This is a genomic window from Bartonella sp. TT110JLCBS (assembly GCF_042193405.1).
GTDB lineage: Bacteria > Pseudomonadota > Alphaproteobacteria > Rhizobiales > Rhizobiaceae > Bartonella.
Genome location: NZ_JBHILT010000007.1, coordinates 56,019 through 99,908, shown reverse-complemented (window position 1 = coordinate 99,908; position 43,890 = coordinate 56,019). Strand labels below are relative to the sequence as shown.

General features: G+C 38.6%; 40 protein-coding genes. 20 read left to right on the top strand and 20 right to left on the bottom strand.

Annotated features, from left to right (window positions below):
• From ACFILW_RS04680 to nth, 10 genes are all read right to left on the bottom strand, one after another.
• On the bottom strand, window positions 1-209 hold a 209-nt coding region (locus ACFILW_RS04680), incomplete at its 3' end, for a YbaN family protein (protein ID WP_375685249.1).
• A 411-nt stretch (window positions 210-620) separates the two neighbouring features.
• On the bottom strand, window positions 621-1,526 hold the full coding sequence (locus ACFILW_RS04675) for a metal ABC transporter permease (RefSeq protein ID WP_375621990.1): 906 nt from the start codon (window positions 1,524-1,526) through the stop codon (window positions 621-623).
• Window positions 1,523-2,389 carry a metal ABC transporter permease gene (locus tag ACFILW_RS04670; RefSeq protein WP_375621989.1) on the bottom strand — a complete coding sequence of 289 codons (867 nt, stop codon included), beginning with the start codon at window positions 2,387-2,389 and terminating at the stop codon, window positions 1,523-1,525. Before ACFILW_RS04670 ends, ACFILW_RS04675 begins: the two co-directional genes overlap by 4 nt.
• A complete protein-coding gene (locus tag ACFILW_RS04665) occupies window positions 2,386-3,216 on the bottom strand; it encodes a manganese/iron ABC transporter ATP-binding protein (protein WP_375621988.1) in 831 nt (276 codons plus the stop codon). The genes ACFILW_RS04670 and ACFILW_RS04665 overlap by 4 nt, the downstream gene beginning before the upstream one ends.
• On the bottom strand, window positions 3,213-4,121 hold the full coding sequence (locus ACFILW_RS04660) for a metal ABC transporter substrate-binding protein (RefSeq protein WP_375621987.1): 909 nt from the start codon (window positions 4,119-4,121) through the stop codon (window positions 3,213-3,215). Before ACFILW_RS04660 ends, ACFILW_RS04665 begins: the two co-directional genes overlap by 4 nt.
• A gap of 288 nt (window positions 4,122-4,409) precedes the next feature.
• The gene (gene pheT, locus ACFILW_RS04655) at window positions 4,410-6,824 is read right to left on the bottom strand and encodes a phenylalanine--tRNA ligase subunit beta (protein WP_375685248.1); all 2,415 of its coding nucleotides are present in this window, start codon (window positions 6,822-6,824) and stop codon (window positions 4,410-4,412) included.
• A 32-nt stretch (window positions 6,825-6,856) separates the two neighbouring features.
• Window positions 6,857-7,939, bottom strand: a complete 1,083-nt coding sequence (pheS, locus tag ACFILW_RS04650) for a phenylalanine--tRNA ligase subunit alpha (protein WP_375685247.1) — start codon at window positions 7,937-7,939, stop codon at window positions 6,857-6,859.
• Between the two features lie 94 nt (window positions 7,940-8,033).
• Complete coding sequence (gene rplT, locus ACFILW_RS04645) at window positions 8,034-8,435, bottom strand: 50S ribosomal protein L20 (RefSeq protein ID WP_012754515.1); 402 nt, start codon at window positions 8,433-8,435, stop codon at window positions 8,034-8,036.
• A 33-nt stretch (window positions 8,436-8,468) separates the two neighbouring features.
• Window positions 8,469-8,672 (bottom strand): 50S ribosomal protein L35, encoded by a 204-nt coding sequence (gene rpmI, locus ACFILW_RS04640; RefSeq protein WP_375621984.1) that lies wholly within the window; start codon window positions 8,670-8,672, stop codon window positions 8,469-8,471.
• Window positions 8,673-8,826: 154 nt separating this feature from the next.
• Entirely contained in the window at window positions 8,827-9,567 is a 741-nt protein-coding gene (gene nth, locus ACFILW_RS04635) for an endonuclease III (RefSeq protein WP_375645672.1), read from the bottom strand.
• 122 nt (window positions 9,568-9,689) lie between these two features.
• On the opposite strand from nth, the gene ACFILW_RS04630 reads away from it, so the two are divergent.
• The 4 genes from ACFILW_RS04630 (at window position 9,690) to ilvD (ending at window position 13,234) form a co-directional block, all read left to right on the top strand.
• On the top strand, window positions 9,690-10,121 hold the full coding sequence (locus ACFILW_RS04630) for an Hsp20 family protein (protein WP_012754518.1): 432 nt from the start codon (window positions 9,690-9,692) through the stop codon (window positions 10,119-10,121).
• 26 nt (window positions 10,122-10,147) lie between these two features.
• Window positions 10,148-10,399: a DUF1150 family protein gene (locus ACFILW_RS04625; RefSeq protein ID WP_375606172.1), complete on the top strand. Its 252-nt coding sequence runs from the start codon at window positions 10,148-10,150 to the stop codon at window positions 10,397-10,399.
• A gap of 487 nt (window positions 10,400-10,886) precedes the next feature.
• Window positions 10,887-11,138 carry a hypothetical protein gene (locus ACFILW_RS04620; RefSeq protein ID WP_375621981.1) on the top strand — a complete coding sequence of 84 codons (252 nt, stop codon included), beginning with the start codon at window positions 10,887-10,889 and terminating at the stop codon, window positions 11,136-11,138.
• A 257-nt stretch (window positions 11,139-11,395) separates the two neighbouring features.
• Window positions 11,396-13,234 carry a dihydroxy-acid dehydratase gene (gene ilvD / locus ACFILW_RS04615; protein ID WP_375685246.1) on the top strand — a complete coding sequence of 613 codons (1,839 nt, stop codon included), beginning with the start codon at window positions 11,396-11,398 and terminating at the stop codon, window positions 13,232-13,234.
• A 1,025-nt stretch (window positions 13,235-14,259) separates the two neighbouring features.
• Here ilvD and mutS read toward each other — a convergent pair.
• A complete protein-coding gene (gene mutS / locus ACFILW_RS04610; RefSeq protein WP_375645675.1) occupies window positions 14,260-17,004 on the bottom strand; it encodes a DNA mismatch repair protein MutS in 2,745 nt (914 codons plus the stop codon).
• Window positions 17,005-17,195: 191 nt separating this feature from the next.
• Here mutS and ACFILW_RS04605 point away from each other — a divergent pair, with 191 nt between their 5' ends.
• Window positions 17,196-19,496, top strand: coding sequence for an NADP-dependent malic enzyme (locus tag ACFILW_RS04605; protein ID WP_375621978.1), 2,301 nt, complete (start codon window positions 17,196-17,198; stop codon window positions 19,494-19,496).
• A gap of 67 nt (window positions 19,497-19,563) precedes the next feature.
• Here ACFILW_RS04605 and secB read toward each other — a convergent pair whose 3' ends face one another.
• Both secB and ACFILW_RS04595 read right to left on the bottom strand, forming a co-directional pair.
• On the bottom strand, window positions 19,564-20,040 hold the full coding sequence (gene secB / locus ACFILW_RS04600; protein WP_375621977.1) for a protein-export chaperone SecB: 477 nt from the start codon (window positions 20,038-20,040) through the stop codon (window positions 19,564-19,566).
• Window positions 20,041-20,182: 142 nt separating this feature from the next.
• Complete coding sequence (locus ACFILW_RS04595; protein WP_375621976.1) at window positions 20,183-20,677, bottom strand: FxsA family protein; 495 nt, start codon at window positions 20,675-20,677, stop codon at window positions 20,183-20,185.
• A gap of 167 nt (window positions 20,678-20,844) precedes the next feature.
• Between ACFILW_RS04595 and ACFILW_RS04590 the strand changes: the two genes are divergently transcribed.
• Window positions 20,845-21,537: a Tim44/TimA family putative adaptor protein gene (locus ACFILW_RS04590; protein WP_375645676.1), complete on the top strand. Its 693-nt coding sequence runs from the start codon at window positions 20,845-20,847 to the stop codon at window positions 21,535-21,537.
• A 52-nt stretch (window positions 21,538-21,589) separates the two neighbouring features.
• A complete protein-coding gene (locus ACFILW_RS04585; protein ID WP_375685245.1) occupies window positions 21,590-22,180 on the top strand; it encodes a Smr/MutS family protein in 591 nt (196 codons plus the stop codon).
• Between the two features lie 216 nt (window positions 22,181-22,396).
• On the opposite strand, the gene ACFILW_RS04580 is transcribed toward ACFILW_RS04585, so the two are convergent.
• Both ACFILW_RS04580 and ACFILW_RS04575 read right to left on the bottom strand, forming a co-directional pair.
• Window positions 22,397-22,546: a hypothetical protein gene (locus tag ACFILW_RS04580; protein WP_375621973.1), complete on the bottom strand. Its 150-nt coding sequence runs from the start codon at window positions 22,544-22,546 to the stop codon at window positions 22,397-22,399.
• Window positions 22,547-23,087: 541 nt separating this feature from the next.
• Window positions 23,088-23,624 carry a GcrA family cell cycle regulator gene (locus ACFILW_RS04575; RefSeq protein ID WP_375621972.1) on the bottom strand — a complete coding sequence of 179 codons (537 nt, stop codon included), beginning with the start codon at window positions 23,622-23,624 and terminating at the stop codon, window positions 23,088-23,090.
• 484 nt (window positions 23,625-24,108) lie between these two features.
• Here ACFILW_RS04575 and ACFILW_RS04570 point away from each other — a divergent pair, with 484 nt between their 5' ends.
• Genes ACFILW_RS04570 through ACFILW_RS04560 form a run of 3 tightly spaced genes read left to right on the top strand, consistent with a single transcriptional unit; the run spans window position 24,109 to window position 27,272 of the window.
• The gene (locus ACFILW_RS04570; protein WP_375621971.1) at window positions 24,109-25,323 is read left to right on the top strand and encodes an aspartate aminotransferase family protein; all 1,215 of its coding nucleotides are present in this window, start codon (window positions 24,109-24,111) and stop codon (window positions 25,321-25,323) included.
• Entirely contained in the window at window positions 25,320-26,255 is a 936-nt protein-coding gene (gene argF, locus ACFILW_RS04565; RefSeq protein ID WP_375621970.1) for an ornithine carbamoyltransferase, read from the top strand. Before ACFILW_RS04570 ends, argF begins: the two co-directional genes overlap by 4 nt.
• A 36-nt stretch (window positions 26,256-26,291) precedes the next feature.
• On the top strand, window positions 26,292-27,272 hold the full coding sequence (locus ACFILW_RS04560) for an Hsp33 family molecular chaperone (protein ID WP_375685244.1): 981 nt from the start codon (window positions 26,292-26,294) through the stop codon (window positions 27,270-27,272).
• Window positions 27,273-27,562: 290 nt separating this feature from the next.
• Here ACFILW_RS04560 and ACFILW_RS04555 read toward each other — a convergent pair whose 3' ends face one another.
• The 5 genes from ACFILW_RS04555 to ccmA are packed head-to-tail and all read right to left on the bottom strand — an operon-like array spanning window position 27,563 to window position 30,484.
• A complete protein-coding gene (locus ACFILW_RS04555) occupies window positions 27,563-28,156 on the bottom strand; it encodes a DsbE family thiol:disulfide interchange protein (RefSeq protein ID WP_375685243.1) in 594 nt (197 codons plus the stop codon).
• Between the two features lies 1 nt (window position 28,157).
• Complete coding sequence (locus ACFILW_RS04550) at window positions 28,158-28,382, bottom strand: hypothetical protein (protein ID WP_375621967.1); 225 nt, start codon at window positions 28,380-28,382, stop codon at window positions 28,158-28,160.
• Entirely contained in the window at window positions 28,370-29,149 is a 780-nt protein-coding gene (locus ACFILW_RS04545) for a heme ABC transporter permease (protein ID WP_375621966.1), read from the bottom strand. Before ACFILW_RS04545 ends, ACFILW_RS04550 begins: the two co-directional genes overlap by 13 nt.
• 46 nt (window positions 29,150-29,195) lie before the next feature.
• Window positions 29,196-29,861 carry a heme exporter protein CcmB gene (ccmB, locus tag ACFILW_RS04540; RefSeq protein WP_375621965.1) on the bottom strand — a complete coding sequence of 222 codons (666 nt, stop codon included), beginning with the start codon at window positions 29,859-29,861 and terminating at the stop codon, window positions 29,196-29,198.
• Between the two features lie 11 nt (window positions 29,862-29,872).
• Entirely contained in the window at window positions 29,873-30,484 is a 612-nt protein-coding gene (gene ccmA, locus ACFILW_RS04535) for a heme ABC exporter ATP-binding protein CcmA (RefSeq protein WP_375621964.1), read from the bottom strand.
• 297 nt (window positions 30,485-30,781) lie between these two features.
• On the opposite strand from ccmA, the gene acnA reads away from it, so the two are divergent.
• The 10 genes from acnA to cyoD all read left to right on the top strand — a co-directional run.
• Entirely contained in the window at window positions 30,782-33,469 is a 2,688-nt protein-coding gene (acnA, locus tag ACFILW_RS04530; RefSeq protein WP_375685242.1) for an aconitate hydratase AcnA, read from the top strand.
• Window positions 33,470-33,706: 237 nt separating this feature from the next.
• Window positions 33,707-33,973, top strand: a complete 267-nt coding sequence (gene rpsT, locus ACFILW_RS04525; protein WP_273790272.1) for a 30S ribosomal protein S20 — start codon at window positions 33,707-33,709, stop codon at window positions 33,971-33,973.
• Between the two features lie 701 nt (window positions 33,974-34,674).
• Window positions 34,675-36,246, top strand: coding sequence for a chromosomal replication initiator protein DnaA (dnaA, locus tag ACFILW_RS04520; RefSeq protein WP_375621962.1), 1,572 nt, complete (start codon window positions 34,675-34,677; stop codon window positions 36,244-36,246).
• A 187-nt stretch (window positions 36,247-36,433) separates the two neighbouring features.
• Window positions 36,434-37,555 carry a DNA polymerase III subunit beta gene (gene dnaN / locus ACFILW_RS04515; protein ID WP_375621961.1) on the top strand — a complete coding sequence of 374 codons (1,122 nt, stop codon included), beginning with the start codon at window positions 36,434-36,436 and terminating at the stop codon, window positions 37,553-37,555.
• 20 nt (window positions 37,556-37,575) lie between these two features.
• Complete coding sequence (gene recF / locus ACFILW_RS04510) at window positions 37,576-38,706, top strand: DNA replication/repair protein RecF (protein ID WP_375621960.1); 1,131 nt, start codon at window positions 37,576-37,578, stop codon at window positions 38,704-38,706.
• Window positions 38,707-38,759: 53 nt separating this feature from the next.
• The gene (gene aroQ / locus ACFILW_RS04505; RefSeq protein ID WP_375621959.1) at window positions 38,760-39,212 is read left to right on the top strand and encodes a type II 3-dehydroquinate dehydratase; all 453 of its coding nucleotides are present in this window, start codon (window positions 38,760-38,762) and stop codon (window positions 39,210-39,212) included.
• Window positions 39,213-39,342: 130 nt separating this feature from the next.
• Window positions 39,343-40,314, top strand: coding sequence for a ubiquinol oxidase subunit II (cyoA, locus tag ACFILW_RS04500; RefSeq protein WP_375645684.1), 972 nt, complete (start codon window positions 39,343-39,345; stop codon window positions 40,312-40,314).
• Window positions 40,315-40,389: 75 nt separating this feature from the next.
• Window positions 40,390-42,408 (top strand): cytochrome o ubiquinol oxidase subunit I, encoded by a 2,019-nt coding sequence (cyoB, locus tag ACFILW_RS04495; RefSeq protein WP_375621958.1) that lies wholly within the window; start codon window positions 40,390-40,392, stop codon window positions 42,406-42,408.
• Window positions 42,405-43,073 carry a cytochrome (ubi)quinol oxidase subunit III gene (locus ACFILW_RS04490; protein WP_375621957.1) on the top strand — a complete coding sequence of 223 codons (669 nt, stop codon included), beginning with the start codon at window positions 42,405-42,407 and terminating at the stop codon, window positions 43,071-43,073. Before cyoB ends, ACFILW_RS04490 begins: the two co-directional genes overlap by 4 nt.
• A partial coding sequence (gene cyoD, locus ACFILW_RS04485; protein WP_375685241.1) for a cytochrome o ubiquinol oxidase subunit IV occupies window positions 43,073-43,890 on the top strand: 818 nt, incomplete at its 3' end. The genes ACFILW_RS04490 and cyoD, both read left to right, overlap by 1 nt.

Genomic DNA, 43,890 nt, shown 5'->3' with positions numbered 1-43,890 from the left:
TTAATAGGGGGACCAAAAATACGATGATTATTCAACCATTGATGAAAACGTGGAGAAGAACGCGTAAAACACCATGAGGCAACCAATAAAAAAGGCACAGTTGGCATAATAGGTAATACGATACCGATAATACCTAATATAACCATTGCCCACCCTGCTATATAATAGCAGATACGCAAAGGGTGCGATATCTTGAAATCTTTTTTCATTCTCTCGTACTATTTTCCTCTACGCAAAACCCTATACAAAAACATTGTATCTGTTTTTTTCTGTTTACATGTCTGAGTGCACAATTACGCTCTACTCCTTCATGCGTAAGCGTCTTTTCTGTTATAAGTTCCTTGAAAATACCGAATAGCTTACACAATATTATAATCATTTTAAATGATTTCAAGAAAAGAGGAGAGATTTTAGAAAAACAAAAAAATAAAAAGGCTGCAGAAAAAATCAATGCAGCCTCTTAATTAAGAATGCAGTCTTGGGGGGGGGGAGAAAATTTACTGCATTCACCTGCTAGATATTAGGAGGAAAAATAACCTAGCACCCCAGACTCTAATTAAAATAAAAGTGAGAAACAATATATAAAAATGCATGGCTGATATGCATGAAATTTAACACTTTCAAGTCTCTTGAACTGTGCTTCGACGAAAAAAAATCATCATGAAAATAGCCATAAAAATCAACGTCAAGATCAACACAATTGTGGAAGCAGAATCAGAGCCGATAAATAAGCTGAGATAAATCCCTAAAAAACCAGAAAAAGCTGCAACAAGTATCGCGATCATTAACATAAAAGAAAACCGCTTTGTGACAAGATAGGCAATTGCTCCTGGTGCTATCAGTAAAGAAATAACGAGCACGATACCTACAGCTTTCAAAGCTGCAACAATTGTAAGAGAAATCATCGTTAGAAGAGTATAGTGGAGTAGAGATATTGGTAACCCCATTGCACGTCCTTGAACTGTGTCAAAAATATACAGCATAAAGTCGCGCCATTTTGCTGCTAAAATAAAAGTGACAATAGCAGAAATAATCGCGGTCTGCGTTATATCAAGCCAGTTAACACCCAAGAGATTACCAAATAGAATATGATTCAAATCTAAGTTACTATAAATAGACGTGGCTAAAACAAGCCCCAAACCAAACATTGAAGAAAAGACCACACCCATCACTGTATCCTGTTTGATACGGCTATTGCTCCCTAAAAAACCTGTTAATAATGCACACACCATTCCTGCAACAAAAGCACCGCAAGTAATCAAAGTCATTGTAATATTCTCTGGACGCATATGCTGAAACCAAGCAAATGGCAAAGAAGTTAAAAATGCGATTACCCATGGTGTTGTCATATAACCAACAACAACACCAGGAAAAACTGCATGAGAAATAGCATCGCCTAACAGCGCCCATCCTTTCAAAATAAGAAAACAGGAAAGCATCGCCATGGGAATAGAAAGAATCATGACAATAAGCATACCCTTAAGCATAAAAGAAAACTGAAACGGAAGCAGTAATTGATCAATCATGATAATATTACACCCTTTTTTGCCGCATTTATGCGTAAGCGCGCAGCAATAAACCCATGTTTAGGAGCAAAAATAAAAGCCAAAACAAATAAAGATGCTTGAAAAAGCACTACAACCCCCCCTGTTTGTGCATTCAAAAAGTAACTTACATAAACACCCAAGACACTTGTGAATGTTCCAATTACAACTGCAATAATCAAGACATTTACGAAACGATCACTTAAAAGATAGGCTGTTGCTCCAGGCGTTACGACAAGACAAATGACTAAGAACGCTCCAACGGTTTGCATCGCAGCAACGGTACAAGCGGCAAGCAATGTGAAAAAGAGAATCTTTAAAAATTTTACGTTTAATCCAATGGCATGCGCATGCGTTTCATCAAATAACGAAACAAGAAGATCTTTCCATTTCAAAAGCAATATAAGCAATGAAACAAAGCCGATAAAAGCCAATTGTAGAATATCTGTTGAACTAACTGCTAAAATATTTCCCAAAACAATCGTATCAATATTAACAGCCATTGGTTTTAATGATTTGAGAAACAACCCAAAGGCAAAAAAGGAAGAAAAAATGAGCCCAATAATGGTATCTTCTTTAAGCTTTGTCCGGTGGTTAAAAAAGAGCATTGCTGCTGCTGCAAGACCACCAGAAAAAAAAGCGCCGAGTGAAAAAGGTAACCCTAAAAGGTAAGCTCCTGCTACACCAGGAACAATCGAATGGGAAAGTGCATCACCAATCAATGACCAACCTTTTAACATCAAAAAAGCCGAAAGAAAGGCACAAACACACCCAACTAACCCAGAAACCCACATTGCATTCACCATATATTGATAGCTCAGTGGCTCAAGCAACCAAGAAGTCATGCAACGTGCTCCACTCTTTCAATATCTTCACAAACTGCAGACTGCTTTCTTCCCATGAAAACATCATTTTTTTTTGTGCTTTGAAGATCAAAAATATGGTGGTGCAAAGACCCTCCAAAAGTTTTCTCCAGATTTTCCTTTGTAAAGATTTTTTCTGTTAACCCAGAAGCTAAAACAGTTCCTTTTATTAAAACTGTATGATCACAAAATTCGCGAACAGAACCCAAATTGTGAGTTGAAACCAAGATCACTGCTCCTTCTTTACGAAGATCTTGTAACAAAGCAATGATTTTATCTTCTGTTGTAACGTCAACCCCTGTAAATGGCTCATCTAATAAAATAGCTTTTGCTTTCTGCGCAAGAGCGCGCGCTAGGAAAACACGCTTTTTCTGTCCACCAGAAAGTTCTCCAATTTGGCGCTTGGCAAAAGCCAGCATATCAACGCGTTCTAAGGCAATACGAACGGCTTCATAATCTTGTGTACGGGCATAGCGAAAGAAATTCATATGACCGTACCGCCCCATCAATACAACATCTTCAACCAAGACAGGAAAATTCCAATCAACATCTTCACTTTGAGGAACATAAGCAATAAGATTTTTTTTCAAAGCCACATCAACGGGCAAATCAAACATGCGAATTTTTCCCTTTGAGGGGCGTACAAACCCCATAATCGCTTTAAATAACGTTGACTTACCGGATCCATTAACACCAACCAATGCCGTAATAGAACCCTTTGGACTTTCAAAATTCACTTCGCGTAAAGCTGTATGTCCATTACGATAAGTTACCGTTACCCCTTGGGCAAATATTCCACATTCCGTCATTGGCTTTTTACTCCCTCTACTAAAGCATTGCTAATACGCCCACTCGTGACACGTAATAAATCAATATAAGTGGGGACCTCACCATTTTTCTCACTTAAAGAATCAACATAAAGAACACCGCCGTATTTAGCCCCTGTTTCTCTGGCAACCTGCTTAGCAGGCGCAGGGGAAATAGTGCTTTCAGAAAAAACTGCATGAATATTGTATTTGCGAACCATATCAATAACATGCTTGACTTGCTGTGGTGTTCCTTGTTGGTCAGCATTGATGGGCCATAAATAAAGTTCTTTTAGATCAAAATCACGTGCCAAATAGCTAAAAGCCCCCTCACTGGTTACAAGCCAACGCTTATCTTGCGGTACGGCTTCTAATTCAGCCCTAATTGGATCAATCGTTGCACGAATTTTCTGTTTATAAACTTCAGCATTTTGTTTATAAATTTCAGCATGTTCAGGATCATATTTTACAAAAGCATCGCGAATATTATCAACGTAAATCAAAGCAGAGGTCGGTGACATCCACGCATGAGGATTGGGTTTACCACTAAAGGGGCCCTCACCAATTTTAATGGGGACAATACCTTTTGAAACAACAACACTTGGAACATCCTTGATATTTTGAAAAAACTTTTCAAACCAAAGCTCTAACTCTAAACCATTCCACAATACAAGGTTAGCTCCCTGAGCACGCATAAGATCGCGTGGGGTGGGTTGGTATTCATGAATTTCCGCACCTGGTTTTGTAATGGATTCAACATCAGCGGCATCACCTGCTACATTGCGTGCCATATCAGCAATGATAGTGAATGTCGTAACAGCTTTAAATTTACCAGCACACAAAGCAAAATTGGGTGTAAAAAAAATAACACTTCCAAAAACTATGGTGAAAAACGTTCTTACGTTCATTGATTCTCTCTTTCCTTTATATGCCTTCTTTTTATTGCAAATAATTTGCATTATCATTTAGCAATAGCAGTTATCTTTTACATTTGCAATGAAGGATTAAGAGAAAAAATAACTTTTCAAGATGTTTAAAAACAATTTTTTCATATTGAAAAAATTGATGATTTAAGCAGCTTGCTTTGGTAAGGAGGAGTCTTCAAAAAGCTCTATAGCTCTTGAATGCCAAACAAAAAGGGAGCACGCAAAAATGCTCCTACTTCATGTAAAATATCTCATAAAAAATGAGAATACTCAGTAGCGTAAATATGCACCTGTCATTTTGGTAACATTATCCACGATCTTTGAGGCAAGCTTTTCTAAATCTTCATCTGTTAGAGTCCGTTCTATGGGCTGAATAGTTACTTCAATTGCAACAGATTTTTTATCTTCACCAAAGCTTAAATCTTCAAAAATATCAAAAACCTGCACTGAATGAATAAGTTTTTTATCGGCTCCACTTGCCGCCCGAATAATAAGAGAAGAGGCAACAGTTTTATCCGCTATAAAGGCAAAATCACGTCGTACCATTTGAAAAGGTGAGAGTTTCAAAGGAGGACGGCTTTTGGTCGTTTTTTTCTTTGGTTCTGGAATTCGATCTAGAAAAATTTCAAAGCCGCATAAAGGGCCACTGACATCTAACGTTTCTAATGTAGCAGGATGAAGAACACCAAAAAAACCAAGAATAATCTTTGATCCAAGTTTTATGACACCTGAACGACCAGGATGATACCAATCCGGTGCTCCAACTTCAATTTGCACTTTCCCAATATCCATATCACATGCTTCTAAGACAGTTAAAGCATCTGCTTTAGCATCAAAAACATCAACTGCGGTTGCATTTCCATTCCAAAAACGCCCAGCCCCTTTAAATTGCTCTGTTCCGCGACGAATTCCGCTAACAACACGCTGTTGTTTATCAGGGGTATCGCCTTCATAAATGTTAGAAACTTCAAACAAAGCAAGATCAGAAAAACCACGATCAGCATTTCTCTGTGCTGCCATAATCAAACCAGGTAAAAGCGAAGGACGCATTACTGACATATCAGCAGCAATAGGATTAACTAATTTAAGCTCTTCTTGACCTCCTCCAAAAGCAAGAGCTTGATTTTCAGAAATAAAAGACCATGTTACCGCTTCTTTCATACCACGTTGCACTAGAGCCAAACGTGTAGCACGTGAACGAATTTGTGCGCATGTTAAAATTTGATCTTTTCTTTCTGCAAAGTTTTCCAAAGGAATAGGTTTAATTTTATCTAACCCATAAATTCTCATAACCTCTTCCACCAAATCGGCTTTACCCATAATATCAGGGCGCCATGATGGTACTTTTACCGTAACGACATCTCCTTTTCCTTCAACGAAAAATCCAAGTTTTGTTAAAATAGAGATGACTTTTTCAGGCTCTATTTCCAAATTTGTTAAACGTTTAATTTCAGCAAAAGGAAAAGCGATCTGTTTGATTTCTTGTTGCTGATAGCCAACGATCCTCTTTTTAGATACTTCACCACCACAAAGACGTAAGACCAATTCTGTTGCAATCTCAAGTCCTGTTTCTATAAAAGCCGGATCAACACCTCGTTCAAATCGATAACGTGCATCACTGATAAGACCTAATGTTCGCCCTGTTTGTGCAATGCTTTGCGCATCCCAAAGCGCCGATTCAATAATAACGCGATGTGTTTTTTCATTACAACTTGTTCTTTCACCGCCCATGATACCGGCAATCGAAACAACCCCCTCGTCATCTGCAATGACACAATTCTGAACGCCCAGATGATAGATTTTTCCGTTCAGTGCTTGAAGCTGCTCTCCCTCATGCGCGCAACGTACACACAAATTACCTTTAATTTTATCTGCATCAAAAACATGGAGTGGACGACCAAGGTCAAAACTGATGTAATTGGTCATGTCAACAAGCGCATTAATCGGTCTCAAACCAATTGCATTCAAACGTTGTTGCATCCACTGTGGTGATGCACCATTTTGAACATTGCGCACTTCACGCCAAGCAAAACCTAAACATAATGATGAATCTTGCGAAAAATCTAATGAAACATCGAGAGGCATTTCAAAAGCAGTATCAAATTTTGGTAAAGACAATTCTTTTAATTGTCCGATTCCTGTAGCGGCAAGATCACGTGCAATACCACGAACACCTGTGCAATCGGAACGATTAGGGGTCAAACCAATATCAATGACCGGATCATCTAAACCAGCATAAGCTGCAAATGAACCTCCAATAGGACTATCTTCTGGAAGTTCAATAATCCCATCATGCTCATTTGATAATTCAAGCTCTGCTTGTGAACACATCATCCCAAAACTTTCAACACCTCGGATTTTTCCTACAGATAATGTTACATCAAGTCCTGGAATATAAGTGCCTGGTAGTGCTAGAACACCAACAAGACCTGCTCGTGCATTTGGTGCTCCACAGACAACTTGAACAGGTGTAGCAGTTCCTGTATCCACTGATAAAATTTGAAGTTTATCTGCATCAGGATGCTTTATTGCTGTTAAAACTTTTGCAATCACAAAACCTTTTAAAAAAGACCGATCATCAACGTGATCAACCTCAAGACCGATAGCGGTTAATTTTTCACAAATTTCATTCAAAGATGCATTTGTTTCTAAGTGATCTTTTAACCACGACAATGTAAACTTCATTTTAAAACCTCACATGAAAGCGATGACTAAGATCACACATTTTTATTAGGAAAAAAAGCAGGCATATCAAAGCAACGAAAGCCATAATGGTCTAACCAACGCAGGTCAGCATCAAAAAAAGCCCGCAAATCAGGCATACCGTATTTCAACATGGCAATACGATCAATGCCCATGCCCCATGCAAAACCTTGATATTCATCTGGATCTAAACCAACATTTTTCAACACCTGGGGATGCACCATTCCGCATCCTAAAATTTCCAACCAATCCTGTCCTTCTCCGAACTTTACTTCTGAACCAGAACGATCACATTGAATATCTACCTCCATAGATGGTTCGGTAAAAGGGAAAAAGGAGGGACGAAAACGCATTTTTACAGAGGGAACTTCAAAAAATGCTTTACAAAAAGTTTCATGCAGCCACATCATATGAGCAATGGTGGAGGTTTTATCAATGACAAGACCCTCGACCTGATGGAACATGGGTGAATGTGTTGCATCCGAATCCATACGGTAAGTTTTTCCAGGAATAATGATCCGTATCGGTGCTTGTTGTTTTTCCAGTGTGCGAATTTGCACGGGTGATGTATGAGTCCGCAATAATTTTCGCTTCCCTGTATTATCAACATTAAAAAAGAAGGTATCATGCATTTCACGCGCTGGATGCCCTTCAGGAAAATTCAATGCCGTAAAATTATAATAGTCTGTTTCAATATCTGGTCCTTCTGCAAGAGAAAAACCCAACGTTGTATAAATGGCAATGATTTCCTCAATCACCTGTGAAATAGGATGAATACGCCCCCGTTCTATAGGAGAAGAACGAACAGGCAAGGTAACATCGACCGTTTCACGAGAAAGACGAGCATCCATTGCTTGTCTTTTCAGAAGATCACGCTTTTGCGCCCATAATTCTAAAATACGATTTTTTAATCCATTAAGAACTGGTCCAACTTTATGGCGTTCGCCAGCATCCATTTTTCCTAATTCTTTTAATTTTTCAGAGATACTACCTTTTTTACCCAATGCTGCAATACGCACTTCTTCAAGTGCTTGTTCATCACCTGCTGCCTCTAAGGCTAAACAAATTTCTTGTTCCAGACGCTCAATATCATTCATATTTTTGCCTATTTTTTAATAAAGAAAAACCCGTACTCGCAATAGCCAGCACGGGACCTCGAATAAATGAATGCTTTAAGAGAACACGACTGGCTTATTTGACAGCGCCTTCGAAAGCATTAGGTGTCGTATCTTTTAAATATTCTAAAGCTTTTTTTGCCGAAGCAACTAAAGCAGAAAATGCTTCTGCCTCATGGATTGCTATATCTGAAAGAACCTTACGATCAACCTCAATACCGGCTTTTGATAAGCCATCAATAAAACGTCCATAAGTCAAACCTTCTGCACGAACAGCTGCATTAATTCTCTGAATCCACAAAGCACGGAAAGTACGTTTCCTATTTTTGCGATCACGATAAGCGTATTGCTTTGAACGATCAACCGCTGCTTTAGCTGCACGAATGGTATTTTTACGACGACCGTAAAAACCTTCAGCCTGTTTAAGAACTTTTTTGTGCTTAGCGTGTGCTGTCACACCTCTTTTCACACGAGCCATATTATAATCTCCTCAAAATCAAAAGCGTAAGGTTTAAATACCATTCGGCAAATAATGCTGAATGACTTTTTTAGCATCTTTTTCACACAAAACCATTGTTCCACGTGCATCGCGAATAAATTTATTCGAACGCTTAATCATGCCATGGCGCTTACCAGCAGCTGCTACTTTAATTTTGCCTGACGCAGTGATTTTAAACCGCTTTTTAGCGGATGATTTGGTCTTCATCTTGGGCATTTTGCTACTCCATACATTAATTGATTCAATCAAACATTTTATTCACTCAAGCGGACCAACGCTTGAACAAGCATTTAAACAGCCACGGCATGCCCTGCCGGGCGGTTTCAGAAATGTTTTCATAAGCTAGTATACACAAAATAGCAAGACCGTATTACAAAAAAATGGGCGCTCCATTGCCTTGAAGCTCAACCAAAGGTGCCGGAATAGCATTTGTTTTGCTGGCTGCTTTACATAAATCGGCAATAATGCATTGCGTACATTGTGGTTTACGGGCTTGACAAATATAGCGACCATGTAAAATCAGCCAATGATGCGCATGGCGAATATAATGAACCGGTATAATCTTTAATAATTTTTTCTCAACAATTTCTGGCGTTTTTCCAGGCGCCAAACCAAGACGATTGCTTAAACGAAAAATATGTGTATCTACTGCCAATGTAGGCTGACCAAAAGCAACATTCAAGACCACATTAGCCGTTTTGCGCCCCACTCCAGGAAGGGCCATGAGTGCTTCACGCGTATCGGGTACTTGACCGCCATATTGATTAATTAAACAGTTGCAAAGCGCATAAACATTACGTGCTTTTGCTCGCCAAAGACCAATTGAACGGATATGATTTGCTATTTCTTCTTCCCCTAATGCAACCATTTTTTCTGGTTGATCAGCAAGGCGAAATAATTCTTTTGTCGCTTTATTAACGCTTACATCTGTTGCTTGAGCCGAAAGTACAACGGCAACCAAAAGCGTAAAAATATTTGTATAGATAAGATCACTCTTAGGCGTAGGGCGTTGCACAGAAAAACGGCGAAATATTTCTGCAATTTCATCTTTGTTATATAATGTACCAGATAAATTTCGCGCTTTTGATAATTTTATGGTACGTTGAGTCATTGAACTCTCTTAATCTTCTCTCTTGAAGTTATCATTTACGCTCGCCATATGAGAGGAATGCAGCGAACATTTTATATAGAGTTTGGTCAAGTAACGCCGCTTTTCAAAGAGGATACTCATGAATGACACATGTGACGCCTTTCTCCAATCCCTTTCTTTTAGGGTTTGAAACCGTAGAAAAAATATTGCAACGTATCGGTAAAGCTGATGAGGCTTACCCAGCCTATAATATTGAACGTTTGCATAAAAATGATGATGCAAATCATATCCGGATAACTTTGGCTGTTGCTGGATTTAAGATTAATCATCTTAATATTTTGCTCGATGATAATCAATTGGTTATTCATGGTAAACAAACAGACAACCAAAATCATCAATATTTATATCGCGGTATAGCTGCGCGACAATTCCAGCGAACCTTTGTTCTCGCGGAAGGGATGCATGTTACAAATGCCGAGTTGAAAAATGGTCTTTTATCAATTAATCTGTATCAACCAAAATTAAAAAAAGAAATAAAACAGATTCCAATTAAAGTCAGTAGTGGTGAGTCATAAAAGTTAAGGCGTAAAGGAATAGTGAAATGGGAGAACATAAACAAAACTTATCGTTTCAGAACACAGCCTACTCTGATGCGGGACAGATTGCCTATTTAAAAAAAGTTTGTACTGATGATTTGGCTAAAAACTTTCCAGATCTTCCACCAATGACTCCAGGCATTACCATATGGGCTCTCTTTGGTGAAACAGGTTATCCTATTATTTTATCCGATGAACGCTCTATCGCTCTTGCTGGAGCCAATGAGCATGAACTACAAATTGTAACTTTGCACTAGATGCCCTTACGAGAAAAACGGACTCCTTTATAAATTCTATCCGTTGTTCTCATAAAGGGTATAATATGAGTTATAGTTATAATGAGATATGATTTATATTCATAATTAAGCTTTTACAATGGGAGATAGTCCCGAATATCGTAAAATTCTCTCATTTTAAATCCTCTTATATTAAAACAGTTAAAATCACTTGTTTGTAATGTCATAAGCAAGGAGAGTCATGTGGATAAAAACACTTGAAGAAAGGAATAAAAATGCTTTTTGTGAATTGTCTTAATTGTCAATGACTTTGTAATATTGGGGATGGGTAAAATGCATGATGGTGTCTGTTTGCTTCTTCATAAGTGATGAAGATGCTGCCTTTAAATTTATATGATTCACAGGGTTTGTTATACTATTCATGGACGCTGTTGTGAAATGGATCCGAGCGCACTGAAAAATGTTTCTTTAAAATGAATGCGTGAATTAGTAATACAAGTATATTTGTTTGGGGCGTTCTGTTCTTCCTGAAGGGACTAACTCCATTGAAGAGTGTGAAAAACAAAAACATGAGACAATGCCTCATCATTATTTAAAAGATATTTCTATGAATGCGTTTGAAAGGTGTAAAGCTAAATTGTCAGGAGATGATAGGTTTTTACCATTACGCCTTTATGTTCTTTCCAAATTACACTGTCTTCTTGTTCCAGAAATTACGCAAACAGATAGATGTAATATACCCACAAAATCTGGTATATAAAAATCTGGAACAGTTCGTGCCACACTGAAGCATTTTTGATATTTGTCTCAAACGTGGACTTGCACAGGGATTAGATGTTGATTAACAGGTAAGAAAAAAACAAAGGCTTTATGAAAAAGTTTATGCAGAGCTTTTAATTTTGTGCTTCAAATGCCTCAGTACGAGGTATTTTGCTCTTTTGAATATTAAAGCTCTTGTTTTTATAATGAAGTTACAGCACAACAAGCAAAATGGAATTATTTAAGGGGAAAAAAATAATGCCTTCTTACCGTTCAAGAATATCGACCCACGGGCGTAATATGGCAGGAGCCCGCGGACTTTGGCGTGCAACAGGGATGAAAGATACTGATTTTGGTAAACCCATTATTGCGATTGCGAATTCTTTTACACAATTTGTACCAGGGCATGTCCATTTAAAAGATCTTGGGCAATTAGTCGCACAACAGATAGCTGTTGCCGGTGGTGTTGCGAAAGAATTTAATACCATTGCTGTAGATGATGGAATTGCGATGGGGCACGATGGAATGCTCTATTCTTTGCCCTCACGTGAAATCATTGCTGATTCCGTAGAGTATATGGTTAATGCACATTGTGCGGATGCACTTGTCTGTATTTCTAATTGTGACAAAATTACGCCTGGTATGTTAATGGCTGCTTTACGGTTGAATATTCCGACAATCTTTGTTTCTGGCGGTCCTATGGAAGCAGGTAAGATTAAATGGAAGGATCAAGATCTAACGGTTGATTTGGTCGATGCCATGGTCGCAGCAGCTTCAGAACAAAATTCAGAAGAAGAAGTTGCTGAAATGGAGCGGGCTGCTTGTCCTACATGTGGTTCTTGTTCAGGAATGTTTACGGCCAATTCCATGAATTGCTTAACGGAAGCATTGGGGCTTTCTCTTCCTGGAAATGGATCAATGTTAGCAACACATGCAGATCGACGGATGCTTTTTGAAGAAGCTGGAAAACAGATTGTAGCATTGGTTAAACGTTATTATGAAAAAGATGATGAAACAGTTTTGCCGCGCTCTATTGCTTCACGCAAGGCTTTTGAAAATGCAATGACCGTTGATATTGCCATGGGGGGATCAACCAATACAGTACTGCATCTTTTAGCCGCGGCGCAAGAAGGTGAGGTGGATTTTACCATGACGGATATTGATCATCTTTCACGTCGTGTTCCTGTTTTATGTAAGGTTGCTCCTGCTGTTGCGAATGTACATATGGAAGATGTTCATCGCGCTGGTGGTATTATGGGGCTTTTAGGCGAACTGGATGCGGCGGGACTCATTGATACATCAACTTATACGGTTCATGCAAAAACAATGAAAGAAGCTCTTTACCGCTGGGATGTAAAGCAAACTAATGAGCCAACAGTTCGTGCATTTTATCGTGCTGCTCCTGGCGGTATTCCAACACAGACAGCTTTTAGCCAATCTTGTCGCTATGAGACCCTTGATCTTGATCGTGAAAAAGGTGTGATTCGCGATAGAGAACATGCATATTCACAAGATGGAGGATTGGCAGTTCTTTATGGAAATCTTGCAAAAGATGGCTGTATTGTAAAAACAGCAGGCGTTGATCAATCAATTTTAACTTTTAAAGGTCCGGCAAGAATTTTTGAAAGCCAAGATTCAGCTGTTTCAGCTATATTAACTGATAAGATTAAAACAGGTGAAATTGTTTTAATCCGTTATGAAGGTCCACGTGGTGGACCTGGAATGCAAGAAATGCTTTATCCAACGAGTTATCTCAAATCTAAAGGATTAGGCAAGGTTTGTGCACTTGTTACGGATGGACGTTTTTCAGGAGGAAGTTCAGGGCTTTCGATAGGACATATTTCTCCAGAAGCTGCGGAAGGAGGAGAAATTGCGTTAGTGGAAGAAGGGGATATCATAGAAATTGATATTCCAAATCGTAGAATTCATATGTTGGTGGATGACGTTGAGATGAAGCAGCGCCGTGCTAAGATGGAAGCAAAAGGAAAAGGCGCTTGGCAACCGATTGAGAAGCGTCAGCGTAAAGTTTCAAAGGCTCTCAAAGCTTATGCAGCGATGACTACATCTGCTTCAAAAGGTGCAGTACGTAATATTTGATGAGTTGAATAGAGACAGTACTCTGATTTTTTGCATCTTTTGCACGATATTCTGAGCTAATTATTTTATGAGTTTATGAACTTATCAGAATATTTCGAGTCATGGATGAGTATGATTAAAAAGCTATCAATACAACTAAAAGCAGCTGCGGATTGCTTATTTTAGCAGCTATGTAAGATAGATACAGTATCATTACTTTTCATATCATATTCCAATCTTATACGAAATTACAATTTCCTGTTCTCATATTTATGGAAGATATTTATTGTACTGGTAGCATTATCTTGTTGTACCGTAAAACACTGTCATTTAGGACTGTGATATACGGCATCTTCCTTAAATATTAAGTGTGTTTTTAGTGTGTGGTGAATATTCTTAGACTTGTTTGTAAAGCTTTGAGTTTAAGAGAAGCACATGATTAGGAAGTCAAGGAAAATCCGTTAGAAGCTGGACTATTTGCAGACTTGATTCGAATGAAAATTCTTATCCATTAAGGTGTGGGAAGGAGTTGAAGGATGTTTATGAAAATAAAGTACAGCTGTGATATATCTAATTATATGTTTCATATGAAAACAGTAAAAGAGCTCTTTATAATTTAAAATTTGAAGAAAATGCGAGATCCATTATTCATGAATTTATTATGCAAAGGGTGGTATTCCAACACTGACAGTTTTAAACTAAAAATATTGCTATGATAACAATAATATTGATCGTGAAAAAGCATAATTCATTAAATATGGCGTATTTGCAAGGTGGAGGAGATTTCATGACAATCTTTACAAAAAAAGACAATCTTGTAAAAATAGTCGATGTTGAGCAATTTTTGTATAAGAGCCAATATTAATCTAAGGCAATATGAAATATAATGCATAGGGTTTTGCCTATAGGCAATTACACTTATCAAAATAGATTATGTAGAAAAGCAATGGGAATACGGTAAATAACTGTTTGTGCTGTGGCATAGCAAAAAAGGTTACGTTATCTCCTATTAAGAGAGCTTTTTAATAAAAAATAGCATTTGTTTTCTATAGGGGGGTACTCTTTTCAAGCTGTTTGAGGTGGTAAATTGCTTCTAAAGCTTGTTTAGGAGAGAGTTCATCGGGATGGATATTTTTTAAAGCTTCGTGAAGTACACAATGTTTGTTTTTTGCTTCATTGACGGGAGATGTTGCTTTAAGAGAAAAGAGTGGTAAATCATCAATGAGTTTATGTCCTTTTCCAGCCATTTCGCCTTGTTCTAATTGATGGAGTACATCTGTTGCTCGTGTAATAACGGCTGGGGGAAGTCCAGCAAGCTTTGCCACTTGTACACCATAGGAACGGTCAGCCGCTCCTGGTGTGATTTCATGAAGAAAAACTACATCACCATCCCAGTTTTTGACTTTCATGGTTACATTATGCAGTCTGTCAAGTTTTTCGGTAAGTGCAGTCATTTCATGAAAATGGGTAGCAAGAATAGCACGACAATGGTTAACTTCATGGAGATATTCAACAGCAGCCCAAGCAATAGAAAGTCCATCAAAGGTTGATGTTCCACGTCCTATTTCATCAAGAATAACAAGGGAATGGTGGCTAGCATGATTGAGAATCGTTGCTGTTTCAACCATTTCCATCATAAAGGTTGAGCGCCCCCTTGCAAGATCATCGGAAGCCCCAACGCGACTAAATAGGCGATCAACGACACCAATATGTGCTGAAGTTGCTGGAACGAAGGATCCCATTTGCGCCATAATAGCAATAAGAGCATTTTGCCGCAAAAAAGTTGATTTCCCTCCCATATTAGGCCCTGTCAAAAGCCAGATTGCTGCATATTGCTGATTTTCTTTCACAGAGAGATCACAATTATTGGCAATAAAAGGTTCTGCGGCTTGTTTACGGAGTGCTTGCTCGACGACAGGATGGCGTCCTGCTGTAATATGAAAGGTCAGTGAATGATCAATTTTAGGGCGGCAATATCCTTGTTCTTCAGCAAGATGCGCTAGAGCGACAGAGACATCTAAAATGGCAAGTGCTTCAGAGGCTTTACGAATAAAATCAACTTGTTCGGTAATTTCTTGAACAAGAATATCAAAGATCTCTAATTCAAGTGTCAATGCGTGGTTGGCAGCATGGGCAATGCGGCTTTCAAGGTCAGCAAGCTCTGTTGTCGTAAAACGCATAGCGTTTGCCATTGTTTGCCGATGAATAAAACGTGCTTTAGCTTGTGGATTATTTGTAAGGGAAGATGCTTGTGTGCTGGTTACTTCAATGAAATAACCTAGAATATTATTATGCTTTATTTTAAGCGTCTTAATATCTGTTTCTTGGGCATATTGCGCTTGAAGTTCAGCAATGATACGGCGAGATTCATCACGTAAAGCCCGCATTTCATCGAGCTCTTTATGGTAATTGGAACGAATAAATCCTCCATCACGTTTAAGGAGTGGGAGATCATCAGCTAATGCTTGTTCTAAATGAAAGTATAAAGCAGTGGGTAAGTTTGAAAATACCTGTTGTACACCACTTATTTCTTGAGGCAGAAGCTCATTATCAAGAAGTTGATGCAATTCGCGAATAATTTCAAAACCGCGCTGGATTGTCGCCATATCACGGGGGCCTCCTCGTCCAAGAGCCAAACGTGAAACGGCGCGAGGCATATCTGGTCCCCCCTTTAAAATAAGCTTTATCGCTTCTGCAAGAGAAGGATTACGTAGAAAAAAATCGATAGAATCCAAACGCGTATCAATCGCTGAAGGAGTGGTGAGGGGAGCAATAAGGCGATCAATAAGAAGGCGTGATCCTCCTCCTGTTACAGTGCGATCAATAGCTTTTAATAAACTTCCATCCCGTTGACCTGATGTCGTACGAATAAGTTCAAGGCTTAGTCTGGTTGCAGCATCAATAAAAAGAGTCGCACTTTCATTTTGGCGCTCAGGTTGCATGAGAGGAGGACGATGTGTGATTTGTGTTTTTTCGATATAACGAATAGCCGCTACAATTGCAGAGAGTTCACAGCGTGAATAATCGGCAATCCCCTCAAGAGTTGAGAGCTTAAAATAATTGCAAATATCGCGTTCAGCGGTGAGTGCATCAAAGAGACAAGCAGGTTGAGGTGAAACAATACGGTCAAGAACATTAAAAAGCGATTTGTGAGATTTATCATGGAAAAAGGAATCAGCAACAATGATTTCTTTTGGATCCACACGCATAATATCTGCCAAAAGTTTTTCTTGGCGGCTTTCTGTTACACGAAATATGCCTGTTGAGATATCAATCCAAGAAAGAGCAAACTCCTCTCCATCACTGGTTTTTATACGGGAAAGTGTCATCAAATAATTTGCGCGTGTTGGATCAAGGAGTTTTTCTTCTGTTATTGTTCCAGGTGTTACAAGACGAACAACATCACGCCGAACAACAGATTTTGAGCCACGTTTTTTCGCTTCAGCAGGATCTTCTGTTTGTTCACAAACAGCAACGCGATAACCACAAGCAATGAGTTTTTGCAAATAATCATCTGCCGCATGAACGGGAACACCACACATAGGAATATCTTGTCCTAAATGTTTTCCACGTGCTGTGAGTGTGATTCCTAAAGCTTGAGCAGCTTCAATTGCATCATTAAAAAATAATTCATAGAAATCACCCATTCGGTAAAAGAGAAGGGAATCATGATTGACGGCTTTAATTTCTATATACTGCTCCATCATAGGAGTAAGACGTTCTTGAGGGAGAGCAGATGAGGAGCCAGACTGTGGAATTAAATTATTTTTATAGTTGTTTTTTTTATCCATTTGTACGTAGCCTGTTCCCTTTAAGTAAAAATTTTACTCTTTTATTTATTTATCTCTAAATTGAAACGCATCATTAGATTTGCTAAGGCAAGAATAGCGATTTTTGATATATGAATCAAATTTTAAAAATTGGATGATTATACGCATTATCAATGCAAAATTGACACTGTTTTTGGAGAAGATAGAGTGAGATGAAAAAGAGCGAGCAGGATCAGAAAATATCTCAAACGGTTTACAGTGCGAGCGAAAGAGAAGCTCTAGATTTTCATAGTCGTGGTCGACCAGGAAAGCTTGAGATTGTTCCAACAAAGTCTATGGCAACACAGCATGATTTAGCACTTGCTTATTCACCAGGTGTTGCGGTTCCAGTTAAGGCAATTGCTCAAAATCCAGCGCTAGCTTATGATTATACAGCAAAAGGCAATCTTGTTGCTGTTATTTCAAATGGTACAGCTATTTTAGGGTTAGGCAATTTAGGTGCACTTGCCTCTAAGCCGGTCATGGAAGGCAAAGCAGTGTTGTTTAAGCGTTTTGCGGATATTGATTCCATTGATTTAGAAATTGATATAAACGATACGGAAAGTTTTATCAATTTAGTGCGTCATTTAGAACCTTCTTTTGGTGGAATCAATCTTGAAGACATTAAGGCGCCAGAGTGCTTTATGATTGAAAGCCGCCTACGCGAGGTGATGAATATTCCTGTTTTTCACGACGATCAACACGGTACAGCAATTATTGTAGCTGCTGGTGTTCTCAATGCTTTGACTTTAACAGGGCGCGATATGCAAAATACGCGGTTAGTCTGTAATGGTGCTGGTTCTGCAGGGATTGCTTGTATTGAACTGATTAAAGCGATGGGTTTTCGTTCCGAAAATATCATATTATGTGATACAAAGGGTGTGGTCTATAAAGGTCGCAAAGAGGGAATGAATCAGTGGAAATCTGCGCATGCTATTCAAACAGATAAACGTACGCTTATGGAAGCAATGGAAGGTGCAGATATATTTTTTGGGGTTTCTGCTAAAGGTGCTCTTACTCCTGAAATGGTAAAATCCATGGCCCCCCAGCCCATCATTTTTGCTATGGCTAATCCCGATCCAGAAATTACGCCGGAAGAGGTTATGCAAGTGCGTCATGATGCCATTGTTGCAACAGGACGTTCCGATTATCCAAATCAGATTAATAATGTTCTCTGTTTTCCTTATATATTTCGTGGTGCGCTTGATGTGCGTGCAAGAGTTATTAATGAAGACATGAAGATTGCTGCGGCAAAGGCTCTTGCTAATTTAGCGCATGAAGAAGTGCCTGACAGCGTTGCAGAAGCTTATCATGGAAAGCGATTAAAATTTGGTCCTAATTATATCATCCCTGTTCCTTTTGATCCGCGTTTATTTACGGTTGTTTCAATAGCGGTAGCAAAAGCAGCAATGGAAAGCGGTGTTGCGCAAAAGAACATAGATGATTTAGAGGCCTATGAGCGCGATTTGAATGCGAGACGTGATCCTACTTCCTCTATAATGCGTGAGGTTTATAACCATGTTCGTCAAGTGCCAAAACAAATTGTCTTTGCAGAAGGTGAAGAAGAGCAAGTTATGCGGGCAGCTGTTTCCTATGTTCATCAAAAATTAGGACAAGCGATTTTGGTTGGTCGTGAAGATCAAGTAAGAGAAGCGGCTGTTATCGCTGGAATTGATCTGGAGCGTGAAGGTATTTCTATTATGAATGCTAAGCTTTCTTGCCGTACAGATGCTTATGCGAATTATCTTTATAAAAAGATGCAGCGTCAAGGCTGGCTGTTGCGTGATTGTCATCATCGTATCAATAATGATCGCAATTATTTTGCTGCGTGTATGGTGGCACTAGGAGATGCTGATGCAATGGTTACAGGGGTGACATGCAATTATGAAACAGCGTTGATCGATATACGTCGTGCAATTGATGAAAAACCAAAAGAACGATTGATTGGTATTTCAATGGCTATTTGCCGTGGACGAACTGTGTTTATTACGGATACAGCTGTTTATGAAAATCCTAATGCTGAAGAACTTGCGGATATAGCTGAACAAGCAGCTTCTTTTGTGCGAGGATTTGGATATCAACCACGGGTAGCATTTTTAGCATTTTCTACATTTGGTTATATGAACGGGCAGATGACACAGCAAGTTCAGGATGCGATTAATATCTTGCATGAACGCAAAGTTGATTTTGAGTTTGATGGAGAAATGAGTGCTGATGTGGCACTCAATCCCAAATTGATGCAGCAATATCCATTTATGGGATTAACGGAGCCCGCTAACATTTTGGTTATGCCTGGATATCATGCGTCTTCCATTGCAAGCAAAATGTTACAAGAACTTGGTGAAGCAACCATCATTGGTCCTATTTTAATTGGATTGGAAAAATCTGTCCAAATTGTACCGTTTAGTGGAAGCGATACAGATGTTGTCAATATTGCAATGCTTGCGGCTTATCATGCCGCAAAAGTCGTCTAAAGGAAAAAAACCCCTAATATACCAATAATATATCAAGGGGCTTTTTGATAACAAAAGAATAAATTTTTTAAGAAGGCTGTATTTGATTGTCTTTTTGTTCTTCAGAAAGACGCTTTTGGAAGAGTGCTGCAAAATCAATAGGATCAATCCACAAAGGTGGAAAGCCACCATTTTGAGTAGCATCAGATATAATTTGGCGAGCAAATGGAAATAAAAGACGGGGACATTCAATAAAGACCAGAGGCATAACATGTTCTTGTGGAATGTTTTTAAGGTGAAAAACACCACCGTAAATCAGTTCTACATGAAATAAGGTTTCAGTTTCATCATTGGCTTTGACGGAGAGAGACAAAACGACATCATAATTATCATCACCAATTGGGTTAGCGTTGACGTTAATATTGATATCAATTTGTGGTGATTTTTCACGTGCACGCAATGAACGAGGAGCCCCTGGGTTTTCGAATGATAAATCTTTTAAATATTGAGTTAATACAGCAAAAACCGGCTCTCCACTACTGTTATTCATTTCACCTTCGGCCATACGACGAACCTCTCTCATTATAATATGTATATTTATTTTAGATCTAAAGACTAGATTGGTTATCACGCCTTGCAAAAGGTTGCAAGAAATGCGCTCTTTATCTTGAATATTTTTTTAGTTTGTTACAGATTTTTTAGGCATTTCAATGGTTATCATCATTTTTGCGCCATGGAGATTCTGTAGTATCATGAATTGTGTAATCTTCTGCTTTAAGATCAATTATTTTTTCAGAGTCATTTTTTCTTTTAGCATTGGGATTCATTTTGTTTTTTAATGATGCAAAGAAATGCCAAACAACAGAGCGAATAGGTTTAATAAGAAGTAATATTCCCAAGAGATCACTTACAAAGCCGGGAAGAATAAGTAAAATTGCACTAAACAGGATGAAAGCATCATTAATAATATTATTCTCTAATGTGCGTCCTTGAATAAGTTCATTTTGTATGTTTTTTAAAAGGCTAATCCCTTGAATTCGCAATAAAACAACCCCAACTATGGTTGTGAGAATAACCAAACTCAAAGTTGCCAAAATACCAATTTCTTGACCAACAAAGATAAAACCAGCAATCTCGATTAAAAGAATGCAAAGAAAGATAACAACAAAAAAACGAGGATTTATAGAATAAAGTTTTATCACATGAAAGTTTCCTTCTGGATGAGTAGGGGGAGAAATTCTTAAGAGCACTCCGTTTAAATCTATAAAAATATTTGAATGATAAGATTCCTTATTTTACATATTTATTGATAAATGGTATTGACTGCAATGTTTATTAGAGACTTAAGCTTTGGAGATTGATAGCGCCTATGGAATTTGACGTTATACTTGTCATAGCTCTTGTTGTTATGGTTGTTATTTTTGTGCAACTCCGTAATGTATTAGGGAAACGAATTGGGTTTGAAAAGCCACCCTTTGATCCTTATTCACGTCGTTCTAAAAAACAAGTTGAAGCAGAAACGGCTGATAATATTGTTTCGTTCCCTCATCAGAAAAATTCACAAAAAGACGACTTTAGTGAAATTGATAAAATTTCACCACAGGGAAGTATTTTGAATAAAAATTTGCGGGAATTGCATAGAATTGATCCTCATTTTTCTCCTCAATTTTTTATAAAAGGTGCACAAATTGCTTATGAAATGATTGTAACAGCTTTTGCCAAAGGTGATCGCAATCAACTTAAAAGCTTGCTTTGTCAGGATGTTTTTGAGAGTTTTTGTACGGCTATTGAGCAACGAGAAAAAAATAAAGAAAGAATAGAGTTCACTTTCGTTGGAATTAATAAGATCGAGTTTGTCGCGGCGGCAATACAAGAAAAGGATGAACTTTTAACGATACGTATCGTCAGTGAGATGATTTCTGTTACTTATAATGAACAGGGCGAGCGTATAGATGGTGATCCTGATGCTATTGTAGAAATTAAGGATATTTGGACTTTTGTTCGCAATAGCTTATCGTCAGATCCAAACTGGAAGCTTTTTGCTACAGAAGATGAAAATTAAAGTACTTTTGGTGTTTTTTCCATAAGCACTCAATGATTTATGAGAAATGAAAATGTCCTCAAATGAATGGAGACAAAAAAGAGGTTTATTGGCTTCACAAGATCGCCTTTTATGGGAGATGGTTTGTCGTACGACAACACCGCTTCATGGTAAGATATCCTCTTCTGTTTCAGAAAATATTGCAAATATTAATGATAAAAAACAGCGCGTAACTCAAAATCCTCCAGTGTCTCGTGAAAATCAACAACACTCCACAATGATTAAAAGAGAAAAGAAGGGTGTTACACAAGCGCATAAGATTCATTTCTTTGATCATGTTGCACATCATAAAATTTCTCAAGGTCGTTATCCTCTTGAGGCGCGTCTTGATCTCCATGGTTATATGCAGGAAGAAGCTTATTTTTTCTTAAAAAAATTTCTACAATTTTCTCAGCAGAGAGGATTGCGTTATGTCCTTGTGATTACAGGAAAAGGCCGATCAGTTGGGAGCGATGGAGCTTTATATAGATTTGTTCCGTATTGGTTATCAACACCAGCTTTTCGATATTATGTCCATGCGTTTGAGCAAGCAGCGCGTCAGCATGGCGGAGAAGGTGCGCTTTATGTTTGGTTGCGCCGTTTTGTGTCGGAAGCAGGAAATTGATGTTATTGTGGTCGTTCTAGGTTTAATATTTATTCATACTTATAATTTATTGTTTTCGTATATTTCGTAAGAGCCTTGAATACAATATTCTCTTCTTTATAATTTTTTATAAAAAATTATAAAGATATTATTTTATATTCTACGTATTACTTCACGCTTTTGTTTATCGCGTTCTTTAATGGGGACACATCCCTCACGCAAAACAGAACGACATTGTCATTGCATATATTCACAGGCTTGTTTTAAAGAAACATCTTTCAACACTCCCAATCCTATTTTGCGACGGCATTCGTGAAGGGTATAATGATAAATCCATGAAGCACGCCTATCTTTATGCTTAATAAAAGAGCAAGCTGGCATCATCATACACTTTTCCATACTCCCAATGTTGCGACAATTCTTTAAGCCCTTGGCACTTGAAAGCATTTATAAAGGCATGCTTTTCTTTAAGTGTTTTTACTCTACACGGCTCTCATCTTGTTTGTGATGTGCAAACGAAAAAATTTGATTAATTCAATATAAGAAGACTTAGAATGAGAGAGATATAGATGAACCTCATTCAGGTTGCAAAGCGATAAATTATTTTTATAAACCATAGCATGACTCTATTAAATACACGAAGAATAAAAACATGAGAAATTGAGAAACTGTCTTATTCAAAAGATATTGCTATGGATAGTGTTAACAGCAGTACAACTAAATTAAAGAGAATCGTGAAAATGAACAGAAATATAACTTTACAACACATAGCTGCGCAGTAGCACCAAAAGATACAGTTTCGTTGAATAGTTTATGAAGAAATATTAAAAGCCCCGTTTTCATAAATTTCTTTCTCATACTAATCCGATAGTCGGAAATTTAATAACGAAGCGCAGAAGGCGTAGAATATGAGATTCTACCGTGGGTATTATACTCTTATCCGACGTCTTTCAGATATTGGTTGAAATGCTAGCTTAGCATGAAAGGCACAATAGGGGCTATTTTCATCAGAATCGGCACCACAAAAATGAAAATCTGCTGATAATGGATCGCCAACCGGCCATCTACATGTATTTTCACTCAATTGTAGAAGATTAAGTTGACGTGATATAGGCACAACGACATTGGATTTTGTGGATATATCAACTTCTTTTACATCTTCCACTATAAATTCTGTCTTTAAAGCTGTTTCTTCAATACTTACAGATGATGTGTTTATTGGCGATACCGTGGATGTGTTGCGACGCACACGTGGAGATGATGGGCTGCTGCTTCCCACGGGAGTTTTTTGCACACGTGTGCTTCCTTGTGCTGTCTTACCACGTCCTGGTAACTTTAATCGATGTACTTTGCCGATGACTGCATTTCTGCTGACCCCCCCTAATTGAGCAGCAATTTGACTTGCACTTAACCCTTCACTCCAAAGCTTTTTAAGAAGCTCAACGCGTTCACATGTCCAACCCATACCAGTACTCCATTCCGATTACGTCACTAAGATGCTCTCCCCCGTTGCATCTTCAAATGTTTAAATAATGTTTTCATTACGCTGAATGAAAGAACTTTACACTCTAAGCGAGCATAAGAAAATCACCCAACCTGTGGACTTACAAATCAAAACACATCATCTTGCTTATTATATTGTAAATTACAATATGCACTCACTCTATGACAAGAGTCTTTAACTCTTGAAGAGTTTATTTAGAATGTTTTCCCCAACTTGCAAATCAATTATAGGCTAAACTTTTACTTTTGTTTAAGGCTTTTTCTCAAAATGCTTATTTGTAGAAGCTTTATTGACTTTTTTTCAATTGGTGTAATGATCTATTCCATAGGTCTAATCATTAATCGTAATGAAATGTTGAAAGCACCGTAACGAAATGTACCATGCTGTTTCATTTGTAGTATTGCTTTGTATATATTGAAAAGGTTAAAATATAAAGGAAATTATGATGGATGCTGTCTCTATACAACCACTTTATGAATGCTTCGCAAGACGAAATTTGCATTTTGAACAGGGGCATGGTGTATGGCTTATTTCCGATAAAGGAGACCATTATCTTGATTTCACATCTGGCATTGCTGTTAATGCATTAGGATATTCACATCCAAAATTGGTTGATACGCTCAAGATACAAGCTGAAAAACTTTGGCATGTTTCTAATATTTTTCAATCTCCTGAACAAGCATCTTTTGCCACGCGGCTTTGTGCAAATAGTTTTGCGGATAAGGTTTTTTTCTGCAATTCAGGCACTGAAGCATTGGAGTGCGCATTCAAAACGGCACGTCATTATTACTATGCTACTGGTCATTCAGCACGCATTGAAATAATTACTTTTGAAGGGGCATTTCATGGACGTACACTTGCAGCACTTGCTGCGACTGGGCATGAAAAGTATCTTGAAGGCTTTGGACCTAAAGCTGGTGGATTTATTCAAGTACCTTTTTGTGATGAAGTCGCTTTGCGTAACGCTATTAATAAAAATACCGCCGCTATTCTTATTGAACCTATTCAAGGAGAAGGAGGAATACGAACGGTTTCTCATGAATATTTAAGATTTTTGCGTAAAATATGCGATGATAATGGTCTGTTGTTGATTTTGGATGAAGTGCAAACGGGCATGGGACGAACAGGAAAGCTTTTTGCTTATGAATGGAGTGATGTCACGCCTGATATTCTTACCCTCGCAAAAGGACTAGGAGGTGGATTTCCATTGGGCGCTTGCCTTGCAACGGATAAAGTTGCAAAAAGTATGATACCTGGAACGCATGGATCAACCTTTGGAGGAAATTTGCTTGGAATGGCTGTAGGAAATAGTATTCTTGATATTTTATTAGAGCCAAGTTTTCTCATCCATGTTCAGCGCATGGGTGATAAGCTAAAAAGTGGGCTTTTGCACATTCTCAATATCTATCCTGATATTATCTGCGCAGTTCAGGGGATGGGGCTTATGTTGGGTATTCAATGTGTTGTGCCTTCAAATCTTGTCGTTAATGCTTTGGAAAATGAATATCTCTTAAGCGTTGCAGCCAACAACAATGTTGTGCGCTTATTGCCTCCTCTTATCATTAGGGAAGAAGAAATAGATGAAAGTTTGCATCGTATTGAAAAAGCAATTTCCTATCTTTCGCAAATAAATAAAGAAAGACAAATATCACACATATGACAAATGCTCTTCGTCATTTCACGGATTTATCCATTTTAACGCCAGCAATGGCACGTGCACTGATTGATTATGCAAAAATTCTTAAAGCATCTTTTAAGGCAGGAAAAGGTTCAAAACCTTTTATAGGTAAAACACTCGCGATGATTTTTGAAAAACCATCCACACGAACCCGTATTTCATTCGATATCAGTATGCGCCAGATGGGGGGAAATACGATCATGCTCACGGGTTCAGAGATGCAACTTGGTCATAGTGAAACCATAGCTGATACGGCGCGCGTTTTATCCCGTTTTGTGGATATTGTGATATTGCGAACAACGAAACACCAACGTATGCTCGAATTGGCACAATATGCACAAATTCCTGTCATTAATGCCCTTACAGATGATACACATCCTTGCCAAATTCTAGCAGATATCTTAACTTATGAGGAGCATCGGGGGCCAATTGCTGGCAAAATATTTGCGTGGATGGGGGATGGTAATAATGTGCTCCATTCCTTAATTGAAGCCGCAGCTCTTTTTGGTTTTCATTTGCGTATTGCTACTCCAAAGGGCAGTGAACCACAGGAAAAATTTATACATTGGGCACGTGAGCGGGGAGCACATCTTATGCTAACCCATGATCCCCAAAAAGCAGCTCAAGATGCTGATTGTATTATGACCGACACATGGGTCTCCATGGGACAAGAATTTCGTGCTCGCAGTCGTTCTATTTTTCAGCCTTATCAAGTCAATGAATCTCTCATGAAATTAGCAAAACCTGATGCTCTTTTTATGCATTGTCTTCCTGCTCATCGTGGTGAAGAAGTGGTTGATTCTGTGATTGATGGACCGCACTCTGTTGTTTTCGATGAGGCGGAAAATCGTCTTCATGCTCAAAAAGCAATTCTTTCTTGGTGTTTACAAGATGCGTTTTTCTCTACAAAATAGCCACCCTACAACAAATTATATAAAAAAGGCAAAGCTATGAGTAAACACGCTAAAGATGAAGCCTCTCTCAACAACACTTTCTTGCATGAAGATGATAATGTTATTCCCTTTCAAGTCGAAGAACTTGATATCCGTGGACGTACCGTACAACTTGGGGAAACTTTAAATTCTATTCTTAACAGACATCAATATCCTGAACCGGTTTCTTATCTTCTGGCAGAAGCTTTACTTTTAACGGTTCTGCTTGGAACTTCTCTAAAGCTTACGGGAAAATTTATTCTACAAACCCATTCCGATGGACCGGTTAATATGTTGGTGTGCGATTTTTCGCCTCCTTCCAGTTTACGTGGATACGCTCGTTTTGATAAAGAACAGCTGAAACAAGCAATAGACAGTGATCAAACCTCTTCAGAAACACTTTTAGGAAAAGGCACTTTAGCTTTTACGATTGATCAAGGTCCCCATATGCAACCCTATCAAGGGATAGTTGCATTAGATGGATCAAATTTACAAGAAGCTTCTCGCACTTATTTTGATCAATCAGAGCAAATTCCTACCGATATCCGTTTGGCTGTTGCTATATTAATTAATCGTGATCAACAAGGAAAACCGCAGAAAAGATGGCGCTCTGGAGGTATTTTGACCCAACTTTTGCCCCAAGCATCGTCTCATTACAAGCGAGAAGAAACAAAAAACCACACCCAATTGGATAACCAATGGCAAGAAGCCAAAATGCTCATGAAAACGATTGAAAGTGCAGAATTAACGGATCCTCAAGTTGGTAGTAAACAGTTATTGTTTCGTCTTTTTCATGAACAAGGTGTTAGAGTTTTTAATTCTTTTTCTCTTGTTGATCAATGTTCTTGTTCACGCGAAAAAATTAAAGGAATCCTAGAAGGCTTTCCTATTGATGAACGCAATAAAATGGTTCAAAATAAATATATTTCAGTTACATGTGAATTTTGCTCAAAAACGTATCGTTTTATAGCGCAAGAATTTTTGGAAGAAAAAACATAATCAAACATTTTTCATTAAGTAATGATGATTGCAATAAAAGCTTATTTTATTCACGTCATAAAAGTTTAAGCATAGCTAATATGAATCTCTAGAATATTTCTTTCTTTAGCTTTTTTCGATGTATGCCAATTATTTTCATATTTAGATGATTCATAAAAAGTATTTTTAGCCTTTTCTTAAACATTTTTTTAATTCAACATAAAGAAATTTAAAAAAATCTCATAGTATTCGATGTTTTCATTTAATAGATAAAAATGGTAAAAATTATTTAAAATCAATATGTCGATATTTTATTTGTCTTCTGTTACGATCGCTTGTTCAATTTTAGGGAGAATTTTTTTTTGATAAATTTGCCATGTTAAGGGACCAACATGTTTGGCAATAATAATACTCTCTTTATTCAAGAGAAAGGTTTCTGGTGGTCCATACACCCCCCAGTCAATAGCTGTATATCCTGAATCATCAAAGCCAATAAATTTAAAAGGATTACCAAAACTGTTTAAAAAGCGCAGGGCGTTTGCTTTGTTATCTTTATAATTAATGCCAATTAGATCAAAACGTTTATCTTGTGCAATTTTCATAAGAAGAGGATGCTCTTCGCGACAGGGTAAACACCAAGAACCCCAAAAATTGACCAATGTGACACGTCCTTTAAACTGTTTTGAATTGAGATAACTTTCCTTATCAAGGAGGGGAAGATAAGTATTGGGGGCAGGTTTTTCAGCCAATGCATTTGGGAGAAGAGAAGGATCTTGAGGGTATTTTTTACCCATAAAATTGAAAAAAAACACCATGAGCAGAAGAAAAAGCACAAATGGTCCAAAAAGAACAAACAAAACAGGCAAAGATATATTTTTTTTAAGTTTTAGAGAGATGTTTTTCATTCTATTTTTCTTTTTGTGACAGCTCTTTTTGGTTTAGCTGTTTGAGAATTTTTTTTTGGCATAGAGCTTTGTAAAGAATATATCCAATGAGACATAAGAGGGATATTGCAGAGAGCGTATAGCTTAAAACAACAATTTGCTCGTGTTTAAGAGTTCCAAGGAAAAAATCAATTTTCAAAGATAGATTTCCTAAAAGTCCGCTTTGGATGCCATTTAGGTCGAGCATGATGAAGAGTCCTGTTGTTGTGCACGACGGGATTTTTTCATCTGAAGTATTTGGATATAACGATGATTGATTTCATTTCGCATAGCCATCAAATAGAGCGTAATAAACATAAATATGAAACAAAAGAGCATTGTTATAAGGGGCCATAACATAGCATTGTCGATTGTTGGTCCTCCAGCGCGTAACAATGATGCTGGTTGATGCAATGTATTCCACCAATTAACGGAAAATTTAATAATAGGGATATTAACAAATCCAACAAGTGTAAGAATTGCAGTAGCGCGCGCGGCTTTTATTGGGTTATCGAAAGCTCGTCCAAGCAGGATAATGGAAAGATAGATAAAAAGCAGAATTAAAACTGATGTTAATCGTGCATCCCAGACCCACCATGTTCCCCATGTAGGTCGCCCCCAAAGTGCTCCTGTCATGAGAGCTAAGGCGGTAAAAATTGCCCCAATAGGCGCTCCACACTTAAGTGCCACATCAGCAAGATGATATTTCCAAATCAGATTTCCTAATGCCGCTGCACTCATCGTTACATAGCAGAATGTAGACAACCACGCAAAGGGAACATGAAGGTACATAATCTTAACAGTAATGCCTTGTTGATAGTCATCAGGGGAATGCATCACAAGAATAAGCCCTAAGATAAGGACACACAATGTTATGCTGGCTAACCAAGGCAAAATCATTTTGCTTATTTTCATGAAACGGGTAAAACTTATAGGGAGTGACCTGATTTTATATGTGCGCATTATTTCATTCATAAAATTCATAATAGGCAGAGTTTTGCTATGCGGCAATCATCTTTTATTATTCTGATAAAAGTTTAAGCGTTATCGCAGCAACAAAAGAGCTAAAAAGACTCAAAAGAAGTGAAAAAGCGCCAAGAAGAGCTAGGGATGTGAGAAAAGAGGCATTTGGGTTTGTTGGAGCTGTAGCAGCTGAAACACCAAAAATCATAATTGGAATGATCCATGGCAAGATAATGATGAAAATAAGAAGGGTACTTTGCAACAATGAGGTTGCCAGTGCTGCTCCTATAGCGCCAATAAAAATAATGGCTGGTGTTCCGCATAAAAGGGTAAGTATTGTTGTAAAAGTTATTACTACATCTAAATGGAGCATGAGGGCTAAAATAGGTGTAGCAAAAATAAGAGGAAGCATTGTTCCTACCCAATGGGCAAGACATTTGGTAAAGACAATTAGTGTAAAACTTTGTCTTTGTCCTGAAAGGATAAATTGGTCGAGATTACCATCATCGCGATCGATTTGGAAAAGTTTGTTCAGATTGAGGAGCCCTGCAAGAAGGGCTCCAAACCACAATATACCTGGTCCTATTTGTGCAAGAGTTTTGGGATCTGGTCCAATGGCAAAGGGGGTTATGATAACAACAGCGATGAAAAACAATAGTCCTGTTAGTGGAGAGGCTTGTGGTGCTAATAATAGTTTAAGATCACGCCAGAACAGTGCTTTCATTTTATTCTTTCTTAAAGAGGTAAAAATTTTTCCAAAGCGATTTTATGGTTTTCTGGAATACCTAGGGAACTATGAGTCGCGGCGATAATCATACCACCTTGATTGAGATGACGCTGGAAAATACGAGCAAGGAGTTTTTGAGCATGGTTATCAAGCCCAGATATTGGTTCATCTAAAATCCAAATAGGACGATAGGAGAGCAAAAGGCGAGCAATAGCTGCGCGTCTTTGTTGTCCAGTTGACAGAGCGTTAAAAGGTAAATGTTCAAGGTTAGAAAGACCAATATCGGCAAGAGCGTCATGCGCAAAATGTAAATGTTGACCGTAAAAATCTGCCCAAAATTGCAAATTATCAATGACAGATAAGAGAGGTTTCATAGCATTTTGAGGACCAAGATAATGACAGGCAGTTGCAACAGGGTATATTTGATCATGGTCTTTAAGGATTATATGACCTTCAGCAGCTTCAAGAAGACCGACAATGATTCGGAGTAATGTAGACTTTCCGATACCATTAGGACCGGTGATTGTCATAAGTTGCTGTGAAAATAAACAAAAAGAAAGACCTTGAAACAGAATTTCCTCGTTTCTGTGAGCGGCTAGATTTTTGCCTGATAACACCATGTGATTGCCTATTTTGTTTTTATTTTCATATTCTTTAGTGCATTATAGAATAAAAAACACATTTTTTATGCAATTGTACCTAGAATAGTTCTAGAAATAGTTCTATAAGGGGTGCCTTACATCAATATCTGGTGTAAAATGGTTTCTGGCGCTGATTTCCGCATTTGCCTATGAGCGGGTGGAGGGGGAAATGGATAGCGGAGGTAATTGCGTCTGCGCTCAAGCTGCGACCTTGACTCGTAGTTTGTGTTGTTCATTCCTGGAAATTGGGTGATTATAGTATGAGGGTGGACAGTCATGACTCAAATTGATAGCTTTAATTGTCGCAGAGTATTAAATGTTGGTGACAAAGAATATACTTATTATAGCTTGATCGAAGCGGAGAAGAACGGACTTGAAGGTGTTTCTCGTTTGCCGTTTTCGATGAAAGTTATTCTCGAAAATTTATTGCGATTTGAAGATGGTCGCACAGTTAAAAAAGAGGATATCCTCAATGTTGCTAAGTGGTTAAACGACAAAGGGAGCGCCGGGGCAGAGATTGCTTACCGTCCTGCACGTGTTCTTATGCAGGATTTTACAGGTGTTCCAGCAGTTGTTGATCTTTCTGCAATGCGTGATGCTATGGTTAAACTTGGCGGTAACGCTGAAAAAATCAATCCTCTGATTCCCGTTGATCTCGTCATTGATCACTCAGTTATTGTTGATGCTTTTGGCAATTCCATGGCTTTTAAGGAAAACGTTGAACATGAATATGAACGCAATGGTGAGCGCTATCGTTTTCTTAAATGGGGGCAGCAAGCTTTTCAAAATTTTCGTGTTGTTCCTCCAGGAACAGGGATTTGTCATCAGGTTAACTTAGAATATTTAGCACAATGCGTGTGGACGAAGAAGGAAGAGGGGTGTGAGACGGTTTATCCTGACACCTGTGTGGGAACTGATTCGCATACGACTATGGTGAATGGTTTGGGTGTTTTAGGTTGGGGTGTTGGTGGTATTGAAGCAGAAGCGGCAATGTTAGGCCAACCTGTTTCTATGTTGTTACCTGAAGTGATTGGTTTTCGTCTAACAGGGAAACTTAAAGAAGGTGTAACCGCCACCGATCTTGTATTAACGGTGACCCAAGTGTTACGCCAAAAAGGTGTTGTCGGTAAATTTGTTGAGTTTTTTGGTCCTGGTTTAGAGCATATGACGCTTGCTGATCGGGCAACGATTGGAAATATGGCCCCTGAATATGGAGCAACGTGTGGTTTTTTCCCAATTGATAAGGAGACAGTGCGTTATCTCAATATGACAGGGCGTGATGAAGATCGGATTGCCTTAGTGGAAGCTTATACCAAAGCACAAGGGATGTGGCATGATGAAATGGTGGCTCATCCCATTTTTAGTGATACAATTGAATTAGATATGGGAACCGTTGTCTCTTCTATGGCTGGTCCTAAACGTCCTGAAGGACGTATTGCATTGGAAAATGTTGGGCAGGGTTTTGAGAAGGCATTGGTCGAAGACTATAAGAAGACTTCTGGACAAGATAAACGTTATCAGGTCGAGGGTGAAGAATATACGCTTGGTCACGGTGATGTGGTGATCGCTGCGATTACGTCGTGTACGAATACATCGAATCCAAGTGTTCTTATTGCAGCGGGTCTTTTGGCACGAAATGCTGTGGCAAAGGGTCTCAAGAGCAAACCATGGGTAAAAACTTCTCTTGCACCCGGTTCACAAGTCGTTGAAGCTTATCTTCAAAATTCGGGTCTGCAAAAAGATTTAGATGCATTAGGATTTAACTTAGTAGGATTTGGATGCACAACATGTATTGGGAATTCTGGTCCTTTGCATCCAGCTATTTCCAAAACGATTAATGACAATGGTATAATTGCATCTGCGGTTCTTTCAGGAAATCGTAATTTTGAAGGGCGTGTTTCCCCTGATGTGCAAGCGAATTATTTAGCTTCACCACCGTTAGTTGTTGCACATGCGCTCATTGGGACAGTGTGTAAAGATTTAACCAAGGAACCTCTTGGTGAAGATTCAGATGGTCAACCGATTTACTTAAGAGATATTTGGCCAACTTCTCAAGAAATACAGGAGTTTATCGAAAAAAATGTCACGCGTAAGGTTTTTGCCGAAAAGTATGCAGATGTCTTTAAGGGAGATGAAAATTGGCAAAAAGTTCGGATTCCTACGGGTTCTACCTATTCTTGGGATGAGCAATCCACCTATGTACGCAATCCACCTTATTTCGATGCTATGCAGAAAACACCTGATATCTTACCAGATGTTAGAGATGCACGGATTTTAGGTTTATTTGGTGATAAAATCACGACGGATCATATTTCTCCTGCTGGTTCTATTAAAGCAGCTTCTCCTGCCGGAAAATATTTAATGGATCATGGTGTTAAAGTAGCTGATTTTAATCAGTATGGAACGCGTCGTGGGAATCATGAAGTTATGGTGCGTGGGACCTTTGCCAATATTCGCATTCGTAATTTCATGTTAGGGGAAAATGGTCGAGAAGGAGGTTATACGGTTCATTATCCGTCAGCGGTAGAACAAACCATTTACGATGCAGCAATGGCGTATAAACAAGAAGGTATTCCGCTCGTTGTTTTTGCTGGTATTGAATATGGCAATGGATCATCACGCGATTGGGCTGCCAAGGGGACCAATCTTCTTGGTGTCAAAGCGGTGATTGTGCAATCTTTTGAAAGGATACATCGCTCTAATCTTGTTGGTATGGGTATTGTCCCTTTTGTCTTTGAAGAGGGGCTAAGTTGGAAATCTTTAGGCTTAAAGGGAGATGAAAAGGTAACAATTGAAGGGATTCATAACTTGAAACCTCGTCAAAAGACTGTAGCGAAAATTACTTTTTCTGATGGTAAGGTAAAAACCGTTCCATTATTGTGCCGTGTTGATACTGAAGATGAGCTAGATTATTTGCATCATGGTGGAATTTTGCAATATGTCTTACGTAAGTTAGCCGTTTAAATTCTTTTGTTTGTTAAGAAATATCTATTATTAAGCTATACAGTTGCGGATCAAAGAGTTTGGCTTCGTTTTTTTATGACTATCTTTGAAAATCTAATTGACGTTAGCTTTGGGATTGCGCTATAAACCACACAGTTATAGGCAGCTTTATAGTTTTGCTTGGGTTGGATTTATTTATATTGGTAGAGTTGTTATTGAGACTCATTTTACCAAGGTGTTGAAAGAGAGATTATATTTATGGCGAATACACCTTCTGCTCGAAAAGCGGTGCGCAAGGTTGCGGCGCGCACACAGGTTAATAAGGCCCGCCGTTCACGCGTTCGTACTTTTATACGTAAGTTTGATGATGCTTTAGCGGGTGGCGATAAGGCGTCTGCAGAGATTGCATTTAAGAATTTTGAGCCTGAAATTATGCGTGCAGTTTCTAAAGGGGTTTTTCATAAAAATGCTGCTGCGAGGAAAGTATCGCGTTTAGCTAAACGTTTGAAGGCTCTCAGCGTTTAAGCTTTTTTTCCTTTATTGATAAAAAAGCCAGTATCCTTATGGATGCTGGCTTTTTGTTTATTGTTTCAAAAAGTTTCTCTTGAAAATAAGAATCGATAATGATTCTCCCCTTGAAAAAGGAGAGAAAGTTTATAGGGGGGGAGTATGGTTATCCACAAGCTTTGTGGATTTTTACAGAGTCTTTTTTGTCAAGCATTTTATTTTTTTTTTTAAATCTGATGAGATTCTTTAATTATTGGTAAATTTAGAGAAAAAAAATGAATTGAATCAATATTTTTTTCAGTCTTCATTGATATAAGCATTTTTTTCGGTTTTTTTGATTTTATTTTGACCTCTTGCATTTTACCGCTGCTGTTTTGTATGGTTCTTATGAAGACTAAAAAGCATGAAGGGGTCAATCAGCACATTATTCTGTATTTTGTTGAATACAAGATGTTTTGATTTAGGCTTTTCGAAGTTTTTGTGTTGGAGAGGTTTTCTGACAGTTTTTTAGTTTTCTTAATAGATATGTTTACCATTTTAGAAGGGTAGGTCATATCATGAGTGCAAGTAAATCTTATTGGTCATCTTTGTTAGTGGGGTTGTGATGAGGCTATCCTAGGGGAGGGTGAGTAATCTTATTTGGGGTAGGGCGTTTTGCCTTCGCTAGATTTATTTTAGCTGTTTGGCAGGACAAAATTTTATTTTTATCAGGATGGAAGATGGTGGATAAATTGAACTCTAAAGTTAGTTCCTTTAAAAGGGTTTCGGTAAATATCCTGTCGGCAGAGAACATAATAAAGAATAGGATGACGGAGAGTGATGAGAACGTTTGTAGAAATGCTCCTATAGGGCATTCTATTGTTTCAGAGGAAGAAAGTGCGGCGGCTTTTATACGTGTTATGGCGCAATTGAAGGTGCAGGTTGGTGTTGAGGCTTATACCAGTTGGTTTGGGCGCGTGAAGCTTGCTGAATATAGTCATACTCTTGTAAAGCTTTCTGTTCCTACTGCTTTTTTACGTTCATGGATTAATAATCACTATGGTTCTCTTTTGACTCATTTATGGAAACAAGAGAATTCAGCAATTCTCCGTGTTGAAGTTATTGTTCGTGGTATGGAACGCGTTTCAAGAGATGTCGTTTGTAAAAGAAGTGTTCCTCCTGTTGTGCTAGAGGAGCAGGCGACTTCATCTTTTATTGAAAGTTGCGCAGAGCATTTAGTTAAGAGTTCTCAAACGGGAGTTTTTGGATCTCCGCTTGATTCTCGCTATACTTTTGGAAGTTTTGTTGAGGGGGCTTCTAATCGTGTTGCTTTAGCAGCTGCGCGTTCCATTGCGGAGGGGCATAAAAGTGCTTTACGTTTTAATCCTCTTTTTATTCACGCATCTGTTGGCTTAGGAAAAACACATTTGCTTCAAGCGATTGCTGCTTCTGCATTGAAGCGTTTAACGTCTGCGCGCGTTATTTATTTAACTGCTGAATATTTTATGTGGCGTTTTGCAACAGCTATTCGTGATAATGATGCTCTTTCTTTTAAAGAACAGCTTCGTGATATCGACCTTTTGATTATTGATGATATGCAGTTTTTGCAGGGTAAGTCGATACAACACGAGTTTTGCCATTTGCTTAATATGTTGCTTGATAGTGCAAAACAGGTTGTTGTCGCTGCAGATCGTCCACCAGCAGAATTAGAATCGCTTGATCTTCGCGTTCGCTCTCGTCTTCAGGGAGGGGTAGCTCTTGAAATTGAAGCACCAGATTATGAAATGCGTTTGCAAATGTTGCGCCAGCGGTTGAAGGTGGCACAACAAGATGATGGCATGGTATCAATTTCTGATGATATCTTGGAATATATTGCGAAAACGGTTTTAGGGTCTGGGCGTGATATTGAAGGTGCATTTAATCAGCTCTTGTTTCGTCAATCTTTTGAGTCTGATTTATCTTTAGAGCGGATTGATGAGTTATTAGGTCATTTGACACGTCCTGGTGAACCTAAGCGCATTCGGATTGAAGAAATTCAGCGTACGGTAGCACGCCATTATAATGTTTCTAAACAGGACTTGTTATCTAATCGTCGAACACGTACGGTTGTGAAACCACGGCAAGTTGCAATGTATTTAGCAAAAGTATTAACTCCTCGCTCATTGCCAGAAATTGGGCGTCGTTTTGGTGGGCGTGATCATACGACAGTTTTACACGCTGTGCGTAAAATTGAAGATTTGGTTTGTGGTGATCAGACCTTGGCTAAGGAACTTGAATTGCTTAAGCGGTTGATTGGAGAACAGGCTGTATAGTGTTTATCGTTTCTTTCTTTGGAGAGACTTTAAAGAATTTAATGAAAAGATTTATTTTTTCTTATGCAGGAGTGACTTGCCATTTTAAGAGAGGTTTAATAGACTTTAACAGGCGATTCTTTAAAGAGGGTCTATTCTTTAATTCTAAAGAATTCTTATAGTTTTTAGTAAATCATACGGGGCTTTTATGCGTATTACAGTTGATCGCAGTCAATTTCTCAAGTCTCTTGGTCGGGTTCACCGTGTGGTAGAGCGCCGTAATACTGTTCCTATTTTATCGAATGTGCTGATTGATGCAGAAAATGGCCGTGTGCAGTTAAAAGCAACAGACCTTGATTTAGAGGTTACGGAATCTTTTGCAGTTAATGTTAAACAAGCTGGAGCAACAACTGTTCCAGCACATTTGCTCTATGATATCATTCGAAAACTTCCTGATAGCAATGAGGTTGTGTTGTCCGTCGATGAGAATCAAGCAGGTACAATGTCTGTTGTTTCGGGTTGTGCACATTTTCAGCTTCAATGTCTTCCGAAGGCAGATTTTCCAGAGTCGCTTCCTGGGCAGTTTGGTTGTCGTTTTTCTTTATCGGCGTCAGGCTTAAAACATTTACTTGATTGTACACAATTTGCTATTTCTACTGAAGAGACCCGTTATTATCTTAATGGTATTTATTTCCATATTATTAATGATGGTGTTTTGAAATTGCGTTTGGTTGCAACTGATGGTCATCGTTTGGCACAAGTTGAGATGGAAGCTCCTTCGGGAGTTGAAGGAATGCCCGGTGTCATTGTTCCCCGTAAAGCTGTAGGAGAATTGCAAAAACTTCTTTCAGAAGAAAATGATAGCGATGTATGTATAGAGCTTTCAGAGACAAAAATTCGTTTTTCTATAGGCTCTGTGATTTTTACATCAAAATTAATTGATGGAACATTTCCAGATTATCAACGTGTTATCCCTCTTGGAAATGATAAAGAATTAATTGTTAATAGGCAGGACTTTTCTTCTGCCGTTGATCGTGTTTCAACGATTTCAAGTGATCGGGGGCGTGCAGTTAAATTAACGATTGAGCATGGACAGTTAAGGCTTGTTGTTAATAGCCCAGATTCGGGCAGTGCAGAAGATCAATTATCAGTAACTTATGCATCTGAACCGCTTGAGATAGGGTTTAATTCACGTTATCTTTTGGATATTGCTGGGCAGCTTTCAAGCGATGAGATGGTTTTTATGTTGGCTGAGGCTGGAGCACCCGCTCTGATTCGTGATAATGATGATGTGGATGTGCTCTATGTACTGATGCCTATTCGCGTTTAGGGGCGGTTGTTTTGCAATGTATGGCCAGTCATGTGCACAAAGTGGCAGTGAGGCAGCTGAAGCTTTTACGTTATCGCAATTATTCTTTTTTCAATATTCATTTTTCTGGTCAGCATGTGGTTTTTACTGGCCATAATGGTGCTGGTAAGACGAATCTTTTAGAGGCATTATCTTTTCTTTCTCCTGGCCGTGGTTTGCGGCGTGCTGTTTATTCTGACGTTAGCTTTGTAGATGGTGGTGGAGGATTTGTTGTATTTGCGCGTCTTGAATGCGCTCTTTATGGTGAAGTAAAGATTGGTACAGCTTTCGAGGTTAGCGATAACAGTCGAAAGGTCCATATTAATGGTGTGAATGAGTCGAGTGATTGCCTAACAGATTATTGTCATATTAGTGTCCTAACACCGTCTATGGATGGTCTTTTTACAGGTCCTTCACTTGAGCGCCGTAGTTTTTTGGATCGTATGGTTTTGGCGATTGATCCCTTACATAGGCGCCGCATAGCCGATTATGATAGAGCTATGCGCGCACGTAATCGTTTGTTTTTAGATGGAAATGAAGATTGTGCTTGGTTTGATGCTTTAGAAAAGCAGATGGCAGAACTGGCGATAGCTATTTCTGCGGCGCGTGTTGATGTTATTCGTCTTTTAAATGACATGTTTACACAAATGCCATCACAGATACCTTTTCCACGAGCTTTTTTGCAAATTGATGGTTTTTTGGAAACAGCTCTTAGTGAAATATCAGCAACTGAAGTTGAAGAACAATTTTGTGATCGATTACGGCATAATCGCGCAATAGATCGTGCTGCTGGTCGGACGTTAGAAGGACCACATCGTGCAGATTTGCAAATTTTTTATGCTGATAAAAATAGAGCAGCAACATCTTGTTCAACAGGTGAACAAAAAGCGCTGCTGATAGGTTTAATTTTGTGTCATGCACGTCTAACAGGTATGATGTCGGAAAGAGCTCCCATTCTTCTTCTTGATGAAATGGCAGCCCATCTTGATTCGCATCGACGTGCTGCTTTATTTGATATTCTTGATGATTTAGCTGTACAAACATTTATGACAGGTACAGATCGTCTTTTATTTGATGACATAAAAGGACGCGCAGAATTTTTTGAAATTAAGGATGGAGCTTTATTGCCGTAAAAACATGCTAAATATTTTTTTATAAGTGATAGGTCTAAAAGAAAAGGCTTGCTATGTCAGAGATAATAACGATTTTAAATGGTCCTAATTTAAATTTTCTAGGTCAACGTGAGCCAGAAATTTATGGAACTGAAACTCTAGAAGATATTGAAAAATTTTGCAGAGAATGGGCAAAAAAAAATGATATTATAATAAATTTTTATCAAAGTAACTGTGAAGGGCAATTAGTAGCATGGATACAAGAAGCAATAGAGGCAAGTTCTGGATTGATCATTAATCCAGCGGCTTACAGTCATACATCTGTTGCACTTCTTGATGCCCTAAAAATGTTTTCAGGGCCGAAAGTAGAAGTTCATTTATCTCATATTTATCAGCGTGAAGCTTTTCGTCACCATTCTTATACATCTGCAGGTGTAGACGCTGTCATAACTGGGTGTGGAGGTGATGGATATTGGTTTGCACTTGAGTATATTGCAAAACAATTAAGCAAAACAATTAAATTGTGATAGATAAAGAGTAGGCGTTTAATAAGAGTAATATAGGCATTGAATTCTCTTGATAATTATTTTCAAATCTGTACAATGTGAGGTATATATTTATGACAATTTTTAGTGCGTATGACGGGGGTAAATAAAGGTGAAAAGCTTTGTTAGACAATTAGAAATGCTTGTGATTTTAGGGGGAGCACTGCTTTTGTCTGGTTGTAAAATTGATGTTATACAGCCATCAGGTTATGTTGCACGTCAACAGCTCATTTTGATCGTTGTTTGTGTGGTGGTGATGCTTTGTATTGTCATCCCAGTTATGGTGAGTGTGGTATTTTTAGCTATAAAATATCGTGCATCGAATATGAAAGCGGACTATTCTCCTGATTGGGCGCATTCAAATAAAATTGAAGCATTGATGTGGGGTATTCCAGTTGTAATTGTAATGGTTTTAGGTTCATTAACAGCTTATTATACCTATAAGCTTGAACCTACAAATCCTCTTCCAGTGGAAGTTGTGGGTGAAGGAAAGCCATTACAGATTAATGCTGTTGCTCTTGATTGGAAATGGCTTTTTATTTATCCTGAATATGGTGTTGCATCGATTAATGAGATTTATGCGCCTGAAGGACGTCAAGTTTTATTGCAATTAACGTCAGAGAATTCTGTCAATGCTTTTTGGGTTCCCAAATTGGGTACAGTTCTTTACGCTATGCCGCAGATGAATGCTAAGTTGCATTTGGTCGCTGAAGAGCAAGGAGTATTCAAAGGAGCCTCAGCAAATTACAGTGGTGATGGTTTTTCGAGTATGCGGTTTAAGTGGCATTCTGTGTCTTTGCAGGATTTTGAGGATTGGATCGTAAAAGCTCGGGCTAATGGTCGAGTACTTGATCGTGCATCTTATCGTCAACTTTCTATTGCGCCTCGTATGGGTGATATTGCTGCGAAGGAAAAAGATGCTGAAGTTCGTTATTTTGCACCTGTTGAGAAGCGGCTTTATTATCGTGTTGTTAATCGATGTGTCGATGAAAAGACGGTATGTAATGAAGATTTAATGAAACGTGCTGCTGCTCAGACGCTATGGGGTGCACTATGTTCAGTGTTTGATCCTGATGTTATTTAAAGAGTCAATAAAGTAAAGAGCCCTTTTAACAAAGGTTTCTTTTAAACTTGAATTTCATTTGAAATGGGTTGAGAAATGTTTGGAAGACTTACAGATCCTACGGCAGGTGCTTTTCATGCGCTTGCACATGAACCGATCGTTTTGTATACATGTATTGCGATTGTTTTGGTTGGTTTAATTGCTGTTATTGCTTTAACAGCACTTGGGTGGTGGGGGATTCTATGGCGAAATTGGATTACAACGGTTGACCATAAACGCATAGGTATTATGTACATCGTTCTTGGAATTATTATGCTTGTTCGCGGTTTTGCGGACGCACTTATGATGCGAACGCATCAAGCTTTAGCTCTTGGGAGTGAAACAGCAGGTTATTTGCCCCCTGAGCATTTTGATCAAATTTTTTCGGCGCATGGTACGATCATGATTTTTTTCATGGCCACGCCTATTTTATTTGGTCTTTTTAATTATCTTATACCCCTTCAAATTGGTGCGCGTGATGTTGCTTTTCCCTTTGCAAATAATCTAGGTTTTTGGATTACGGCTGCGGGGGCAATATTGATTAACATATCCCTAGGTGTTGGTAATTTTGGTCGTGGTGGTTGGCTGATGTATCCACCTTTTACAGAATTGCAAACGAGTCCAGATACAGGGGTAGATTATTATTTATGGTCCCTTCAGCTTTCTGGTATTGCAACAACAATGGGATCAGTAAATTTTATTGCAACGATGATTAAAATGCGTGCTCCTGGAATGACAATGATGAGAATGCCTGTTTTTTGTTGGAGTGCTTTTGTCAGCAATGTTCTTATTTTAGTCATTTACCCTGTCTTGGCTGTAGCATTTGCACTCTTGGCATGTGATCGTTATTTGAACATGAATTTCTTTTCTAATGTTGGTGGCGGAAATCCGATGGTATGGATTAACTATGTTTGGATTTTTGGTCATCCTGAGGTTTATGTTTTAGTTGTTCCTGCTTTTGGAATTGTTTCCGAGGTTGTATCAACGTTTTCTTCAAAACGCCTCTTTGGTTATACTTCGATGGTATGGGCCATGTTGGTTATTTTGATTCTTTCGCTTCTTGTTTGGGGACATCATTTTTTCACAATGGGTGGCGGTGAAGCTGTGAATACTTTCTTTGGTATTGCGACAATGATCATCGCAGTTCCAACAGGTGTAAAAGTCTTTAATTGGTTGCTTACGATGTATAAAGGTCGAATTCGCTTTGAGCCTCCGATGCTTTGGTGCATGGGCATGATCTTTACATTTGTTGGTGGTGGATTAACTGGTGTTTTATTATCTATTGTCCCTGCTGATTGGCAGTTTCATAATTCGCTTTTTTTGATAGCACATTTCCACCATACAATTATTGGAGGTGTGGTTTTTGCTTATTTAGCGGGGATTGCATTTTGGTTTCCAAAAGTTTTTGGTTATAAACCAAATCGCATACTAGGTATTGCATCTTTTTGGTGTTGGTTTATTGGTTTTTACCTTGCCTTTTTCCCTGTTTATGCGCTTGGTTTAATGGGGGCGACTCGTCGTCTTCAGCATTACATGGAACCTAGTTGGCAGCCGATGTTTATTATTGCTGCATTGGGTGCTTGTATTATTTTACTTGGTATCCTTTGTTTTGTGCTACAGGTTGTTTTGGCGATTTGGTACGGTATTAAGCATAAAGGTCATTTACCGGTAACATTAAATGATTCTTGGGGTGATGCACGTACACTTGAATGGTTTACCTCTTCACCGCCTCCTTCCTATAATTTTGCCCTCCTTCCAAAGATACAGTCTGATGATGCTTATTGGAATATGAAGAAAAGTGGTTATCAACGGCCGACAAGTGGATTTACAAAAATTCATATGCCATCAAATACATCGGCTGGAATTATTGCTGGTTTCTTCTCATTAGTTGTTGGTTTTGCGCTTGTTTGGCATATTTGGTGGCTTGTTGCGGTTGGACTGGTTGGTTTTATTGCAACGCTTGTGTGTCATTCATTAACAGGTGATCATCATGGTTACTATATTCCAGCTGAAGAAGTGCAAAAAACTGAAGATGCCTTTACGGCTGTTCTTAAAGAACAAGGAGTGACAGTATGAGTGCTGTAACAATGAATAACGCGAGTACTATAGATGAACTTCACCACGATAGTAGCTCGGTAATGACGTTTGGTTTTTGGGTCTATATTCTTTCAGACTTAATCTTGTTTTCGACACTATTTTCAAGTTTTGCTGTATTTTCTGCTTCTTATGGCGGTGGTAAAGCGGGCAATGAGTTTATAGATTTAAAGTTTGTTTTGGTTGAGACTGCTTTCTTGTTGTTTTCATCCGTCACTTATGGCTTTGCAATGGTACAAGCACATAAAAATAACATCAGTGGTGTGCGTTTATGGATGGCTATTACCTTTGTATTGGGGTGTTGCTTCATTGGTATGGAACTTTACGAATTTCATGAACTTTTGAATGAGGTCTTTTATTTCGATCCAAATGCTTATGCGGGTATTGATCCTGCAACAGGTTTACAGCTTTTTGGACGGGAAATTCTCTCTGCTTATTGGTCAGCATTTTTTGCTTTGGTTGGCACTCATGGTCTTCACGTAACTGTTGGTCTTCTTTGGATGGTTGTGATGTTTTTTCATCTTCGTCGTAATGGTTTGGATCAGGATAATAAAACACGTTTAGCATGTCTTTCCATTTTTTGGCATTTACTTGATATTGTATGGATTGGTGTTTTCACCATGGTTTATCTATTAGGAGCGTTGTGATGAGCATGCAAAATGAAACACATGGTCCCAGTACTGGTTCCTATTTGGTTGGTTTTATTCTGGCTGTATTTTTCACCTTGGGTTCTTTTATTCCTGTGATGTATGGGATGATGGAAAGTTGGGCAATTAGTACAAAGGTTGCATATCTTATTGGGATGGCGATTATTCAGATTATCGTACAAATTGTTTTCTTTTTACATTTAAGTTCTGGTCCAGATGCCAAGTGGAATTTAAGCGCGTTGTGGTTTGCTGCTATTTGCGTTTTTGTTATTATTGGGGGAACTTGGTGGGCTATTTCTCATTTGAATTATAATATGATGGGTGGTTCAGGGCGTGTTATTGAACCGGAAATATCAAGTAGAGATGATTCTTCAGTGTCTGAGCAGTTATCAAACAAAGATATATCCGTAAGAAAACAGCCAGAAAAGATACAGAGCTCAGAAGTTTCGATGGAGCAAGGTGCAAGTACGCAAACTCCTGTAGATCAAGCACCTGGTTCAGAAATGCCCATGGGGCAAGGTCTAAGTACGCAAACTCCTGTAGATCAAGCACCTGGTTCAGAAATGCCCATGGGGCAAGGTCTAAGTACGCAAACTCCTGTAGATCAAGCACCTGGTTCAGAAATGCCCATGGGGCAGGGTCTAAGTACGCAAACTCCTGTAGATCAAGCACCTGGTTCAGAAATGCCCATGGGGCAAGGTCTAAGTACGCAAACTCCTGTAGATCAAGTACCTGGTTCAGAAATGCCCATGGGGCAGGGTCTAAGTACGCAAACTCCTGTAGATCAAGCACCTGGTTCAGAAATGCCCATGGGGCA

Excerpts from the sequence above, each read along its gene's own strand:
- dnaN (WP_375621961.1), top strand. The coding sequence starts at position 36,434 with ATGCGTATTACAGTTGATCGCAGTCAATTTCTCAAGTCTCTTGGTCGG.
- rpsT (WP_273790272.1), top strand. The coding sequence starts at position 33,707 with ATGGCGAATACACCTTCTGCTCGAAAAGCGGTGCGCAAGGTTGCGGCG.
- ACFILW_RS04570 (WP_375621971.1), top strand. The coding sequence starts at position 24,109 with ATGGATGCTGTCTCTATACAACCACTTTATGAATGCTTCGCAAGACGA.
- pheT (WP_375685248.1), bottom strand. The coding sequence starts at position 6,824 with ATGAAGTTTACATTGTCGTGGTTAAAAGATCACTTAGAAACAAATGCA.
- ACFILW_RS04575 (WP_375621972.1), bottom strand. The coding sequence starts at position 23,624 with ATGGGTTGGACATGTGAACGCGTTGAGCTTCTTAAAAAGCTTTGGAGT.
- argF (WP_375621970.1), top strand. The coding sequence starts at position 25,320 with ATGACAAATGCTCTTCGTCATTTCACGGATTTATCCATTTTAACGCCA.
- ACFILW_RS04555 (WP_375685243.1), bottom strand. The coding sequence starts at position 28,156 with ATGAAAAACATCTCTCTAAAACTTAAAAAAAATATATCTTTGCCTGTT.
- recF (WP_375621960.1), top strand. The coding sequence starts at position 37,576 with ATGGCCAGTCATGTGCACAAAGTGGCAGTGAGGCAGCTGAAGCTTTTA.
- ACFILW_RS04660 (WP_375621987.1), bottom strand. The coding sequence starts at position 4,121 with ATGAACGTAAGAACGTTTTTCACCATAGTTTTTGGAAGTGTTATTTTT.
- rplT (WP_012754515.1), bottom strand. The coding sequence starts at position 8,435 with ATGGCTCGTGTGAAAAGAGGTGTGACAGCACACGCTAAGCACAAAAAA.
- ACFILW_RS04665 (WP_375621988.1), bottom strand. The coding sequence starts at position 3,216 with ATGACGGAATGTGGAATATTTGCCCAAGGGGTAACGGTAACTTATCGT.
- secB (WP_375621977.1), bottom strand. The coding sequence starts at position 20,040 with ATGGCCGAAGGTGAAATGAATAACAGTAGTGGAGAGCCGGTTTTTGCT.
- ACFILW_RS04545 (WP_375621966.1), bottom strand. The coding sequence starts at position 29,149 with ATGAATGAAATAATGCGCACATATAAAATCAGGTCACTCCCTATAAGT.
- ccmA (WP_375621964.1), bottom strand. The coding sequence starts at position 30,484 with ATGGTGTTATCAGGCAAAAATCTAGCCGCTCACAGAAACGAGGAAATT.
- ACFILW_RS04585 (WP_375685245.1), top strand. The coding sequence starts at position 21,590 with ATGTCCTCAAATGAATGGAGACAAAAAAGAGGTTTATTGGCTTCACAA.
- ACFILW_RS04605 (WP_375621978.1), top strand. The coding sequence starts at position 17,196 with ATGAAAAAGAGCGAGCAGGATCAGAAAATATCTCAAACGGTTTACAGT.
- ACFILW_RS04580 (WP_375621973.1), bottom strand. The coding sequence starts at position 22,546 with ATGATGATGCCAGCTTGCTCTTTTATTAAGCATAAAGATAGGCGTGCT.
- ACFILW_RS04490 (WP_375621957.1), top strand. The coding sequence starts at position 42,405 with ATGAGTGCTGTAACAATGAATAACGCGAGTACTATAGATGAACTTCAC.
- ACFILW_RS04675 (WP_375621990.1), bottom strand. The coding sequence starts at position 1,526 with ATGATTGATCAATTACTGCTTCCGTTTCAGTTTTCTTTTATGCTTAAG.
- cyoB (WP_375621958.1), top strand. The coding sequence starts at position 40,390 with ATGTTTGGAAGACTTACAGATCCTACGGCAGGTGCTTTTCATGCGCTT.
- ilvD (WP_375685246.1), top strand. The coding sequence starts at position 11,396 with ATGCCTTCTTACCGTTCAAGAATATCGACCCACGGGCGTAATATGGCA.
- ACFILW_RS04625 (WP_375606172.1), top strand. The coding sequence starts at position 10,148 with ATGGGAGAACATAAACAAAACTTATCGTTTCAGAACACAGCCTACTCT.
- aroQ (WP_375621959.1), top strand. The coding sequence starts at position 38,760 with ATGTCAGAGATAATAACGATTTTAAATGGTCCTAATTTAAATTTTCTA.
- ACFILW_RS04550 (WP_375621967.1), bottom strand. The coding sequence starts at position 28,382 with ATGCTCGACCTAAATGGCATCCAAAGCGGACTTTTAGGAAATCTATCT.
- rpmI (WP_375621984.1), bottom strand. The coding sequence starts at position 8,672 with ATGCCCAAGATGAAGACCAAATCATCCGCTAAAAAGCGGTTTAAAATC.
- dnaA (WP_375621962.1), top strand. The coding sequence starts at position 34,675 with ATGGTGGATAAATTGAACTCTAAAGTTAGTTCCTTTAAAAGGGTTTCG.
- pheS (WP_375685247.1), bottom strand. The coding sequence starts at position 7,939 with ATGAATGATATTGAGCGTCTGGAACAAGAAATTTGTTTAGCCTTAGAG.
- ACFILW_RS04670 (WP_375621989.1), bottom strand. The coding sequence starts at position 2,389 with ATGACTTCTTGGTTGCTTGAGCCACTGAGCTATCAATATATGGTGAAT.
- ACFILW_RS04560 (WP_375685244.1), top strand. The coding sequence starts at position 26,292 with ATGAGTAAACACGCTAAAGATGAAGCCTCTCTCAACAACACTTTCTTG.
- mutS (WP_375645675.1), bottom strand. The coding sequence starts at position 17,004 with ATGGATAAAAAAAACAACTATAAAAATAATTTAATTCCACAGTCTGGC.
- ccmB (WP_375621965.1), bottom strand. The coding sequence starts at position 29,861 with ATGAAAGCACTGTTCTGGCGTGATCTTAAACTATTATTAGCACCACAA.
- ACFILW_RS04590 (WP_375645676.1), top strand. The coding sequence starts at position 20,845 with ATGGAATTTGACGTTATACTTGTCATAGCTCTTGTTGTTATGGTTGTT.
- nth (WP_375645672.1), bottom strand. The coding sequence starts at position 9,567 with ATGACTCAACGTACCATAAAATTATCAAAAGCGCGAAATTTATCTGGT.
- ACFILW_RS04630 (WP_012754518.1), top strand. The coding sequence starts at position 9,690 with ATGACACATGTGACGCCTTTCTCCAATCCCTTTCTTTTAGGGTTTGAA.
- acnA (WP_375685242.1), top strand. The coding sequence starts at position 30,782 with ATGACTCAAATTGATAGCTTTAATTGTCGCAGAGTATTAAATGTTGGT.